Annotated in this window: 56 protein-coding genes, 1 tRNA gene, 1 pseudogene and 1 riboswitch (1 of these 59 only partly in view); of the genes and pseudogenes, 31 read left to right on the forward strand and 27 right to left on the reverse strand. The window is 69.7% G+C overall.

Going from position 1 to position 56181, the window contains the following annotated elements; genetic code table 11:
- Positions 1-445: 445 nt before the first annotated feature.
- On the forward strand, positions 446-1090 hold the full coding sequence (locus ACWGO0_RS07010) for an IclR family transcriptional regulator (protein WP_453529212.1): 645 nt from the start codon (positions 446-448) through the stop codon (positions 1088-1090).
- Positions 1091-1158: 68 nt separating this feature from the next.
- Positions 1159-1956: a S16 family serine protease gene (locus ACWGO0_RS07015; RefSeq protein WP_453529215.1), complete on the forward strand. Its 798-nt coding sequence runs from the start codon at positions 1159-1161 to the stop codon at positions 1954-1956.
- Here the strand turns inward: ACWGO0_RS07015 and ACWGO0_RS07020 are convergent.
- From ACWGO0_RS07020 to ACWGO0_RS07055, 8 genes and pseudogenes are all read right to left on the reverse strand, one after another.
- Positions 1886-3265, reverse strand: coding sequence for an MFS transporter (locus ACWGO0_RS07020; RefSeq protein ID WP_453529218.1), 1380 nt, complete (start codon positions 3263-3265; stop codon positions 1886-1888). The two genes, ACWGO0_RS07015 and ACWGO0_RS07020, sit on opposite strands and share 71 nt — an antisense overlap.
- Before the next feature lie 21 nt (positions 3266-3286).
- Positions 3287-3475: a hypothetical protein gene (locus tag ACWGO0_RS07025; protein ID WP_453529221.1), complete on the reverse strand. Its 189-nt coding sequence runs from the start codon at positions 3473-3475 to the stop codon at positions 3287-3289.
- Between the two features lie 13 nt (positions 3476-3488).
- Positions 3489-4103: a helix-turn-helix domain-containing protein gene (locus ACWGO0_RS07030; protein WP_453529223.1), complete on the reverse strand. Its 615-nt coding sequence runs from the start codon at positions 4101-4103 to the stop codon at positions 3489-3491.
- 115 nt (positions 4104-4218) lie between these two features.
- Positions 4219-5187 carry a glycine betaine ABC transporter substrate-binding protein gene (locus ACWGO0_RS07035; protein WP_453529226.1) on the reverse strand — a complete coding sequence of 323 codons (969 nt, stop codon included), beginning with the start codon at positions 5185-5187 and terminating at the stop codon, positions 4219-4221.
- The gene (locus ACWGO0_RS07040) at positions 5184-6050 is read right to left on the reverse strand and encodes an ABC transporter permease (protein ID WP_453529229.1); all 867 of its coding nucleotides are present in this window, start codon (positions 6048-6050) and stop codon (positions 5184-5186) included. Before ACWGO0_RS07040 ends, ACWGO0_RS07035 begins: the two co-directional genes overlap by 4 nt.
- Positions 6047-7308: pseudogene (locus tag ACWGO0_RS07045) on the reverse strand (betaine/proline/choline family ABC transporter ATP-binding protein). The gene ACWGO0_RS07040 and the pseudogene ACWGO0_RS07045 overlap by 4 nt, the downstream one beginning before the upstream one ends.
- Complete coding sequence (locus ACWGO0_RS07050; protein WP_453529232.1) at positions 7301-7948, reverse strand: ABC transporter permease; 648 nt, start codon at positions 7946-7948, stop codon at positions 7301-7303. The pseudogene ACWGO0_RS07045 and the gene ACWGO0_RS07050 overlap by 8 nt, the downstream one beginning before the upstream one ends.
- A gap of 15 nt (positions 7949-7963) precedes the next feature.
- Positions 7964-8437 (reverse strand): Lrp/AsnC family transcriptional regulator, encoded by a 474-nt coding sequence (locus ACWGO0_RS07055; protein ID WP_453529235.1) that lies wholly within the window; start codon positions 8435-8437, stop codon positions 7964-7966.
- Between the two features lie 146 nt (positions 8438-8583).
- On the opposite strand from ACWGO0_RS07055, the gene hppD reads away from it, so the two are divergent.
- From hppD to ACWGO0_RS07070, 3 genes are all read left to right on the forward strand, one after another.
- Complete coding sequence (hppD, locus tag ACWGO0_RS07060; RefSeq protein ID WP_453529238.1) at positions 8584-9729, forward strand: 4-hydroxyphenylpyruvate dioxygenase; 1146 nt, start codon at positions 8584-8586, stop codon at positions 9727-9729.
- A 269-nt stretch (positions 9730-9998) separates the two neighbouring features.
- Entirely contained in the window at positions 9999-11498 is a 1500-nt protein-coding gene (locus ACWGO0_RS07065) for an APC family permease (protein WP_453529241.1), read from the forward strand.
- Positions 11499-11547: 49 nt separating this feature from the next.
- Positions 11548-12486, forward strand: a complete 939-nt coding sequence (locus tag ACWGO0_RS07070) for a hypothetical protein (protein WP_453529244.1) — start codon at positions 11548-11550, stop codon at positions 12484-12486.
- Positions 12487-12492: 6 nt separating this feature from the next.
- Here ACWGO0_RS07070 and ACWGO0_RS07075 read toward each other — a convergent pair whose 3' ends face one another.
- Positions 12493-14175 carry a tetratricopeptide repeat protein gene (locus ACWGO0_RS07075; RefSeq protein WP_453529247.1) on the reverse strand — a complete coding sequence of 561 codons (1683 nt, stop codon included), beginning with the start codon at positions 14173-14175 and terminating at the stop codon, positions 12493-12495.
- A gap of 97 nt (positions 14176-14272) precedes the next feature.
- On the opposite strand from ACWGO0_RS07075, the gene ACWGO0_RS07080 reads away from it, so the two are divergent.
- Positions 14273-15640, forward strand: a complete 1368-nt coding sequence (locus ACWGO0_RS07080; protein WP_453529249.1) for an FAD-binding oxidoreductase — start codon at positions 14273-14275, stop codon at positions 15638-15640.
- Positions 15641-15663: 23 nt separating this feature from the next.
- Here ACWGO0_RS07080 and ACWGO0_RS07085 read toward each other — a convergent pair whose 3' ends face one another.
- Positions 15664-16146: an SsgA family sporulation/cell division regulator gene (locus ACWGO0_RS07085; RefSeq protein WP_453529252.1), complete on the reverse strand. Its 483-nt coding sequence runs from the start codon at positions 16144-16146 to the stop codon at positions 15664-15666.
- A gap of 224 nt (positions 16147-16370) precedes the next feature.
- Here ACWGO0_RS07085 and ACWGO0_RS07090 point away from each other — a divergent pair, with 224 nt between their 5' ends.
- Together ACWGO0_RS07090 and ACWGO0_RS07095 are read left to right on the forward strand one after the other, a co-directional pair.
- Positions 16371-18026: an RDD family protein gene (locus tag ACWGO0_RS07090; RefSeq protein WP_453529255.1), complete on the forward strand. Its 1656-nt coding sequence runs from the start codon at positions 16371-16373 to the stop codon at positions 18024-18026.
- A gap of 86 nt (positions 18027-18112) precedes the next feature.
- Entirely contained in the window at positions 18113-18778 is a 666-nt protein-coding gene (locus tag ACWGO0_RS07095) for an RDD family protein (protein ID WP_453529258.1), read from the forward strand.
- A 33-nt stretch (positions 18779-18811) separates the two neighbouring features.
- Here the strand turns inward: ACWGO0_RS07095 and ACWGO0_RS07100 are convergent, their stop codons facing one another.
- On the reverse strand, positions 18812-19114 hold the full coding sequence (locus ACWGO0_RS07100) for a hypothetical protein (RefSeq protein ID WP_453529261.1): 303 nt from the start codon (positions 19112-19114) through the stop codon (positions 18812-18814).
- A 370-nt stretch (positions 19115-19484) separates the two neighbouring features.
- On the opposite strand from ACWGO0_RS07100, the gene ACWGO0_RS07105 reads away from it, so the two are divergent.
- Together ACWGO0_RS07105 and ACWGO0_RS07110 are read left to right on the forward strand one after the other, a co-directional pair.
- A complete protein-coding gene (locus tag ACWGO0_RS07105) occupies positions 19485-21887 on the forward strand; it encodes an immune inhibitor A domain-containing protein (RefSeq protein WP_453529263.1) in 2403 nt (800 codons plus the stop codon).
- Between the two features lie 123 nt (positions 21888-22010).
- Positions 22011-22358, forward strand: coding sequence for a hypothetical protein (locus tag ACWGO0_RS07110; RefSeq protein WP_453529266.1), 348 nt, complete (start codon positions 22011-22013; stop codon positions 22356-22358).
- A gap of 15 nt (positions 22359-22373) precedes the next feature.
- On the opposite strand, the gene ACWGO0_RS07115 is transcribed toward ACWGO0_RS07110, so the two are convergent.
- On the reverse strand, positions 22374-22970 hold the full coding sequence (locus ACWGO0_RS07115; RefSeq protein WP_453529269.1) for an isochorismatase family protein: 597 nt from the start codon (positions 22968-22970) through the stop codon (positions 22374-22376).
- 123 nt (positions 22971-23093) lie between these two features.
- Positions 23094-24422 carry a nicotinate phosphoribosyltransferase gene (locus ACWGO0_RS07120; protein ID WP_453529272.1) on the reverse strand — a complete coding sequence of 443 codons (1329 nt, stop codon included), beginning with the start codon at positions 24420-24422 and terminating at the stop codon, positions 23094-23096.
- 89 nt (positions 24423-24511) lie between these two features.
- Here ACWGO0_RS07120 and clpS point away from each other — a divergent pair, with 89 nt between their 5' ends.
- From clpS to ACWGO0_RS07155, 7 genes are all read left to right on the forward strand, one after another.
- Positions 24512-24820, forward strand: coding sequence for an ATP-dependent Clp protease adapter ClpS (gene clpS / locus ACWGO0_RS07125; RefSeq protein WP_453529274.1), 309 nt, complete (start codon positions 24512-24514; stop codon positions 24818-24820).
- Between the two features lie 43 nt (positions 24821-24863).
- Entirely contained in the window at positions 24864-25448 is a 585-nt protein-coding gene (locus tag ACWGO0_RS07130) for a DUF2017 domain-containing protein (protein WP_453529277.1), read from the forward strand.
- Between the two features lie 305 nt (positions 25449-25753).
- On the forward strand, positions 25754-27184 hold the full coding sequence (locus ACWGO0_RS07135; protein ID WP_453529280.1) for an amino acid permease: 1431 nt from the start codon (positions 25754-25756) through the stop codon (positions 27182-27184).
- Between the two features lie 115 nt (positions 27185-27299).
- On the forward strand, positions 27300-27722 hold the full coding sequence (locus tag ACWGO0_RS07140; RefSeq protein ID WP_453529283.1) for a Mov34/MPN/PAD-1 family protein: 423 nt from the start codon (positions 27300-27302) through the stop codon (positions 27720-27722).
- Positions 27723-27824: 102 nt separating this feature from the next.
- Positions 27825-27953 carry a putative leader peptide gene (locus tag ACWGO0_RS07145; RefSeq protein WP_382735057.1) on the forward strand — a complete coding sequence of 43 codons (129 nt, stop codon included), beginning with the start codon at positions 27825-27827 and terminating at the stop codon, positions 27951-27953.
- Between the two features lie 97 nt (positions 27954-28050).
- Positions 28051-28329: a MoaD/ThiS family protein gene (locus ACWGO0_RS07150; RefSeq protein ID WP_453529287.1), complete on the forward strand. Its 279-nt coding sequence runs from the start codon at positions 28051-28053 to the stop codon at positions 28327-28329.
- Positions 28329-29279 (forward strand): PLP-dependent cysteine synthase family protein, encoded by a 951-nt coding sequence (locus tag ACWGO0_RS07155; RefSeq protein WP_453529290.1) that lies wholly within the window; start codon positions 28329-28331, stop codon positions 29277-29279. The genes ACWGO0_RS07150 and ACWGO0_RS07155 overlap by 1 nt, the downstream gene beginning before the upstream one ends.
- Before the next feature lie 66 nt (positions 29280-29345).
- On the opposite strand, the gene ACWGO0_RS07160 is transcribed toward ACWGO0_RS07155, so the two are convergent.
- On the reverse strand, positions 29346-29807 hold the full coding sequence (locus ACWGO0_RS07160; RefSeq protein WP_453529293.1) for a type II toxin-antitoxin system PemK/MazF family toxin: 462 nt from the start codon (positions 29805-29807) through the stop codon (positions 29346-29348).
- Positions 29808-29986: 179 nt separating this feature from the next.
- On the opposite strand from ACWGO0_RS07160, the gene ACWGO0_RS07165 reads away from it, so the two are divergent.
- A complete protein-coding gene (locus tag ACWGO0_RS07165) occupies positions 29987-30739 on the forward strand; it encodes an MBL fold metallo-hydrolase (protein WP_453529296.1) in 753 nt (250 codons plus the stop codon).
- Between the two features lie 76 nt (positions 30740-30815).
- Here ACWGO0_RS07165 and ACWGO0_RS07170 read toward each other — a convergent pair whose 3' ends face one another.
- Together ACWGO0_RS07170 and ACWGO0_RS07175 are read right to left on the reverse strand one after the other, a co-directional pair.
- Complete coding sequence (locus ACWGO0_RS07170; RefSeq protein WP_453529299.1) at positions 30816-32078, reverse strand: PTS transporter subunit EIIC; 1263 nt, start codon at positions 32076-32078, stop codon at positions 30816-30818.
- 258 nt (positions 32079-32336) lie between these two features.
- Complete coding sequence (locus tag ACWGO0_RS07175) at positions 32337-33647, reverse strand: PTS transporter subunit EIIC (RefSeq protein WP_453529302.1); 1311 nt, start codon at positions 33645-33647, stop codon at positions 32337-32339.
- 179 nt (positions 33648-33826) lie between these two features.
- On the opposite strand from ACWGO0_RS07175, the gene ACWGO0_RS07180 reads away from it, so the two are divergent.
- Entirely contained in the window at positions 33827-34102 is a 276-nt protein-coding gene (locus ACWGO0_RS07180; protein WP_453529305.1) for a glucose PTS transporter subunit EIIB, read from the forward strand.
- 102 nt (positions 34103-34204) lie between these two features.
- Here ACWGO0_RS07180 and ACWGO0_RS07185 read toward each other — a convergent pair whose 3' ends face one another.
- The gene (locus ACWGO0_RS07185; protein WP_453529308.1) at positions 34205-35908 is read right to left on the reverse strand and encodes a SpoIIE family protein phosphatase; all 1704 of its coding nucleotides are present in this window, start codon (positions 35906-35908) and stop codon (positions 34205-34207) included.
- A 128-nt stretch (positions 35909-36036) separates the two neighbouring features.
- On the opposite strand from ACWGO0_RS07185, the gene rph reads away from it, so the two are divergent.
- The 3 genes from rph (at position 36037) to rdgB (ending at position 37888) form a co-directional block, all read left to right on the forward strand.
- Positions 36037-36774 carry a ribonuclease PH gene (gene rph / locus ACWGO0_RS07190; protein ID WP_453529311.1) on the forward strand — a complete coding sequence of 246 codons (738 nt, stop codon included), beginning with the start codon at positions 36037-36039 and terminating at the stop codon, positions 36772-36774.
- A 102-nt stretch (positions 36775-36876) separates the two neighbouring features.
- The gene (locus tag ACWGO0_RS07195) at positions 36877-37275 is read left to right on the forward strand and encodes a hypothetical protein (protein WP_453529314.1); all 399 of its coding nucleotides are present in this window, start codon (positions 36877-36879) and stop codon (positions 37273-37275) included.
- 10 nt (positions 37276-37285) lie between these two features.
- On the forward strand, positions 37286-37888 hold the full coding sequence (rdgB, locus tag ACWGO0_RS07200) for an RdgB/HAM1 family non-canonical purine NTP pyrophosphatase (protein ID WP_453529317.1): 603 nt from the start codon (positions 37286-37288) through the stop codon (positions 37886-37888).
- Positions 37889-37947: 59 nt separating this feature from the next.
- Here rdgB and ACWGO0_RS07205 read toward each other — a convergent pair.
- From ACWGO0_RS07205 to bcp, 5 genes are all read right to left on the reverse strand, one after another.
- Positions 37948-38031, reverse strand: a tRNA-Leu gene (locus ACWGO0_RS07205).
- Positions 38032-38079: 48 nt separating this feature from the next.
- Positions 38080-38745 carry an HNH endonuclease signature motif containing protein gene (locus ACWGO0_RS07210; RefSeq protein ID WP_453529320.1) on the reverse strand — a complete coding sequence of 222 codons (666 nt, stop codon included), beginning with the start codon at positions 38743-38745 and terminating at the stop codon, positions 38080-38082.
- On the reverse strand, positions 38742-39401 hold the full coding sequence (locus ACWGO0_RS07215; protein WP_453529323.1) for an HNH endonuclease signature motif containing protein: 660 nt from the start codon (positions 39399-39401) through the stop codon (positions 38742-38744). The genes ACWGO0_RS07210 and ACWGO0_RS07215 overlap by 4 nt, the downstream gene beginning before the upstream one ends.
- A gap of 165 nt (positions 39402-39566) precedes the next feature.
- Positions 39567-41063 carry a glycine betaine/L-proline transporter ProP gene (proP, locus tag ACWGO0_RS07220; RefSeq protein ID WP_453529326.1) on the reverse strand — a complete coding sequence of 499 codons (1497 nt, stop codon included), beginning with the start codon at positions 41061-41063 and terminating at the stop codon, positions 39567-39569.
- Positions 41064-41199: 136 nt separating this feature from the next.
- On the reverse strand, positions 41200-41667 hold the full coding sequence (gene bcp, locus ACWGO0_RS07225) for a thioredoxin-dependent thiol peroxidase (RefSeq protein WP_453529329.1): 468 nt from the start codon (positions 41665-41667) through the stop codon (positions 41200-41202).
- Between the two features lie 128 nt (positions 41668-41795).
- Here bcp and ACWGO0_RS07230 point away from each other — a divergent pair, with 128 nt between their 5' ends.
- The 3 genes from ACWGO0_RS07230 (at position 41796) to ACWGO0_RS07240 (ending at position 42998) form a co-directional block, all read left to right on the forward strand.
- Positions 41796-42113, forward strand: a complete 318-nt coding sequence (locus tag ACWGO0_RS07230; protein WP_453529332.1) for a DUF3618 domain-containing protein — start codon at positions 41796-41798, stop codon at positions 42111-42113.
- A gap of 55 nt (positions 42114-42168) precedes the next feature.
- On the forward strand, positions 42169-42510 hold the full coding sequence (locus tag ACWGO0_RS07235; protein WP_185300584.1) for a GroES family chaperonin: 342 nt from the start codon (positions 42169-42171) through the stop codon (positions 42508-42510).
- 65 nt (positions 42511-42575) lie between these two features.
- A riboswitch (guanidine-III (ykkC-III) riboswitch) is annotated at positions 42576-42640 on the forward strand.
- A 37-nt stretch (positions 42641-42677) separates the two neighbouring features.
- Complete coding sequence (locus ACWGO0_RS07240; protein WP_453529335.1) at positions 42678-42998, forward strand: DMT family transporter; 321 nt, start codon at positions 42678-42680, stop codon at positions 42996-42998.
- Here the strand turns inward: ACWGO0_RS07240 and ACWGO0_RS07245 are convergent.
- Entirely contained in the window at positions 42992-45193 is a 2202-nt protein-coding gene (locus ACWGO0_RS07245) for a transglycosylase domain-containing protein (RefSeq protein WP_453529338.1), read from the reverse strand. The genes ACWGO0_RS07240 and ACWGO0_RS07245 overlap by 7 nt on opposite strands.
- Positions 45194-45374: 181 nt before the next feature.
- On the opposite strand from ACWGO0_RS07245, the gene ACWGO0_RS07250 reads away from it, so the two are divergent.
- The 4 genes from ACWGO0_RS07250 to ACWGO0_RS07265 are packed head-to-tail and all read left to right on the forward strand — an operon-like array spanning position 45375 to position 48743.
- Complete coding sequence (locus ACWGO0_RS07250) at positions 45375-46175, forward strand: ABC transporter permease (protein WP_453529341.1); 801 nt, start codon at positions 45375-45377, stop codon at positions 46173-46175.
- Positions 46168-47010, forward strand: coding sequence for an ABC transporter permease (locus ACWGO0_RS07255; RefSeq protein WP_453529344.1), 843 nt, complete (start codon positions 46168-46170; stop codon positions 47008-47010). The genes ACWGO0_RS07250 and ACWGO0_RS07255 overlap by 8 nt, the downstream gene beginning before the upstream one ends.
- A 27-nt stretch (positions 47011-47037) precedes the next feature.
- Entirely contained in the window at positions 47038-48054 is a 1017-nt protein-coding gene (locus tag ACWGO0_RS07260; RefSeq protein WP_453529347.1) for an ABC transporter ATP-binding protein, read from the forward strand.
- Positions 48055-48107: 53 nt separating this feature from the next.
- Complete coding sequence (locus tag ACWGO0_RS07265) at positions 48108-48743, forward strand: DUF1707 SHOCT-like domain-containing protein (RefSeq protein WP_453529685.1); 636 nt, start codon at positions 48108-48110, stop codon at positions 48741-48743.
- A 45-nt stretch (positions 48744-48788) separates the two neighbouring features.
- On the opposite strand, the gene ACWGO0_RS07270 is transcribed toward ACWGO0_RS07265, so the two are convergent.
- The gene (locus ACWGO0_RS07270; RefSeq protein WP_453529350.1) at positions 48789-50033 is read right to left on the reverse strand and encodes an SGNH/GDSL hydrolase family protein; all 1245 of its coding nucleotides are present in this window, start codon (positions 50031-50033) and stop codon (positions 48789-48791) included.
- Between the two features lie 142 nt (positions 50034-50175).
- Between ACWGO0_RS07270 and ACWGO0_RS07275 the strand changes: the two genes are divergently transcribed.
- Positions 50176-51606, forward strand: coding sequence for a DUF445 domain-containing protein (locus tag ACWGO0_RS07275; RefSeq protein WP_453529353.1), 1431 nt, complete (start codon positions 50176-50178; stop codon positions 51604-51606).
- Between the two features lie 65 nt (positions 51607-51671).
- Here ACWGO0_RS07275 and ACWGO0_RS07280 read toward each other — a convergent pair whose 3' ends face one another.
- On the reverse strand, positions 51672-51974 hold the full coding sequence (locus ACWGO0_RS07280; protein WP_453529356.1) for a hypothetical protein: 303 nt from the start codon (positions 51972-51974) through the stop codon (positions 51672-51674).
- 65 nt (positions 51975-52039) lie between these two features.
- On the opposite strand from ACWGO0_RS07280, the gene ACWGO0_RS07285 reads away from it, so the two are divergent.
- Entirely contained in the window at positions 52040-52564 is a 525-nt protein-coding gene (locus ACWGO0_RS07285) for a hypothetical protein (protein ID WP_453529359.1), read from the forward strand.
- Between the two features lie 15 nt (positions 52565-52579).
- Here ACWGO0_RS07285 and ACWGO0_RS07290 read toward each other — a convergent pair whose 3' ends face one another.
- Positions 52580-55474: an AAA family ATPase gene (locus ACWGO0_RS07290; RefSeq protein ID WP_453529362.1), complete on the reverse strand. Its 2895-nt coding sequence runs from the start codon at positions 55472-55474 to the stop codon at positions 52580-52582.
- Positions 55475-55655: 181 nt separating this feature from the next.
- Positions 55656-56181, reverse strand: the 3' end of a protein-coding gene (locus ACWGO0_RS07295) for a S8 family peptidase (protein WP_453529365.1). The gene runs 1274 nt beyond the window's last position; 526 of the gene's 1800 nt are visible here — the last part of the coding sequence; the start codon falls outside the window, past its right edge; it ends in the stop codon at positions 55656-55658.

Below are 56181 nucleotides of genomic sequence, written 5' to 3' on the forward strand. Positions count from 1 at the left end.
GGCGAGGAGCGCTGCTCCTCGCCCGGGCCGGCTGCTTTCCTGACTCTTTTCCGGTGCCTTCATGGAAAAGTTTTGGCCGATTGTTTACAGCCTGTTAACGCTGGTTCACATGTGGTGCACATGCCGTATACGGAGCGTCGCGGACGAGTCGCCCGACCAGGACGCGCGTAGATGTCCGGGTTCCGGACGGTGTCCCGCTGACCGGCGCTTATGCCCGGAGGCCGTTCGAGAGTTTCCGCAGACGCCCGGATTCTGGACGAGGTCTTCCGCTGAGCGGACTCGCTCGCTACTGTCCCGGCCATATGAACGCCCCGTGGCAGCGCCGCCGCGGAGCGCAGCCGGTGCCATGGCCAGCCGGCGGCCTCTCCGTGCGTCGCCGCTGGGACCGGTGCCGCGACTTCTGCGAGAGAGAGCCGCCGCCACTCACCAAGAGGGAGAGGGCGTCGTGACCGCGGAGACATCCCAGACGCTCGACCGAGGACTGCGCGTCCTCAAACTGCTCGCCGACACCGACCACGGCCTGACCGTCACCGAGTTGTCCAACAAACTCGGCGTCAATCGCACCGTGGTCTACCGTCTGCTCGCCACGCTCGAACAGCACGCCCTGGTACGCCGTGATCTGGGTGGCCGGGCCAGGGTGGGCCTGGGCGTGCTGCGCCTGGGCCGTCAGGTGCACCCCCTCGTCAGGGAGGCCGCGCTGCCCGCGCTGCGTTCGCTGGCCGAGGACATAGGCGCCACCGCCCACCTCACGCTGGTAGACGGCACCGACGCCCTCGCCGTCGCGGTGGTCGAACCGACCTGGACCGACTACCACGTGGCCTACCGCGCAGGTTTCCGGCACCCGCTGGACCGGGGCGCGGCGGGCCGGGCGATTCTCAGCGCCCGGCAGCAGACCGCACCGGACCACCCCGGCTACACCCTCACGCACGGCGAGCTCGAAGCCGGTGCGAGCGGGGCCGCGGCGCCGCTCGTCGGGGTCTCGGGGGTGGAGGGCAGCGTCGGTGTGGTGATGCTCGCGGACGCCGTACCGGAACGGGTGGGTCCGCGTGTGCTGGACGCCGCCCGGGAGGTGGCGGACGCGCTGCGGTGACGGGGCGCCGGGGTGTGGGGGCGGGTGCCTGTGGGGTCGCCCCCGCGAGGCGCGGATAGATTGTGCGGGTGCTCTCTCGCCTCTCCAGCCTTCCGCGCCCCCGCGCTCTCGCCCTCTGTGCGCTGCCCGTTCTCGCGGTATTCGGTACGGCGGCCTTCGCGCCCCTGCCGTTCACCCTGGCGCAGCCGGGGCTGACCGCGGACGTCCTCGGGGACGACCAGGGGAAACCGGTGATCACCATCAAGGGCACGCCCACCCGGCCCACCGAGGGTCAGCTCCGGATGACGACGATCGTCGCGACCGGGCCGACCGCCGAGGTCGGTATCGGTGACGTGATCGACAGCTGGTTCAGGACGGACCGGGCGGTCATGCCTCGGGACGCCGTGTACCCGACGGGCGGCTCCGAGAAGGAGATCGAGCAGCACAACCTCGAAGACATGAAGGAGTCGCAGAACGTCGCCGTCGACGCGGCCCTGAAGTACCTCGACAAGGCCCCCGGCTCCGTCGACGTCAGTCTGAACCTCGCCGATGTGGGCGGGCCGAGCGCCGGACTCTTCTTCTCGCTCGGCATCATCGACAAGCTGGACGGCGACGGCTCCGGCGGCGATCTCACCGGCGGCCGTAACGTCGCGGGAACCGGCACGATCAGCGCCGACGGCGAGGTCGGCGCCGTCGGCGGGGTGTCCCTGAAGACTCAGGCGGCCCGCCGTGACGGGTCGACGGTCTTCCTCGTACCGAAGGCCGAGTGCGGGGAGGCGGAGGCCGAGCTGCCGAAGGGCCTCCAGCTGATTCCGGTCACGACGCTGAGCGGTGCGGTGTCCGCTCTGCGGGCGCTGGAGCAGGGGGGCGAGGTCCCGGGCTGCTGACGCCCTTTCCGGCGGCGGGTCCCGGGCTGTCGGCACCCTTTCCGGCCGCGAGTTCCGGGCTGTCGGCACCCTTCCCGGCGGCGGGATCCGGTTCCTCCATCGTGCGCCAGGCGGGGAAGATCAGCGGGCTCAGCGTTGCCAGGAAGTAGACCCCGCCCATCGCGAGCAGCGCTCCCGTCGCCCCCATGCTCTCCACCAGCAGCCCGGCCGCCAGACCGCCCACCGGCATGGCGAGCTCGCAGCCCGCGGTGAGCGCCCCGGACACCCGGCTGCGCAGCTCCTCGGGGACGCGTTCGTACGTCATCGTGGTCAGGATCGGGTTCAGCATGCCGCCCGCGACTCCGCCCAGGGCCATCGTGACGGCCAGCGGCAGTGTCGTCCCGGTCAGCGCGGCGACCGCGAACCTGGGTGCGCCGCACAGGATCACGCACACCGTGAAGACCGTCCGCCGCGAGAAGCGGTGCCCCACGGCCCCGTACAGCAGTGCTCCCGTCAGTCCGCCCGCCCCGAACAGCGCGGTGAGCAGGCCGAGATCGGTGGCTCCGCCCAGCTCGCCCTCGGCGTGCACGGGCAGCAGGACGGCGTTCCAGCCCTGGTCGGTGCCGTTCATGAACATCACCATCACCACGACGGCGAGCAGCAGCCGGTTGCCCAGCAAGTAGGCGTAGCCCTCGCGGAGTTCGGAGCGGTACGCGCGCAGCGACACCGGAGCCGCGGCCTTGCGCGGCTCGGCCGCCCGGACCCCTCGTACGCCTGCCGCGACCAGTAGTGCGGACAGGCCGAACGTCGCCGCGTCCAGCAGGAGTACGGTCTCGGCGCCGACGAAGGAGATCAGCACACCGGCCAGCGCGGCCCCGACCATCCGCGCGCCGCGCGACACGGCGTCGAAGAGGCTGGCGGCGCGGGCCAGCGTGGTGCCGGCGTGCTCGGCGAGGTCGGGGACGAGGACGTAGCGTGCCGTGTTCCCTGGCGTGTGGGCCAGGCCGTTGAGCGCCATCAGCGCGCACAGCATCCAGAATTCGAGCGCCCCCGCGTAGTGGAGCAGCGGGATGGTGGCGATGGCCGTGCCGCAGACCGCGTCGGAGGCGACGGCGACCCTGCGGCGGCCGATCCGGTCGATGAGGGGGCCGCCGATGAGCGCGGCGACGACGATCGGCAGGGTCGCGCAGAAGGCGACGACGCCGGCCCGGCCCGCGCTGCCCGTGGTCTCCAGGACGAACCAGGGGACGCCGATGAGAGTGAGCGAAGTGCCTGCGGTGGATATGGAGTTGGCCGCGAGTACGGCGGCGAGTGGTGTGCGGTGTCCCATGGATTTCCCCCCGGTCGTGGATCAGGCCGTGCGAGGTGCGCGCACCGTCGCGCAGGCGGAGCGCTCCTGTGTGAGCCGCAGGCCGAACTCGATGAGGGCCCAGCCCAGTTGGGCCTTCATGTTCTTGCGTACGGGCCGGACCGCCGCCGCCTCGCGGTGCAGTTCGGCGGAGCGGAACGTGTGCAGCTGGAGGTGGATGTCGGGGTGCACGGCGGTGGTCCCTTCAGTCGGTCGAGCGCGGGAAGACGTGCAGGTGGGCGCGGACGACGGCCGAGCCTTCGGTGCCCTCCGGGACCCGGCCCCGGTAGCTGTTGACGAGGTCGTGGATCTTCTCGGACAGTTCCGTGGAGAGTTCGGGGGTCAGCCGCACCTTGAAGTCGCTGAGGTCCCAGCTGTGGAGCCACTCCTCGGGCCACTCGTGCATCGTGCCGAGCCAGGTGCTGACCTCCTGGGTGTGCCAGGTGGCGACCTCGTGCAGGACGACTCCCATGGCGCCGCGCACCTCGGGGTCCGGGTCGCGGAGGAAGTTGGCGCTGCGGTCGAACGCCGTGCCGACGTGCACGGCCTTCCACCACCGCTCGCGTCCCTTGCCGAGCTCCGGGGCGTCTGCCACGAAGCCGTACGTGGCCAGTTGGCGCAGGTGGTAGCTGGTGGCGCCGCTGGACTCGCCGAGCCGGTCCGCGAGACCGGACGCGGTGGCCGGACCGAACTCCCGCAGGGCGCTGAGCAGTCGCAGCCGCAGCGGGTGGGCCAGCCCCCGCAGGGTGCGGGCGTTCACGTGGTGGAGCTCGGGGGCGTCGGCCGCCCGGTCCTCGCGGCCGGCCTCGTTCTCTGTCATGCCGCGACTCTAGACTTGCAAAGACACCTTTGCAACAGATTCTTTGCAAGCACTTCTTTGGAACTTCCGGGCGCCCCACCTGCAAGCGCCCAAGCACCCCGCCCGCAGCCGGGCGTCACCCCTCCTTGATGAAGCCCTCCGCCACCAGCCAGTCCTTCGCCACCTCGTGCGGGTCCTCGCCGTCCACGTCCACCTTGGCGTTGAGGACCTGCGCCACCTCCGTGGTCAGCTTCCTGCTGACCGGGTCCAGCAGACCCGCGATCTCCGGGTACTTCTCGAAGGTCGCCGTGTGGATGACCGGCGCCGCGTTGTAGTTGGGGAAGAAGTGCTTGTCGTCCTCCAGCACGTCCAGGTCCATCGCCTTGATCCGCCCGTCCGTGGTGAACACCTCGCCCAGCAGGCAGGAGTCGGACTTGGAGACCTGCGTGTAGATGATCCCGGCGTCCATCTTCTGGATGTTCGCGGTGGGGACCGACATTCCGTACGCCTTCTCCATGCCCGGCAGACCGTCGTCGCGCGACGCGAACTCGTTCTCCACGCAGATCGTCACCGCGCCCGGGTCCTTCTTCGCCAGCTCGGCGACGTCCGAGAGCGTCCTCAGCTTGTACTTCGCGTTGTTCTTCTTGCTGATGGCCAGCGCGTAGGTGTTGTTGAGCGTGGACTGCGGCAGCCACGTCACCCCGTTGCCCCGGTCCTCGTCGCGGACCGCCTCCCACTGCTCCTGCGGGTCGACGATCGGCTTCGCATGGCCGAGGTACGTGATCCAGGCCGTACCCGTGTACTCGTACATCGCATCCGCGTCACCCTGGACGATCGCCTCGCGCGCACTGATCGAACCCGGCAGATTCGTCCGGTCCAGGACCTCCGCGCCCGCCGCCTTGAAGACCAGGCCGATCATCTGGCCCAGGATGATGTTCTCGCTGAAGTTCTTCGATGTGACCGTCAGGGAAGCGCCCTTGAGCGGCTCGCCCGCGCCGACCGAGCCCGGTTCCACCTCGTCCACCATCGGCGAACCGCTCTTCAGCCCGCACCCGGCGAGCAGTACGGACGCCACCACGATCCCCGCCAGAGAGGCCCTGGTCACGGTCCCTCCAGTCCACGCGGCGTCAGCGACAGCTCGACCAGCGAGGCCATCCAGTCCACCAGCAGCGCCAGCACCACCGTCAGGACGGAGCCCAGCACCAGGACCGGCATCCGCTGGGTCTGGATGCCCGAGGTGATCAGGTCGCCGAGACCGCCGCCGCCACCGAATGTGGCCAGCGTCGCCGTGCCCACATTGAGCACCAGGGCCGTCCGCACGCCCGCCAGGATCAGCGGTACGGCGAGCGGCAGCTCCACCTTGGCGAGTGTCCCCACCCCGGACATCCCGATGCCGCGCGAGGCCTCGACCAGCGTCGGATCGATCGACTTCAGCCCGGCCACCGTGTTGGAGAGCACCGGGAGCACCGCGTAGATCACCATGCCCATGATCGCCGTGGACGGGCCGATGCCCAGCCAGATCACCAGCAGGGCGAGCAGCCCGATCGCCGGGGTGGCCTGCCCGATGTTGGCGACGGCCGTGACGACCGGAGCGCCCTTGCTCAGACCCCGCCGGGTCAGTGCGATCCCGAGGGGGATCGCGATGATCAGCACCCAGAAGGTGGAGATGGCCGTCAGTCTGATGTGCTGCCAGACCCGCAGCCGCACATTGCCGTCGTCCAGCGAGTTCTTCGCGATCGAGTCGAGATGGACGTTGGTGATCCATACGAAGGTGATGGCCAGGACCACCGCGAGGGCGAGCGGCACCAGCACCAGCTTCCGCCAGGTGATCCGGCGCGGCGGACCGGCCGGCACCGCGACGGGATCCTCCTCCTCGTCACGGAAGGCGATTCCCTTGACATCGTGCTCGCCGGGCGGACGGGTGTCCGGCACCCCGCGCCCGGGCGGCACCTGATGGCTCGGAGTCATTCGGTGGTGCCACCACCCTCCAGCTCCTGTTCGGTCCGGTGGGCCCGCAGCTCCTCCAGATCGTGCTCGTGCTCCAGGGCCGTGAGCCGGTCGGCCTCCAGGAGCTCCTGCACGGAGTTCATGAGGGTCACCATGTCGACGACCCCGATGAACTCACCGCGCCGCCCCGTCACCGCCACCCGCCCGCCGCTGTCGATCAGCACCGCCTCCAGCGCGTCGTGCAGCGTGTGGCGTCCCGCGTCACCGTGTCGTGCACCAGCTGCCCGGCACGGGCCAGGGACCCGCGCGCCCGCATCAGATCGCCGCGCCGCAGCCACTTGTACGGGCGGTTCCTGCGGTCCAGCATCAGCAGCTCGTTGTACGGGCCGCTGCGCAGTTTGTTGAAGATCGACTGAAGCGGGTCGTCGACCGTCACCGTCGGGAAGTCCGCGATGCCCACATCCCGTACGCGAGTGAGGTTGAGCCGCTTCAGGGCGGCGCCCGCGCCCACGAACCCGGAGACGAAATCGTCCGTCGGATTGGTCAGAATCGCCTCGGGAGTGTCGAACTGGGCGATGTGCGAGCGCTCCCGCAGCACCGCGATCCGGTCGCCCAGCTTGATCGCCTCGTCGAAGTCGTGGGTGACGAAGACGATCGTCTTGTGGAGCTCGTGCTGGAGCCGGATCAGCTCGTCCTGGAGGTGGTCGCGGGTGATCGGGTCGACGGCGCCGAACGGCTCGTCCATCAGCAGCACCGGCGGATCGGCGGCCAGCGCCCGCGCCACCCCCACCCGCTGCTGCTGACCGCCCGACAGCTGGCGGGGATAGCGCCCGTGGAACTCCCTCGGGTCGAGACCGACCAGATCGAGCATCTCCTCGACCCGGTCCTTCACCCGCGACTTCGACCAGCCGACCATCTTCGGTACGAGCGCGATGTTCTCCGCGACCGTCATGTGCGGGAAGAGCCCGGACGACTGGATCGCGTATCCGACCTTGCGGCGGAGTTTCACCGGGTCGATGTCGGTGACGTCCTCGTCGTTGATCCTGATCCGCCCGGACGTCGGCTCGATCAGCCGGTTGATCATCTTCAGGGTGGTGGACTTCCCGCAGCCGGACGGCCCCACGAAGATGACCGTCTCACCGGCCTTGATGTCCATCGAGACGTTGTCCACCGCGGGGCTGGGACTGCCGGGATACGTCTTGGTCAGATTCTCCAGCCGGATGGTGGCGCCGGACGTCGCGTTGCTGCTCGGTTCTGCCTCGGTCGCGGTCTCAGACACGGATACCCCTAGGAATGGTCAGCCGCCCGAGCAGTACGTACGCGGCGTCGAAGAGCAGAGCGAGGATGACGATGCCGAGCGTGCCGGCCAACACCTGGTTGATCGCGTTGGCGCTGCCCAGGGAGGCGATCCCGCGGAAGATCTCGTTGCCCAGGCCGGGCCCGGAGGCGTACGCGGCGATGGCGGCGATCCCCATCAGCATCTGCGTGGAGACCCGGATCCCGGTCAGGATCGGCGGCCAGGCGAGGGGCAGTTCCACCTTGCACAGCCGGGCGAACCGCGACATCCCGATGCCCGTCGCGGCGTCGACGAGGGACGGGTCGACGCCGCGGAGCCCGACGATGGAGTTACGGACGATGGGCAGCAGCCCGTACAGCGTGAGCACGATGACGGTGGGCGGTACGCCGAGACCCACCAGCGGGATCAGCAGGCCGATCGCGGCGAGGGAGGGGATGGTGAGGATCGTCGCCGTGGAGGTGATGGCCAGGGACCCGCCCCAGCCGCTCCGGTAGCTGAGCACGCCGATCAGGATGCCCAGCACGGTGGCGATGACCATGCACTGGAAGACGGCGCTGACGTGCTGGAACGCGTCGGTGAGCAGTTGCTGGTGCCGATTTCCCAGGTACTCCCAGAAGCTCACACGTCACTCCCCGGTTCAGTCGGTGTCCTCCGCGGCCTGCTCGACCAGCGGGATGATGCGCAGCGGCACCGGGTTCTCCATGACGATCGCCGTGGAGGCCCGGACAATGCCATCAAATCCGACAACCCGGTCGATCACTCGCTGGAGATCGGCGTTCGAACGGGCGACCAGCCGGCACAGCATGTCGCCGTGCCCGGTCGTGGTGTGCAACTCCAGCACTTCGGGAACGCCGCCCAAATGGGCCCGGACGTCCGCCCCTTGGCCCTGCTTGATCTCCAGCGTGGCGAAGGCGGTGACGGGGTAGCCGAGCGCGGCCGGGTCGACATCGGGGCCGAAGCCCCGGATTACCCCGTTCGACTGAAGGCGGTCCAGCCGTGCCTGCACGGTCCCGCGCGCCACCCCGAGCCGTCGCGACGCTTCGAGCACTCCGATACGAGGCTCGCGGGCCAGCAGCACGATGAGCCGCCCGTCCAGTCGGTCGATCGTCACGGGTCCGCCTCCGGAGGTATCGAGTGTCGAGTATGTGATGGTCATCATGTACAGACAGCGGCTCGGATGGGCATACCCACTGCACAGATTGCTCACTCGGATCGCAAACTGTTGCGCACCTTGCGAAGCGGCGGGAACCTTTGGGTATGACTGAGACTCTGCACACCACCCCCGACACCGCCCGGCAGGCCGACCCCTTCCCGGTCAAGGGAATGGACGCGGTCGTCTTCGCCGTGGGCAACGCCAAGCAGGCCGCGCACTACTACTCGACCGCCTTCGGCATGAAGCTCGTCGCCTACTCCGGACCGGAGAACGGCAGCCGCGAGACCGCGAGTTACGTCCTGACCAACGGCGCCGCCCGCTTCGTCCTGACCTCGGTCATCAAGGCGTCCACCGACCACGGCCGCTTCCTGGCCGAGCACGTCGCCGAGCACGGCGACGGCGTCGTCGACCTGGCCATCGAGGTCCCGGACGCGCGCGCCGCGTACGCCTACGCCGTGGAGCACGGCGCCACCGGCCTCACCGAGCCGTACGAGGTCAAGGACGAGCACGGCACGGTCGTGCTGGCCGCCATCGCGACGTACGGCAAGACCCGCCACACCCTCGTCGAGCGCACCGGCTACGACGGCCCGTACCTGCCGGGCTTCGCCGCCACCGGCCCGATCGTCGAGCCGCCGGCCAAGCGCACCTTCCAGGCCATCGACCACTGCGTGGGCAACGTCGAGCTCGGCCGGATGAACGAGTGGGTGGCCTTCTACAACAAGGTCATGGGCTTCACCAACATGAAGGAGTTCGTGGGCGACGACATCGCCACCGAGTACTCCGCCCTGATGTCGAAGGTCGTCGCGGACGGCACGCTGAAGGTCAAGTTCCCGATCAACGAGCCCGCGATCGCGAAGAAGAAGTCGCAGATCGACGAGTACCTGGAGTTCTACGGCGGCGCGGGCGTCCAGCACATCGCGCTTGCCACCAACGACATCGTCGCGACGGTCCGCTCGATGCGCGCGGCGGGCGTCTCCTTCCTGGACACCCCCGACTCGTACTACGACACGCTCGGCGACTGGGCCGGCGAGACTCGCGTCCCGGTCGAGACCCTGCGCGAGCTGAAGATCCTGGTCGACCGCGACGAGGACGGTTACCTGCTCCAGATCTTCACCAAGCCGGTCCAGGACCGCCCGACGGTCTTCTTCGAGATGATCGAGCGCCACGGCTCGATGGGCTTCGGCAAGGGCAACTTCAAGGCCCTGTTCGAAGCGATCGAGCGCGAGCAGGAGAAGCGCGGCAACCTCTAGAACCACCACGGTCCCTGCGCCGCCTCCCCGGCCGGGACAGCTGAACGGGCCCCTTCGTGGGGCCCGTTCCGCGTTCCGGGGGCTGTTTCGATGGCCGGGGCCGAGAGGGGGGTGCGGCAACGAAATCCGCACACGGGGAAGAGTTCAGTAACGAGAAGCGCCTCGCGGATCGCATTTGTCAACAGAAAACGCACCCGAACCCATTGTGTTACCGGTCAGTCGCAGGGAGGATTCGGCTCTCCGTACATGGCAAGGGAAGGGCGCGATCCGTGAACGACAGGGCTGCCAGCGAGGGGAACGGCCTACAGGCCGGAGTCCTCGGCACGTTCGACTCGGTGGTCATGGCAATCGCGGGCTGCGGTCCCGCGTACACCGTCGTCGCGATGATCCCGGCGCTCATCGCCGCCGTCGGCTTCGCAGCCCCTGCGGTGCTGCTCTACTGCGCCATCCCCATGATCGGCATCGCCCTCGCCTTCCGGTACCTGGGACGGCTGGACATCAACTCGGGCGCCACGTACTCGTGGGTCGCGCGGTCGCTCCACCCCGCCCTCGGCTTTCTCAGCGGCTGGGCCGTGGTCGTCGCCACCACGGTGTTCCTGATCTCCTCCACCGAGCCCGCCGGCGCTGCGACACTGGCGCTGTTCGACAGCGAACTGGCCGACAACACGGCGCTGTCCACGGTGGTCGGCATGGGCTGGTTCCTCGTCATGGCAGCTGTCGTGGCGTACGGAACCAGGATCGGCACCCGGGCGCGGGCGGTGTTCGTCGCCGTCCAGATCCTCCTGCTGGCGGCCGTGGCGATCGCCGCACTGACGATGGGGAAACCGGCCGCCGACTTCTCCCTCTCCTGGTTCGGCTTCGGCAACTTCGACGCCACGCACACCTTCGCCGCCGGAGCACTCATCGCCGGAGCGAGCTTCTGGGGCTGGGACGTGACGTCCAACCTCAGCGAGGAGACGCGCGGCGGAGGCGGCGGGGCCGGACTGGGCGGACTCGTCGGACTGGTCACGACCTCGGTGGTCTTCCTCGTCGTCACGGTCGGCGCGAACGTCGCCCTCGGCCCCGGCGCGGTGGCCGACGAGGGAGGCGGCTTCCTGCTGGCCCTGGGAGACGCCGTCTGGCCTGGAGGATGGGGACGGATCCTGATCCTGGCCGTGCTGCTGTCCGCCGTCGCCACCCTGGAGACCACCCTCCTCCAGGCCACGCGAACCCTCTTCGCGATGGGCCGCGACCGGACCATGCCGTCCGCCCTCGGACGCATCCACACCACGCGCCGAACCCCGTGGGTCGCCACGCTGGTCGTGGGGGCGATCGTCCTGCTGGTCGCCGGTGTGAGCACGGCCATGGGCGACGCGGACGAACTGATGTCGGACGCCCTCGCGGGCATCGGCCTGCTGATCGCGTTCTACTACGCACTGGCCGGCATCTCGGTGGTGGTCGTCCACCGCAGGGTGGTGTTCCACTCGGTGGGCAATCTGCTCCTCATCGGTCTGTGGCCGCTCGGCGGAGCCGCGTTCATGATCTGGGTCTTCGCGGCGACCGTCCCCGAAATGGCGTTCGCGGAGCTGGCCATCGGTCTCGGCGCCCTGGCCCTCGGCCTGATCCCGCTCTTCACCGCGTGGTTCAACGGCAACCGCTCCTACTTCCGCCCCCGGCGACTGGATCCGCAGCTCGCCGACGTTCTCGGCACCGACGACGAGAACTTCGCCCCCGCGCCGGCCGCCGACACGGTGGGCGGGCGCAGGGACGGCGTACTCAGCGACTTCTGACGTACGCAGCCACCGATCCACCCGTACCCGACCTTGAGGGGACCCCGTCATGGCCGCCTGGCTGCGAAGAGGCAGGCCGGTGCCGGACTACGACCCGGCGTTCGGCGACCGCGAACTCAGCGACGGCTGCCAGGACATCCTGATGGGCCGCTGGGAGGGCCCCCGCGACCTGCTGGCGCACAGCGCCCACGACTGGGACCGGCGGGCCCACCGCATCAAACTGCTCGCCGACACGGCGGCCGCAAGCCGCACCGTCGACCTGTGGTCCGTCTACGAGCCCGCCAACCCGGACGCCGCCGTGCTGCGTGCCGAAACCGAGGTGATGCGGATGTTCGCAGCCGCCCGCAACGGCTCCGCCCCGGACCCGGCGGCGCTCGACCGGGCGGCAGGGCTCTGCTACCGGGCGGCCGAGCTCGCCCGGGCCGACCCGTACCCCTGGGTGTCCCTGATGTCCCTGGGGCGCCTCTACCCGGACGGCCACCGGCACATGAACCACTGGTGGAAGGAGATCCTGGACCGCGACCCCTGCCACCGCGAGGGCCACCACCAGGCGCTCCGCTACCTCTCCGCCCGCTGGCACGGCTCGCACGGCACGGCACTCAACTTCGCCTGGGACGCCACCATGCACGTACCCGACGGCTCCCCCCTCGCGATCCTCCCGCTGGTCGCGCGCGCCGAGCACTTCCGTCATCGCAAGGCGACCGAGGGCAGCAACGCCCTCTTCATGAACCGCCACTGGAACGAAGCGGGGGTCCGCAACGACCTGACGACGGCCCTGGACCGGTGGATCGCCCACCGCTCGCCCGCCGCCCAGGACGTCGCCGACCTCAACCACCTGGCACACGGCCTGGTGCACGCCGACATGTCCGACCGGGCCGGACAGATCTTCCAGCTGCTGGACAACCGGGCGACGACGACCCCGTGGTCGTTCACCGGCGACGCCGAAGCCGCGTACATCCACTGGCGGGACCGCACCACGACCGGCTGAGCACGGTCACTGCCCCGCCGACGGCCGGGCCGAGGGAGTGGGGGCGGGGGCCACCTTGGTGGCCGCGCCGGAGGGCTTCGGCGACGGTGCCGGGGATGCCTTTCGCGGGGGAGCCGGGGCCTCCTTCGTCGGTTCCGGTTCCGGTTCCGGCGACGGGGCCTGGGCCGGGGGCGCTGCCGGCTGCATGTCCTGGGGGCCGCCGTCCGCCGGGTCGCCCAGGGTGTTCAGGGCGTCCTCGGCCAGGGGGGCGGCCAGTGGGGAGAAGGCCGGGTTGGTGCGCAGGGCCTCCTCCAGGTGGCGGCGGGCCGTGCCGTACTGGGCGAGCTCCCGTTCGATCACGCCCAGGTGGTACGCGTACGAGGCGTTCCGTACGCCCGTCTCCATGGCCTTGCGGGCGTACTCCAGGGCCTGTGCCGAGTCGCCCGAGCGGTGCAGTGCCCAGCCCAGGGCGTCGGCCACCGCGGCGCTGCGGTGCCGGTGGGACCACTCGGTGCGCAGGAGCTCCACCGCCGCGGCCGGGTCGCCGTGGTCCGTCTCCAGGCGGGCCAGGACCAGGGTCTCGTTCACCCCGGCGGTCTTCGCCCGCGTCAGCATCGCGCGCAGTTCCGTGTACTGGGTGAGGGCGTCGCCGTCGAAGCCCAACGACTCGTACAGCTCGCCCAGTTCGAGTACGTACTCCGGGCGGGGGTGCTTCGCCACCGCCGTCTGGTAGTCGGACAGCGCCTCGTCCGTGCGGTCCAGGGCCACCAGTGCGCGGGCCCGGCCCGCACGCGAGGGGTGGTGGCCGCTGTCGGTGCGCAGGGCCGCGCCGTACTGGGCCACGGCCTCCTCGAGCTCACCGCGCTCCCAGGCCAGCTCGCCCAGCCGGTACAGGGCCTCCGCCTTCTCGGCCGGGGCCGTCGCCCGGTCCGCGGCCTCCTGGGCGGTGGCCAGCGCGTCCTCGCGCCAGCCCCTGTCGCGGTACATCCCGGCCGTCCTGACCAGGGCGGGCACACCCTTGCGGAGCTCGGCGAACTTCTCCGTCGCCGCGCCGGCCGCCTCGTAGTCGCCAAGCCCGTTGTACGCGTCGATCAGGACCGGGTACGTCCGCCACGTCTTCGGCTGCCGCTCCCGTACCGCCTCGCCCCACTTCCTCGCCGCGAGGTAGTCGTGCCGCGCGTTGGCGAGCGCCGCCATGCCCACCCACGCGTCCCCGTTCCCGCGCTCACCGGGCTGCGCGGCCAGCGAGCGCCGGAGCGCCTCTTCCGCACGGGTGTAGTACGCCGCGTCCGCAGAACGCAGCCCCCACTCCACGTACGCCGAACCGAGCACCGCCCACGACGGCGCGTCCTTCGGATGCTGAGCCACCCACTTCCGCCGGTCCGTGATCAGCGCCGTCAGGTCCGAGAGCGCGGCGGGGGAGCCCGCCGTCGTCGCCGCCCGCGCCCGCTCCACCGGACTGGGCACGCGGGGCCCGGCGTCCCTCCGGTTCTCCGGCACGGCCACCACCGCACCCGCCACCAGCACGGCAGCCGCCACCGCCCCGAAGGCGGCTCGGCGCAGGGTCGTACGCAGCGTGGGAGGCGGCAGCGGGGCGGCTGTCGCACCCTCCGGCGGGAGCGCGGTCGCCCCTGCCGGGGAGGCGGGGGAGGCATAGGTCTCGGGCGGCGGCTGACGGGATTCCGGATCCTGCTGCGGCATGACATCCATACCGATCACTCTGCGTCAGTACGAAGAGCACACCGCGCCTTGCGAACGCTGCCGCATACGGGTTCACACCATTGGCCCCGGGTGTCAGTCTTGGATCATGACGGATCTTCTCGAACAGCTGCGCGCGGGTCTGCCCGCCGAGGCACTGATCACCGACCCCGACGTCACCGCTTCGTACGCCCACGACATGGCGAGCTTCTGCGACGCGGGCACCCCTGCCGTCGTCGTGCTCCCGCGCACGGTCGAGCAGGTCCAGCACGTCATGCGTACGGCGACGGCGCTGCGCGTCCCGGTCGTCCCGCAGGGTGCGCGTACCGGCCTCTCCGGGGCGGCCAACGCCTCCGAGGGCTGCATCGTGCTGTCCCTGGTGAAGATGGACCGGATTCTGGAGATCAGCCCGGTCGACCGGATCGCCGTCGTCGAACCGGGCGTCATCAACGCCGTCCTGTCACGCGCCGTGAACGAGCACGGTCTGTACTATCCGCCGGACCCCTCCAGCTGGGAGACGTGCACCATCGGCGGGAACATCGGCACCGCGTCCGGCGGACTGTGCTGTGTGAAGTACGGCGTCACCGCCGAGTACGTGCTCGGCCTGGAGATCGTCCTCGCCGACGGACGCCTGCTCACCACCGGCCGCCGCACCGCCAAGGGCGTCGCCGGATACGACCTCACCCGTCTCTTCGTCGGCTCCGAGGGCAGCCTCGGGATCGTCGTCAAGGCCGTCCTCGCGCTGAAGCCGCAGCCGCCGCAGCAGCTCGTCCTGGCCGCGGAGTTCGCCTCCGCGGCAGCAGCCTGCGACGCCGTCTGCCGGATCATGGAGCGCGGCCACACCCCGTCACTCCTCGAACTGATGGACCGTACGACGGTCCACGCCGTGAACGCGCTGACCGGTATGGGCCTCCCCGAGACCACCGAGGCGCTGCTGCTCTGCGCCTTCGACACCCCCGACCCGGCAGCCGATCTGGCCGCAGTGGGGGAGCTGTGCACCGCCGCGGGAGCCACCGAAGTGGTCCCCGCCGATGACGCGGCCGAGTCGGAGATGCTCCTCCAGGCCCGCCGGATGTCGCTCACGGCCCTGGAGGCCATCACGTCCGCCACGATGATCGACGACGTCTGCGTACCGCGCTCGAAGCTCGGCGCGATGCTCGAAGGCACCGTCGCCATCGCCGAGAAGTTCGGTCTCACGATCGGTGTCTGCGCCCACGCCGGTGACGGCAACACCCACCCCGTCGTCTGCTTCGACCACACGGACGCCGACGAATCCCGCCGGGCCCGCGAGTCCTTCGACGAGATCATGGCCCTCGGCCTCGAACTGGGCGGCACCATCACCGGTGAGCACGGCGTCGGCGTACTGAAGAAGGAATGGCTCGCCCGCGAGCTGGGTGAGGTCGGCATCGAGATGCAGCGCGGCATCAAGGCCGCGTTCGACCCGCTGGGACTCCTCAACCCGGGCAAGCTCTTCTGACCCCGGCACCCGTCCCCGTACCGTCACGCCTCGCCGTCCTGGGTCGGGGACTCGTCCGAGGGCCACGGGTCGCTCAGCCACAGGTCGTCCGCCGGCAGCGGGGCGAGCAGCTCGGCGAGCGCCTCGTCGAGACCGAGCCGCTCGGTCTCGGTCCCGGGCGGCACCACCCGCAGCGTCCGCTCCACCCAGGCGGCCACGGCCGCGGACGGCACCTCCAGCAGGGCGTTGCCGTCGGGCGAGGTCAGGGCGACACAGATGACGCTGCGTTCGTCGATCTTCGTCGGCCAGATCCGTACGTCCCCGTGCCCGCACGGCCGGAACACGCCCTCCACCAGGAGCTCCCGCGCGAACGTCCAGTGCACGGGCGCCTCGGAGCCGATGTGGAACGTGATGTGCACGGCGTACGGGTCCGCTGTGCGGTAGCTCAGCCGGGCGGGGACGGGGATGGAGCGCTCGGGGGACAGGACAAGCTTCAGTTCCAGCTCGCGTTCCACGACGTTCAGCATGAGAGTGCACGACCTTCCGGTGCTCGGAGGCCGGTCCCACGACCGGCCCGCACAAGGAGAGACCGCCCTCCCTGCCACCTATTACGCGACTTCTCAAAAAAACTTCAGAAGTCCCCGGAAGAAGGTCCAAACGACGGGACCGGCCCGGGGGCATGCGGCCGTCTGATAGATGTGGACCCTTGTACGGACGGTCTGAGACCTCGAAGAGATACGGGACCACGGTGATGAGCGCGCCAACCCCGGCACCCGGTGACGACAGCCCCCGCGAGGGGTACTACCCCGATCCGTCCATTCCCGGGTACGTCCGGTACTGGAACGGCGCCTCGTGGGTTCCCGGTACGAGTCGGCCGGCGCCGCAGCAGGGCGAGACGGTTCCGGCACCGCCCCCCGCCGAAGCGGCTGCCGCACCGGCCCAGCGGGCGGCCTCGGTGGAGGAGACCGGACCGGTCTTCTTCGACGAGGTCGACGACGTGGACGAGGTCCACGGCACCGACGGGGAAGCGGCCTCCGGAGGCCGTTCAGGACCCGCACCCGCCTGGCAGGCCGACACCTCACGCCAGACCGGCTTCGGCGGCGACCGCGACCGGCGTGTGTCGTGGGGCGGCCAGGCGCCGCAGGACGCCCAGGGCGTCCAGGACGCGCGCACCCCCGCCGACCGCACGCCCGCCCCTCGTGCGCCTGCCGACCGGACCCCGGCCGACCGAGCCCCCGCCGACCCGCGCCGGCCCGCGGCGCAGGACCCGACCGGCGGTGCGCTGCCCGGTATGCGGGACGGCGGCGCACCTGTCCCCGACGGCACCATGGCCATCCGGTCCGACCGGCCCGCCGCGGACGCGGGGCGTCCGCCGGCCGACGGGACGGTCACGATCCGCGCCACGGGCAGCAGGGGCGGCGGCGCCGGTAAGAACCGGCCCCGCGACACCGGACCCGCGCCCGCCGACGGCACGATGACGATCCGTGCGGTGGGCCCCGGCGCCACCCCGCAGGCCGCGGCACCAGCACAGGCACAGGCGCCCGCGTCCCCGCCCGCGCAGCGCCAGGGACCGCAGGCCGCGGGGCAGCAGACCCCGCAGACCCCGCAAGCCCCCCAGGCCCGCAGCCAGGCCCCTGCACCGGCCCCCGCACCGGCGCCCACCCCCGTACCCCCGGCGCTCCACACGCCCCTCACCCCCGGCCCCGGCGGTGGCTCGGCCTCCTGGGCCCAGCAGGTCCACCAGCTCGCCCAGCCCGAGCAGACCGCCCGCCCACCGCAGCAACTCCAGCCCCAGCAGCCTCATGGACATCAGGGGCAGCAGGGGCAGCAGGGAGTGGCGCAGGGCGCCGGGCCCGACCAGCCCGTCGTGCCCTGGAAGCCGCCCGTCGACGACCACTTCCAGCAGCTCGCCCGCGCCCAGACGTCGGCCAGGCCCGCCGGTCTCGGCAAGCGGCTCGCAGCCCGGCTCCTCGACACGGTCGTGCTCGGCGCCGTCGTCGGCGCGGTCGGATTCCCGCTGGTCACCCAGGCCATGGACCACATCGACGAGAAGATCGAAGCGGCCAAGCAGTCCGGCGAGACGGTCACCGTCTGGCTGGTGGACTCCACGACGGCCGGGCTGTTCGGGGCGGTCCTCGGCGCCTTCCTCGTCCTCGGCTTCCTCCTGGAGGCCCTGCCCACCGCCAAGTGGGGGCGCACGCTCGGCAAGAAGCTCTGCGGCCTCCAGGTGCGCGACATCGAGTCCCACGGTCCGCCCACCGTGGGGGCCGCGCTGCGCCGTTGGCTCGTCTACGGCATCCTCGGCATTCTCGTCGTCGGAGTGCTCAACGTGCTCTGGTGTCTGATCGACCGTCCGTGGCGCCAGTGCTGGCACGACAAGGCGGCCCGCACCTTCGTCTCCGGCTGACGGCCATCCGCCCCGGAAACCCCGCCCCTTCCCCCGAACGCACCTGAGCCGTTGCGGGCGGGGGTGGGCCGGGGTGCACTGCCCCCATGAGTAACGACCAGCCGACGCCCGGCCAGCCGCCCGAGGACGACGATCCGTTCCTCAAGAAGCCGCAGGAGCCGACGCCGCCGTCCGGGGGTTCTCCGTACGGCAGCGAGCCGCCCCCGCCGCCTCCGCCGCCGTACGATCCAGGTCAGTACGGCGGTCAGTACGGCGGGGTCGACCCGCTGGCGGGTATGCCGCCGCTCGCCGAACCGGGCAAGCGGATTCTGGCGCGGCTGATCGACTTCCTCATCATCTCGATCCCGCTGTATCTGATCTCGCTGCCCTTCGGGGGCGCGGTCGACGTCACGAACGACAACGGTGACGAGGACTTCTCCTCGGCCATCAGTAACTCGTACACCGGGAACCAGCTGCTCTGGTCACTGATCGGCCTCGTGGCCTATGTCGCGTACGACACCTATCTGACCAAGAAGGACGGCCGGACGATCGGGAAGCGGCTGCTGAAGCTGCGCGTCGCGATGCTCAACGACGGCCGGGTGCCGGACACCAGCTCCGCGCTGATGCGCGCGGTGGTGCTGTGGCTTCCGGCGCTGCTGTGCTGCCCGTGCCTGTGGTGGCTGATCAATATCGTGCTGATGTTCACGGACAAGCCCTACCGGCAGGGGCTCCAGGACAAGGCGGCCAAGACGGTGGTGGTTTCCGTCCCGTAGCGCGTCCCGTAGTGCGGGCCGCAGTACGAGGGGTCAGCGACGCAACGAGTGCTCCTCGACGCGTTCGGCCGAGCGTGCCGCGGGAACCTTCGCGGCGATCTCGTCGAGCGGCTGGCGGGTACGGACGGCGGCCGGCGCGGTCGCCGTCCTCGACGTCCTCGTGAGCTTCGGCAGGGGTACGGTCAGGGCCACCAGCAGACCGAGCGCGAGCGCCGCGGTGCCGATGACCGCCACGCCGACGACGGATTCCGCACGGGAGAGCAGCAGCATGGCGAGGGTCGAGAAGACGACGGTGACCGAACCGTAGGAGAGCTGTGCGGCAGTCGGATGCGCCATGGCTATATCCGTCCTCGGGACGTCGGTTGGGGCAGTCTCTCAACACGGTCGCACTGTCAAGCGACTCTATGACGGTGGATGCCCGGGCGGAACGGGTGGTAAGCGTGACCTAACCCACGGTGCTGATGCATGGGGGGCGCACTGGGTCACGATCTCCCTCAACATGCCGATCCGACGCGCCCGTTGCCGTTTCATGAACGTCCGGATACCGGAAAGAGGCTCCTGCATAGTGCACTTGGTGTGTCCAAGTCAAGGTCTGTCTTTTCTTCCGTAACTCCGATCGAATGTGGTCACTTGTGACGCGTTTACGCGCGCGGCCCTTCAGAAACCCCCTGGCCGCGGACGCGGGCGCTGGGGAGGACTGCATCAAGTGACCACTAAGAGACGTGCGCTCCGCGCCACCGCGGTTGCCGTGGCCTTGGCCGCGAGCGCCGCGACGGCTTCGGCTTTCGCCACCGCGCAGGCAGACGACCAGACGTCGGGCCAGGGTGCCTCCATCGTCGACCGCCGTGACCCGGCGGCACCGGCGAAGGGACAGGACCACGACCTGGAGGGACCCTTCAGCAAGCAGCAGGACGCAGAGCGTCAGGCCGCCCTGGAGCAGGTCATCTCCGGCGACAAGAAGGTCGCGAACCGTAACGGTTCCAAGGTCGTCAAGCTCGACGACAAGAAGTACGTCGAGCTCGGCCGCGAGAAGACCGACAAGATCTTCACCATCCTGGTGGAGTTCGGCGACCAGGTCGACGACACCACCATGTTCGACCCGGACGGCGACGGCCCCAAGCCGCCCGTCAAGAAGTACGGCGGCACGGCCGGACCGGCGCACAACCAGATAGCCGAGCCCGACCCGGCGAAGGACAACAGCACCGCCTGGAAGGCCGACTACAACCAGGCGCACTTCCAGGAGCTGTACTTCGGCGAGGGCAAGGGCGTCGACTCGCTCAAGACCTACTACGAGAAGACCTCCTCCGGCCGTTACTCGGTCGACGGCGCGGTCTCGGACTGGGTCAAGGTCCCGTACAACGAGGCCCGTTACGGTTCCAACTACTGCGGCAACAGCAACTGTGCCAACGTGTGGGACACGGTCCGCGACGGCGTCAACGCCTGGGTCGCCGACCAGAAGGCCAAGGGCCGCACGCTCGAGCAGATCAAGACGGACCTGGCGCAGTACGACCAGTGGGACCGTTACGACTTCGACGCGGACGGCAACTTCAACGAGTCCGACGGCTACATCGACCACTTCCAGCTGGTCCACGCCGGCGAGGACGAGTCGGCGGGCGGCGGCGCGCAGGGCACCGACGCGCTGTGGGCGCACCGCTGGTACGCGTACGGCACCAACGCCGGTGCGACCGGCCCGGCCAACAACAAGGCCGGTGGCGCGCAGATCGGTGACACGGGCATCTGGGTCGGTGACTACACCGCGCAGCCCGAGAACGGCGGCCTGGGCGTCTTCGCCCACGAGTACGCCCACGACCTCGGTCTCCCGGACCTGTACGACACCTCCGGCGGCGGCGAGAACTCGGTCGGCTTCTGGTCCCTGATGTCGGCGGGCTCCTGGCTCGGCACCGGCACCGGCGAGATCGGCAACCTGCCGGGCGACATGACCGCCTGGGACAAGCTCCAGCTGGGCTGGCTCGACTACGCCACCGCCAAGGCGGGTACGAGCTCGCTGCACAAGCTGGGCGTGGCCGAGTACAACACCAAGGACAAGCAGGCGCTCGTCGTCGAGCTCCCGAAGAAGGCCGTCACCACCTCTGTCACGAAGCCCGCCGAGGGCTCGAAGCAGTGGTGGAGCGACATGGGCGACGACCTGTCGAACACCCTGACCCGCTCGGTCGACCTGACCGGCAAGTCCGCCGCGTCGCTGGACCTTTCGGGCTGGTACGACATCGAGGCCGACTACGACTACCTCTACACCGAGGTGTCCGAGAACGGCGGCGCCAACTGGACCGCCCTCGACGGTACGGCGGACGGCAAGGCGATCCCGCGCGACGCCAGCGACAAGCCGGCGCTCACCGACGTCTCGGGCGCGTACAAGAAGCTCTCGTACTCCCTGAACGCCTACGCGGGCAAGAAGATCGACCTCCGCTTCCGCTACCAGACGGACGGCGGCGCGGGCGGCAAGGGCTTCACGGCCGACGCCATCACGGTGACCGCCGACGGTGCCGCGCTCTTCTCGGACAACGCCGAGGGCGACGACAACGGCTGGACCGCCAAGGGCTTCTCGCGGATCGGTGAGTCGTTCTCCAACGAGTACCCGCAGTTCTACATCGCGGAGAACCGTCAGTACGTCTCGTACGACAAGACCCTCAAGGTCGGCCCGTACAACTTCGGTTTCTCGTCGACCCGTCCCGACTGGGTCGAGCACTACCCGTACCAGAACGGTCTGATGGTGTGGCTCTGGGACGGTTCCCAGAAGGACAACAACACCTCCCAGCACCACGGCCAGGGTCTGATCCTCCCGGTCGACTCGCACGCCAAGCCGATGAAGTGGGCGGACGGCACGCTCCTGCGTAACAAGATCCAGCCGTTCGACGCTCCGTTCAGCTGGCGCCAGACCGACGGTTTCACGCTGCACAAGGCCGACGTGCCGCTGCGGATCAAGCCGTCGCGCGGTGTCCCGGTCTTCGACGACCGCAAGGGCACCTACTGGTACGCGGAGAACCCGACCGGAAGCGTCAAGGTCACTGACACCAACACCCGGATCTCGATCGTCAGCGAGCCGCTCAGCGGCTCGACGATGACCGTTCTGGTTGGTCCGTCGACCAAGTAGTCAGCATCACCGCAGGTCAAACCATGATCGGCCGTCGCCCTCTAGCGGGCGGCGGCCGATCGTGTTTAGGTGCCTCTTGTTCGGATCCTTATTGACATGACGTCTCACGGGGGAGCGCGGAAGATGGCAGGCGGAGGTTTCTGCAGGTTGCCCAACGGCACGGTGGTGGTGGCACTCACCCTCACCCATACGGCCGAGGGAGCGGACCCGGCGGCTCCGGTACGGGTCCTGGTGCACGCGGCCAACCGGGCACGCGCCCTGACCCGTCTGCGCAACCTGGGCCTGCGTGCCGTCTACCTCCGCGGCAACGCCCAGCCGCCCACTCCGGACGAGATCACGGCCGTGCTGCACCACCCCGACGGCCTGCTGTGGCGGGCCTGCCCGCAGACCGGCCAGGAGCTCTGGCACCCGATCCGGGCCCTGCTGAGACCGGCCGGCGGCTACGCGGGCCCGGTCCGCCCGGCCGCCTGAGCGGGCCGCGCAGGACTAGCCGGCGGGCGCGACCACCGGCTTCCCCGTGAGCTCCACGCCCGCGGTACGGAGCTCCGTCAGCGCCCGCTCGGTGGTCGCCTCGGCGACCCCGGCCGTCAGATCCAGCAGTACGTGCGTGGTGAAGCCCTCGCGGGCCGAGTCGAGCGCCGTCGCCCGGACGCAGTGGTCGGTGGCGATACCGACCACGTCGACCTCGGTCACGGAGCGGTCCCGCAGCCACTGGGCGAGGCCGACCCCGTTCTCGTCGACCCCTTCGAAGCCGCTGTACGCCGCGGCGTACGCACCCTTGTCGAAGACGGTGTCGATGGCGCCGGAGGCGACCGCGGGGGCGAAATTGGGGTGGAAGCCCACCCCCTCCGTACCGGCGACGCAGTGCGCGGGCCAGGAGTGCTCGAAGTCGGGCCGGTCCGAGAAGTGGTCGCCCGGGTCGACATGGTGGTCGCGGGTGGCCACCACATGGCGGTATCCGGCCTGGGCCTCACCGATCAGGTCGGTGATGGCGGCGGCGACGTCGGCGCCTCCCGCCACCGCGAGGCTGCCGCCTTCACAGAAGTCGTTCTGAACGTCCACGACGATCAACGCGCGGTGCATGGCGGGTGTCCTTCGATGGGGGAGTGGTGCGGCGGTCGGGCCGGGTGGGGATGCCACCGAGCCTAGAGACTCCGGCCCGACAATCAAGCCCGTCCGGGGAAGGGCCCCCGACGGGCTTGCTCGTCACATGTATTCGGTGGGAATCACCGGCTCGCCGCGCGACAGCTGGCTCGCCGACATCGGCAGGCCCTCGCGGGCGGCGATGTGCCGCTGCCGGGCCGCCTCCAGCGGCTCGCGCGCGATGACCTCGCCCTCCCGTACGAGCTCCACCAGCAGCTGCCGGCCGGCCAGCTCCGCCGGGACCGGGCCGGTGCCGATCACCTCGGCCTCGGCCACCCCGTGCTCGTCCAGCCGGCGCGCGGCCCACTTGCGCCCGCCGACCGAGGACTTGCCGCCCATCGACTTCTTGGCGACCGAACGCAGCGGCTCCGCGGGATCGGCGGAACCGGCGCGGGCGACCAGCTTGTAGACCATCGAGCAGGTGGGGTGCCCGCTGCCGGTGACCAGCTGTGTGCCCACGCCGTAGGCGTCGACCGGCGCCGCGGCGAGGGAGGCGATGGCGTACTCGTCCAGGTCCGAGGTCACCACGATCTTCGTCTCTGTGGCGCCCAGCTCGTCCAGCTGCTGCCGCACCCGGTGCGCGACCAGCAGCAGGTCGCCCGAGTCGATCCGTACGGCCCCGAGCTCCGTACCGGCGATCTCCACCGCCGTACGGACCGCCTCGGTCACGTCGTAGGTGTCGACGAGCAGGGTCGTGCTCCGGCCGAGGGAGTCGACCTGCGCCTGGAACGCGTCGCGCTCGGTGTCGTGGAGCAGGATGAAGGCGTGCGCGCTCGTCCCGACGGTCGGGATGCCGTACCGGAAACCCGCGGCCAGGTCCGAAGTGGTGTCGAAGCCGCCGACGTACGCGGCGCGGGCCGAGGCCACCGCGGACAGCTCGTGCGTGCGACGGGCACCCATCTCGATCAGCCCGCGGCCACCGGCCGCCGCCGACATCCGGGAGGCCGCGGCGGCGATCGCCGAGTCGTGGTTGAGGATGGAGAGGATCACCGTCTCCAGCAGTACGCACTCGGCGAAGGAGCCCTCGACCCGCAGGATCGGCGAGCCCGGGAAGTACACCTCGCCCTCCGGGTAGCCCCAGATGTCGCCGCTGAACCGGTAGTCGGCCAGCCATTCGAGTGTCGGGGCGTCGACGATGCTCCGGTCGCGGAGGAAGGTCAGCATCTCGTCGTCGAAGTGGAAGTTCTCCACCGCGTCGAGCACCCGACCGGTGCCTCCGACCACTCCGTAGCGCCGCCCCTCGGGCAGCCGCCGGGTGAATGCCTCGAACACCGAGTGCCGGTCCGCGGTACCGGCCTTCAGTGCGGCCTGCACCATCGTGAGCTCGTACTGGTCGGTGAAGAGTGCGGTCGACGGCACACCGACCCGTCGCCCAAGGTCCGCTGAGTTCATGACACGGATGCTACCCCCTATTTCGTCAAAGTGACGAGATGTAGGGTCCGTTTGTGCGATGAGCCCTCCCGGGTGGCAGCATGGGGTAGGTGAGCGTCGCTACCCCTGTAGAGATCGAACGTCCCGAATCGGCCGAGGAGACCTCCGTCGTCCCCGAGCCCGACGTCCCCTGGGTGACGCTGGTGCACAACGACCCGGTCAACCTCATGAGCTACGTGACCTATGTCTTCCAGGCCTACTTCGGCTACTCCAAGGACAAGGCGCACAAGCTGATGCTGGACGTCCACCAGAAGGGCCGCGCCGTCGTCTCCAGCGGAAGCCGCGAGGAGATGGAGCGCGATGTCCAGGCCATGCACGGTTACGGTCTCTGGGCGACGCTGACCCAGGACCGCAACTAGGCGCACCGCTGCCCCTTCTTTCCGCCCCACCATCGGAGAATCCATGGCCGGCCATTTCGAGGCCACCCCCGGCGGCGGCGCGGCCGTCGCGCTCGACGAGGTCGAGATCGCGATCCTGCGCTCCCTCGCCGTCCAGCTCCTGGAGCTGGTCGGTCCCGGCGACGAGCCCGCCGAGGGCGAGGACCCGCTCGCCGCGCTTTTCGCGGAGGGCCCCAGCGAACCGCCGTCCGACCCCGCCCTGGCCCGGCTCTTCCCCGAGGCGTACGGGGACGAGGACAAGGAGCTGCGCGAGGCGTCCGCCGAATTCCGCCGCTTCACCGAGAACGACCTGCGCAGCCGTAAGCGCGAGAACGCCCTCGCCGTCGTACGGACCCTGGACTCGCTCTCGCCCGTCGGGGACGGCGGCGCCGTGCTCACTCTCACCGCCGAGGAGTGCCACAACTGGCTGGGCTCCCTCAACGACCTGCGGCTCACCATCGGCACCCGCCTCGAGGTCTCCGACGAGGACGGCGCCGAGGAGGGCTCGCTCTACCGCCTTCCCGACAGCGACCCGCGCAAGCCCATGGTGATGGCCTACCTCTGGCTGGGCGCACTCCAGGAAACGCTAGTCGAGACGCTGATGCCGTAGCCACGCAGCAGGTGTTCGCTCAACGGACGCTCAAATCCGAATAACGATCGCGTCACCTGAATGGCCTTTTTTGCTGCCCCTGGAAACGCTTGTCCGCTTTTTCCTGTGGCGTGCGCCACACAATGACTCCTGGCCCGACCCGGCCCGCGTGATAAATCTTCACGACCGCCCGGGGACGCCACCCCTGTTCCCGGGGGCGCTACAGACCGGCCGAACGCCGGAGCACTCCATCCATATCCGGGGGGATCAGGACCTGATCCGCAGCCTGCGAGGGCGCGGATCGGCGTGGAGAAAGGCGCACCACCATGACATCGGCGAAGGTCGACAAGGGGCACGCGGGCCACGAGGCCGCGAATGCCGAAACAGCGGGCGAGGGTTACCAGCGTGCACTGGGAGCCCGCCAGATCCAGATGATCGCCATCGGCGGAGCCATCGGCACCGGGCTCTTCCTGGGCGCGGGCAAGGCCATCGACCGGGCGGGACCCAGTCTCATCCTGGCCTACGCCATCGCGGGCCTGGTGATCTTCTTCATCATGCGGTCCCTGGGTGAACTCCTCATGTACCGCCCGGTGTCGGGCTCCTTCTCCGAATACGCGCGCGAATTCATCGGCCCGTTCTTCGGATTCGTGACCGGCTGGACGTACTGGCTGTTCTGGGTCGTCACCGGAATCACCGAGGTCACGGCCGCCGCCACCTATATGACGTACTGGTGGGACATTCCCCAGTGGCTGTCGGCGCTCGTGTTCACGGTCATTCTGTACGGCGCCAACCTGATCTCGGTGAAGCTCTTCGGTGAGCTCGAATTCTGGTTCTCGATGGTCAAGGTCACCGCGATCATCGGCATGATCCTGATCTGCGCCGGCGTCCTCACGATCGGCTTCTCCGACGCCGGGGACACCGCCACCGTCGCCAATCTCTGGAACGACGGCGGATTCTTCCCCGAGGGCATCGGCGGCACGCTGATGACCCTCCAGATCGTGATGTTCGCCTTCCTCGCCGTCGAGCTCGTCGGTGTCACCGCGGGCGAGTCCAAGGACCCGAAGACCGTCCTGCCCAAGGCCATCAACACCGTGCCGTGGCGCATCGCCGTCTTCTACGTCGGCGCGCTGATCATGATTCTCTCCGTGGTGCCGTGGAGCACCTTCAAGCCGGGCGTCTCGCCGTTCGTCGCGGCCTTCGAGGAGATGGGCCTCGGCGTCGGCGCCGCGATCGTGAACTTCGTGGTCCTCACCGCGGCGCTCTCGTCCTGCAACTCCGGCATGTACTCCACCGGTCGCATGCTCCGTGACCTGGCGCTCAACGGGCAGGGCCCGAAGGCGTTCACGAAGCTGACGACGAACGGCCTGCCGCTGGTCGGCACCACGTTCTCTGCCGCGCTGATGCTCGTCGGCGTCTGGATCAACTACCAGTGGCCGGGCGAGGCCTTCAACTACGTCGTCTCCTTCGCGACCATCTCCGGCATGTGGGCCTGGGTCATGATCCTGATCTGCCAGCTCCGCTACCGCGCCAAGGCCGACCGCGGCGAACTCCCGCAGTCCACGTTCAAGGCGCCCGGCGCCCCCTTCACCAGCTGGTTCGCGCTCGGCTTCATCGGCCTGGTCATCGTCATGATGGGCGTCGACAAGGACGCCCGGGTCGCGCTGTACGGCGCCCCGATCTGGGGCCTGATCCTCGGTGTCTCCTACCTGATGCTCAAGGCCCGCAACCCCGAGAACACCGCCTTCGTCAAGCGCTGACCCCGCCCCGGAGGCCTTCCCGGACGACCGGCCGCCCCAACGGCCCCGTCCACCATGCGGACCCGCCCGTACCACTCCCCGGTACAGGCGGGTCCGCCTGCTTATCCTGAACGCCATGCTGACCATTACCCAGGCGTTGTACGACCAGATCGTGGCGCACTCCCGCGCGGACCACCCCGACGAGGCGTGCGGCGTGGTCGCGGGCCCGGCCGGAACGGACCGCCCCGAACGCTTCATCCCCATGCTCAACGCCGCCCGCTCGCCCACGTTCTACGAGTTCGACTCCGCGGACCTGCTGAAGCTCTACCGCGAGATGGACGACCGCGACGAAGAGCCCGTGATCGTCTACCACTCGCACACGGCGACCGAGGCCTACCCCTCGCGCACCGACATCACGTACGCCAACGAGCCCGGCGCCCACTACGTCCTCGTCTCCACCGCGGACACCGACGAGGCGGGCCCCTTCCAGTTCCGCTCGTACCGCATCGTGGAGGGCGAGATCACGGAGGAGGACGTCAAGGTCGTCGAGGCGTACTGATCACACGGTTCACAGCGCGCGCTGTCCACCAGGTGAACGCTCACCATCCACCATCCGAGATCACACTCGGGTTTCCGGGGCGGGAATCGATACGATGACCGCATGGTTCTCCATGACGTGAGCGACAAGACGCCGGGCATGCTGCTCGTCGCGCGGCTGCACGTCGACCTGTGCAGGCTGTCCAGCGCGATCTGTCCCGGCTGCAGCCTGCCCGCGAGCCGCACGGTCTGAGCCGCGGGTCCGAGCGCCACCCACACGCCCCACCCCCGCGCGGGGGCAGAAACGCGCGCCCCACGCCACCTCTCCGCTTCCGACAGGAGCCCACGCCATGGCCATCGAGGTCCGCATCCCGACCATCCTCCGCACCTACACCGACGGCGCCAAGGCGGTCGAGGGCAGCGGGGCGACCGTCGCCGACCTGTTCGCCGACCTGGAGAGCCGCCACACCGGCATCCGCGAGCGCATCGTCGACGGTGGCGAACTCCGCCGCTTCGTGAATGTGTACCTGAACGACGAAGACGTCCGCTTCCTCGACGGCATCGACACGAAGCTGAGCGACGGCGACAACATCACCATCCTCCCGGCCGTCGCCGGCGGCATGCGCTGATGCGGTACGACTCCCCGCTGGAGGCCGTGGGCAACACGCCCCTGGTCCGCCTTCCCCGGCTGTCCCCGTCCGACGACGTACGCATCTGGGCCAAGCTGGAGGACCGCAACCCCACCGGCTCGATCAAGGACCGCCCCGCGCTCCACATGGTCGAACAGGCGGAGAAGGACGGCCGCCTGACCCCGGGCTGCACGATCCTCGAACCCACCAGCGGCAACACCGGCATCTCGCTCGCCATGGCGGCCAAGCTCAAGGGCTACCGCATCGTCTGCGTCATGCCGGAGAACACCTCCCAGGAGCGCCGCGACCTCCTCACCATGTGGGGCGCGGAGATCATCCCGTCACCGGCGGCGGGCGGCTCCAACACGGCCGTCCGCGTCGCGAAGGAACTGTCGGCCGAGCACCCCGACTGGGTGATGCTGTACCAGTACGGCAACCCGGACAACGCGGGCGCCCACTACGCGACGACGGGCCCGGAGATCCTCGCGGACCTCCCGTCCGTCACCCACTTCGTGGCGGGCCTGGGCACGACGGGCACGCTCATGGGCGTGGGCCGCTACCTGCGCGAACACGTCGAGGGCATCAAGATCGTCGCAGCCGAGCCGCGCTACGACGACCTGGTCTACGGCCTGCGCAACCTCGACGAGGGCTTCGTCCCCGAGCTGTACGACGCCTCGGTCCTCACCACCCGCTTCTCGGTCGGCTCGGCCGACGCGGTCACCCGTACCCGCGAACTCCTCCAGCAGGAGGGCATCTTCGCGGGCGTCTCCACGGGCGCGGCCCTGCACGCCGCGATCGGCGTCGGCAACAAGGCCGTGAAGGCCGGCGAGAGCGCCGACATCGTCTTCGTCGTCGCGGACGGCGGCTGGAAGTACCTGTCGACGGGCGTCTACACGGCCCCGACGACGGAGGCCGCCATCGAAACCCTCCAGGGCCAGCTCTGGGCGTAGCCCGCACCTGACCCACACGCCGGCCGGGCTGAAACCAGCCCGGCCGGCGTTTTCCACGTCATCTGCTCACCGCGACCGGCGGACCCGTGCCCACACCCCCGGGTCCACCTCGCCCACCTTCCGCCGGAACCCCCGCACCGCCACATCCCGCGTCTCGTCCGGCTCCAGATAGCTCGGCCGCCCCTGCGCGTCGCCCACCGTCCCCGGCGGCAGCGCGATCACCCCGGGCCGCTCCGCATGGTGCTTGCTGGTGATCTTGGCGACGACGGCCGTGCCACGCCGTACCGACAGCACGAGACACGGCCGGTCCTTCGACCCGGGCCCGTCCTCGTACGGCACCTCCGCCCACCAGATCTCGCCCGGCCTCGGCCGCTGCCCGGCCCCGCGCCTGGGCCCCGTGGGCCTGCCCGGCGGACGGGTACGCCCACCCGGACGGCCCCTGCCGCCGCGCCTGCGGCCGTCGACCGCCGTCACGACGAGCGCGAGCAGTACGACCGCGCCGAGCGCCACCCACCAGGACGTGTTCATACGGACGACCGTACCGGCGCCTTCCATCGAACCGGTGACAGAGCAGGTGAGTTCCCCCACAACGGCAGGCCGTGGAGGAGCGACCACGTGTTTCGCGCCTTACGCTCGACGAACCGTTCAACGCACCGCATGAACCGCACGAACCCTCCCCGTTCCCACGTCTCGGAGGTTCACGCTCCATGAAGCTCACCGTCGTCGGCTGCTCCGGCTCGTTCCCGTCACCGGGTTCGGCTTGCTCGAGCTACCTCGTAGAGGCCGACGGCTTCCGGCTGCTCCTCGACATGGGCAACGGCGCCCTCGGCGAGCTGCAGCGCCACGTCGGTCTCTACGACCTCGACGCGATCTTCCTCAGCCACCTCCACGCCGATCACTGCATCGACATGTGCGCGTACTTCGTCGTCCGCTACTACCGGCACGACGGCGGACGCCCCGCCTCCATCCCGGTGTACGGCCCCGACGGCACCGAGCAGCGGCTGACCACGGCTCACGGCGACACCCCGTCGGACCGGGCGATGGGGGAGGTCTTCGACTTCCACACGCTCAAGTCGGGATCGTTCGAGATCGGCCCCTTCTCGGTGCGTACGGAACAGCTCTGCCACCCCGTGGAAACGTTCGGCATCCGCATCGAGCACGGTGGCCGGACGCTCACGTACTCCGGGGACACCGGCCCCTGCGAGGCCCTGGACGAGCTCGCCGACGGCACGGATCTGTTCCTCTGCGAGGCGTCGTTCGTCGACGGCAAGGAAGACATCCCGGACCTTCACCTCAACGGCCGCGAGGCCGGCGAGCACGCGGCGCGCGCCGGAGCCGGCCGTCTGCTCCTCACCCACATCCCGCCGTGGACGGACGCGGCCCGCAATGTGGCCGATGCCCGCGGAGCCTACGACGGCCCGGTCGAGCTGGCCGCGCCCGGCGCGGTGTACGAGGTCTGACCCGGTCGCGGTACGCACGAGGCCCCCACCTTCCGCCGGGAAGGTGGGGGCCTCGTCGCATCGGTCCTGACCGGGCTTATGCCTTGGTCAGGTCCTCGACCTCTTCCTCGGGCTCGCGGCCCGGGGTGGTCAGGTTGAACTTGGTGATGGCGAAGCGGAAGACCACGTAGTAGATCGCCGCGAAGACCAGACCGATCGGGATGATCATCCAGGGCTTGGTTGCCAGGTTCCAGTTCAGGAAGTAGTCGATCGCACCGGCGGAGAAGCTGAAGCCGTGGTGGACACCCAGACCCCAGGTGACGGCCATCGAGACGGCGGTCAGCACGGCGTGGATCACGTAGAGCAGCGGCGCGATGAACATGAACGCGAACTCGATCGGCTCGGTGATACCCGTGACGAACGAGGTGAGTGCGAGGGACATCATCATGCCGCCGACGGCCTTGCGGCGCTCGGGGCGTGCGCAGTGCGTGATCGCCAGGGCGGCGGCCGGCAGGGCGAACATCATGATCGGGAAGAAGCCGGACATGAACTGACCGGCGGTGGGGTCGTTGTGGAAGAAGCGCGGCAGGTCACCGTGCCACACGGCACCTGCGGAGTCCTTGAAGGAACCGATCTCCTGCCAGGCCACCGTGTTGACGAACTGGTGCATGCCGACCGGCAGCAGGGCGCGGTTGACGACACCGAAGATGCCGGCGCCGACGGCGCCCAGACCGGTCATCCACTCACCGAAGTTGGTGATGAGGTCACCGATCGGCTCCCAGGCCAGGCCGAAGAGCACACCCATGATCGTGCCCACGAAGGCCATGATGATCGGGACCAGGCGGCGGCCGTTGAAGAAGCCGAGCCAGTCCACCAGGCGCTTGCGGTGGTAGCGCTGCCATATGACGGCGGCCAGGAGGCCCATGATGATGCCGCCGAAGACCTTGGGGTCGTTGTACGTCGCCGCGACGTCGACACCCTTGTTGGCCGTCGTGTTGATGACGGCGTCGGAGGTCGGGAACGCGGTCAGCACGTTCTTGTAGACCAGGAAGCCGACCAGGGCGGCAAGCGCGGTGGAGCCGTCTGCCTTCTTGGCGAAGCCGATCGCGATACCGACGCAGAACAGCAGCGGCAGGTTGGCGAAGACCGCGTCACCGGCGGTCGCGAAGACCGTGGCGACCTTGCCCCAGCCGAGGCCCTCGGCCCCGAACACATCGGGCTGACCGAGGCGGAGCAGAATTCCTGCGGCGGGCAGCACGGCGATCGGCAGCTGGAGGCTGCGTCCCACCTTCTGAAGGCCCTGGAACACGCCGGAGCCCCGCTTCTTCGCGGGGGCCACCGGAGCGGTGTCCGTACTCATCAACTTCCTCCATAGGCAAGGCGCCGCCAGGGACAGGTTTCTTGGGGCGACGACTCAAGGAACGCGGCGGGTCAGTGCCGCGTGGTCTGGACCACTCAGTGGTGTAGACCAGTTTTAGCACGGTGAAGGTTAGATAAGGAACCTGCAAATTCCCCCTAATTCGCAGTAGTGCATCCGGCACCCTCGGTGACATGCCGAAGGCCCCCGGACCATGGGGTCCGGGGGCCTGTGGGGGCCGGGTGCGAAACCCGGCGTGGCCTACTTCGTGAGATTCTTCTCGATCTCCTCCTCGACCTCGTCGGGCTCGCGCCCAGGCGTCTGGAGGTCGAACTTGGTGATTGCGAACCGGAAGATCACGTAGTACACGACGGCGAAGGCCAGGCCGATCGGAATGATCAGCCATGGCTTGGTCGCCAGGCTCCAGTTGATGACGTAGTCGATCAGGCCCGCCGAGAAGCTGAAGCCGTCCTTCACGCCGAGCCCCCACGTCACCGCCATCGAGACACCGGTGAGGACCGCGTGGATCACGTACAGCAGGGGCGCGACGAAGAGGAACGAGTACTCGATCGGTTCGGTGATGCCGGTCACGAACGACGTCAGGCCGACCGAGACCATCATGCCGCCGACCGCCTTGCGCCGGTGCGGCTTCGCGCAGTGGTAGATCGCCAGCGCCGCGGCCGGGAGCGCGAACATCATGATTGGGAAGAAGCCCGTCGTGAACTGGCCGGCCGTCGGGTCGCCCGCCAGGAACCGGTTGATGTCACCGTGCACGACCGTGCCGTCCGGCTTGGTGAAGTCGCCGAACTGGAACCAGACGAACGTGTTGAGGAACTGGTGGAGGCCGAACACCAGCAGCGCACGGTTGGCGATACCGAAGATGCCGGAACCCAGCCAGTCCAGGTCCACCAGCCACTCGGAGAAGTCGACCAGGCCGTCACCGATCGGCTGCCATACCCAGGCACACAGGGAGGCAAAGGCCAGGCCGACGAACGCCATGATGATCGGGACGAGGCGGCGGCCGTTGAAGAAGCCCAGCCAGTCGACCAGCTTGACCCGGTGGTAGCGCTGCCAGAACCAGGCCGACATCAGACCCATCACGATGCCGCCGAATACACCGGGGTTCTGATAGGCGGCGGCCGTCACCGTGGCGTCCTCGGCGATACAGGCGCCGGCCCACGTGCCCAGCCCGCTGAACTCCCCGCCGCCCTCGCAGTCGACCGGGAACGCGTGCAGCACCGCGTAGTAGACGAGGAAGCCGGCCACGGCCGCGAGCGCCGTCGAACCGTCCGACTTCTTCGCCATGCCGATGGCGACACCGACGCAGAACAGCAGGGGCAGACCCAGTCCGGAGTCGAGCAGCGCGCCACCCGCGGCCGCGAAGACCTTGGCCACATTCGTCCAGCCCAGCCCGTCGTCGCCGAAGACGTCCGGCTGGCCGAGCCGGTTGAGGATGCCCGCGGCGGGAAGGACGGCGATCGGGAGCTGGAGGCTGCGGCCCATCTTCTGCAGCCCTTGGAAGAGACCGTTCCACCACTTCCGCGTGGGCACTGCTGCGCTGCTCGAGCTCATCGGCATCCTCCCGGAACACGCCTGGTTTGGCGGTTGTTGCAAACTGGTGTAGACCAGTCGCGGTACGGTGCGGAGCCCGCTCGGAAGACAGGGCGCCGGTGATCGTCATCATTCGTGATCAGCCGGATACGCGCCTGCGAAGTTGGGCCAACCGTGCGTTACCGTGACGAAACGGACCCATGGTGGGCCGCTCACAGCACGCAAAGACCAGGGAGAAGGACATGGCCAGCAAGGCTGAGAAGATCGTCGCCGGGCTCGGCGGTATCGAGAACATCGACGAGATCGAAGGCTGCATCACCCGCCTCCGTACCGAGGTCCACGACCCCAGCAAGGTCGACGAAGCCGCGCTCAAGGCCGCCGGAGCCCACGGCGTCGTCAAGATGGGCACCGCGATCCAGGTCGTCATCGGCACCGACGCGGACCCCATCGCCGCGGACATCGAAGACATGATGTGAACCGCTGACACCGGCTCACCCAACCGGCCGCCGCCCCCGCACACGCAGGAAGCGGCGGCCGGCCCTGATCCCGAAACCCCTCCGCGCCCCCCTGACGCCCCCTCAGCGCACCCGCACCGCCAGAATCGCCACGTCGTCCGTGTTCTCACCCTCGTCCAGGCACTCCTCCACCAAGTGCCCGCACAGACCGCCCACCTCCGACGGCGCCGACAACGCCGCCGTACGCAGCCGCTCAAGACCCACGCCCAACTCCTCACCGCGCCGCTCCACCAGACCATCGGTGTAGAGCACCAGCAGCGCACCCGGCTCCAGCTCGACACCGTCCGGCTCCGCGTCCCACTCCTCCACGACGCCCAGCGGAACCCCCTGACCCTCACGCAGGAACCGCGCCCCCGAACCGTCCAGGAGCAACGGCGGACAGTGCCCCGCCGACGCCACCACCGCCGAACGCCGCACCGGATCCACCGTCATGTACAACACCGTGGCCAGCTCCGTCAGCGCCATGTCCTGGCTCAACGCGTTCAGATTCGTCAGCACCGCCACCGGATCCTCCCCGGCCAGCAACGCATAACTGCGCAGCGCCGTCCGCAACTGCCCCATCGCGGTGGCCGCCCGCAGCCCCTTGCCCATCACATCGCCCAGCGCCAGCGCCGCCCTGCCGCCCGGCAACGCCATCACGTCGTACCAGTCACCCCCGGCCTGCATCCCCCGCGCCCCCGGCAGACTGCACGCCGCGACCTCCAGACCCGCGATCTCCGGCAACTCCTGCACCATCATCGACTCCTGGAGCGTCCCCGCGATCCGGCGCTCACGCTCGTACAACAGATTGTTCTCGACCATCTGCCCGGCGAACCGGCAGTACGTCCCCGCCAGTTGCCGCTGCCGCGCCGTCGGACGCCCCGGCCTGCGCCACGCCCACGCCAGCACACCGAGCCGGCGCCCCGACGCCGTACTCAGCGCCAGCGCGTACACACTCCGGAACCCGGCCGCACGCCCCAGCTCACGCAGCGCCACCGAACACGAAGGATCCGTCTGCACGTCCTCGACGATCAGCGTGCCGCCCGCCTCCGCCGCGTCGTCCACCACGAAATGCGCGGGACCCAGCGCCATCGCCGCCGCGTGGACCTCCTCCGCCTCCGGCGGAACCTCGTACAGCGCACGCGTCTCCATCGAGGACTCCTCCTCGTCGCGCAGCCGCGCCACCCCCATGTCCGCCTGCAGCAGCCGCGCACCCTCCACCAGTACCTGATTCAGCGTGCCGTCCACACTGTCGTGATCCGTGAGCCGCTCGGTGAGGCTGTGCACCCACGTGATGTCGTCCAGCTGCTCCGCCAGCCTGCGGTTCACCTCGTCCAGCTCACCGGCCGACCGGCGCTGCTGCGAGACGTCGTGGACATACGCCACCGCCAGCGGCAACTCGCTCTTCCTGCAGTCGAGCGGGGTCGCGCTGATGTCCAGCCACAGCACGGGACCGCCCTCGGGGCGGTACTGCACCTCCGCCCTGGCCGCGCGACGGAGCCTCAGTGCGATGCCGAGGGGAGAATCGGGGAACGCCAGCGGCTCACCGTTCCGGTCGAAGAACGACGTGCTGGCCGCCACCAGGGCGCCCGGCTCCATGGGCACCTTCGTGCCGAACAGGTCCGCGAGGCGGTCATTGGCGTAGAGCGCCGTCGCCTCCGCCTCCGTGGACGCGATCAGGATGCCGTGCGGCGCACCCTCCAGGACCTGGACGGACGGTACGTGCGCCGCGGTGGGCGGGCACGGCGGTTCATCCGGCCGGATTGTCTGCTTCACGAGGGTCGGCATCAAAATCTTCCTGTGAGTAGGCTCCTTTGCAATAAAATCGTAATCTAAATCCTAATTGTCCAGTAAATGTCAGAGGTCCTGGAGGAGGGGGCCAAAGGTCCCCTCGTACGACCACTAGGCTTCGCCTCATGTCTCGCATCGACGGCCGCACCCCCGAACAGCTCCGCCCCGTCACCATCGAACGCGGATGGAGCAAGCACGCCGAAGGATCCGTACTCGTCTCCTTCGGCGACACCAAAGTCTTCTGCACCGCCTCCGTCACCGAAGGCGTCCCGCGCTGGCGCAAAGGCAGCGGCGAAGGCTGGGTCACCGCCGAGTACTCGATGCTGCCCCGCTCGACCAACACCCGCGGCGACCGCGAATCCGTACGCGGCAAGATCGGCGGCCGTACGCACGAGATCAGCCGGCTCATCGGCCGCTCACTGCGCGCCGTCATCGACTACAAGGCACTCGGCGAGAACACCATCGTCCTGGACTGTGACGTCCTCCAGGCCGACGGAGGCACCCGCACCGCCGCCATCACCGGCGCGTACGTCGCCCTCGCCGACGCCATCACCTGGGCCCAGACCAAGAAGATCGTCAAGGCCGGCCGCAAGCCGCTGACCGGCACGGTCTCCGCCATCAGCGTCGGCATCGTCGACGGCATCCCCCTCCTCGACCTCTGTTACGAGGAGGACGTCCGCGCCGAGACCGACATGAACGTCGTCTGCACCGGCGACGGCCGCTTCGTCGAGGTCCAGGGCACCGCCGAGGCGGAGCCCTTCGACCGCAAGGAGCTCAACGCGCTCCTCGACCTTGCCACCGCGGGCTGCGACAGCCTCACCGCACTCCAGCTCGAAGCGCTCGCCCGCACCCTCGGCGAGTAAAGAAGCAACCAAAAACGCACGACACAGCGTCGTTACGAGTACGGGCGCACGGGTCGAACCGTGCGCCCGTCCACGTACAACCCCCCGGGGAGGGACCGCACCATGGCCAAGCGCCACCACCACCGTCACCACCGCATAGCACTCGCCGTCACGGCCACTCTGCTGACCCTCACCACGGCCGTGGGCTGCAGCGCCCTCGACAAGGCCATGGACTGCGTCCAGACCGCCGACGCCATCGCCACCAGCGTCAGCAAGCTCCAGCAGGCCGTCTCCACCGCGTCCGAGGACCCGACGAAGGCGTCCGAAGCCCTGGACGAGATCGACAAGGAGCTGAAGAGCCTCGGCGACAAGACCGACAACGCCGACCTCAGCAAGGCCGTCGACGACCTCCAGGCCGGCGTGACCAATGTCCGCGGCTCGATCGAGAAGGGCGACGCCACCCCGGACATCACCCCGGTCACGGACGCCGCCACCGAGATCGGCAAGGTCTGCACCCCGTAATAATCGAGGCATGACCCGCCTCATCCTCGCCACCCGCAACGCCGGGAAGATCACCGAGCTCCACGCGATCCTCGCCGACGCAGGTCTCACCCATGACCTCGTCGGCGCGGACGCGTACCCCGACATCCCCGACGTCAAGGAAACCGGCGTCACCTTCGCGGAGAACGCCCTCCTCAAGGCCCACGCCCTCGCCCGGGCCACCGGCCACCCGGCCATCGCCGACGACTCCGGCCTCTGCGTCGACGTACTCGGCGGCGCCCCCGGCATCTTCTCCGCCCGCTGGTCGGGCACCCACGGCAACGACCAGGCCAACCTGGACCTGCTCCTGGCCCAGCTCGCCGACATCGACGACACCCACCGCACGGCCCACTTCGCCTGCGCGGCAGCCCTGGCCCTCCCCGACGGCACGGAACGCGTGGTCGAGGGCCGCCTCCTGGGCACCCTGCGCCACACCCCGTCCGGCACGAACGGCTTCGGCTACGACCCGATCCTCCAGCCGGAGGGCGAGACGCGGACGGCCGCGGAGCTCTCGCCGGCGGAGAAGAACGCGATCAGCCACCGGGGGAAGGCGTTCCGGGCGTTGGTGCCCGTGGTGCGGGAGCTGGTGGGCTGACGCCTGAGCGTGCCGAAGGCCCGGTCGCAGCGTGCGAACCGGGCCTTCGATCCAGGGTGTGCGGCCGATGGGACTCGAACCCACATGGGATTTCTCCCACGACATCCTAAGTGTCGCGCTTATACCAATTCAGCAACGGCCGCCAGCCGTCTGCCATCGTAGCGTTCCAGCGACTTTGGTGGGCGCGTGGTTCATCGGGGGCTGCGACGCCGACCCCCTCGACACCAGGTACTCGTGACCGCGTGGCAATTGGGGCAGAGCAGCCGCAGGTTCTCCCGTCGGTTGTCATGCCAGTCGCCGTTGATGTGGTCGACCTCCAGAGTTATGGGCTTGTCCAGCCAAAGGGCGCCGGTTCCGCACTCGGCGCACTCTTCCGGGACTCCGATCTCCCGCAGAGCGCGGCGGAGCAGCACGGTCTTCGTACGGCGCTCGCCTCCGAGCTTGACCAGGATCTGGTCAGCAGTCTTGAGCGGTGTGGGTCCAATCTGCCCTCGCTGATGCCCTTGGCCCAGGAAGTGCGCTGTGGTGAGGCCGTCCTCGGCGATCCACGTGCGCAGATGGCTTCGTTGGCTCGTGGTGTCTGGTCGTCCCAGACGCCTGAGCGCGCCCGCGATAGAGACGGAAGCGGAGACGGCTTCGCTGAGCTCCGCAGCGCAGGGGCGGGGCCCGCTTCTGCTGTAGGCGCGGCGGCGGAGGTGGGAGACATCAATCCCGAAGTGTTCGAAGCGCGTGAGCAGATACCTGCGGAGGCGGCCATAGGGGGAGGTGCCCAGGAAGGCGATGACTTCCTCCATGGTGGTGCACGTCTTGGCTGCCTCGGTCAGTCGCTCCCGTGTGTATTTCTCACTGGAGCTCACCGCGTCTCACTCAAGCCTGACCTGGCACGCCCCTTGCCGCGACCGCGATAAGTGTCGGTCGTCGAGTGGCAGTTGGGGCAGAGGAACCGCAGGTTCTCGATGCGGTTGTTGCGCCAGTCCCCGTCGATGTGATCGACCTCAAGTGGGAGCGGGTGCCCTTGCCATGTCGCATCGATCCCGCAGACGGCGCAGAGCTCAGCCATCCCCTCTGCGAACAGCGCCCGCTTCAAGCGGTCGCTCGGCATCCGCCGGGCCTGGCCGGGGGCCTGTTCGACGAGAAGGCCCGAGGGAGACTGTCGACGGCTCTCGCCCGCCCGTGACGGCGACCTGAAGTGCGAGATGTCGATGCCGTACGCCTTGATGCGGCGGCTGATGTGCGTGTGCTGCCCGCCGACGACCTCGACTCCGAGGTGCCGCAAGACCCCGCACATGCTCGTCGAGGCAACCACGGCGGACTCCAGTACCTCCCGCGTCCAGCGCACCCCCTCCCGCTGGAAGTGGGACGTGTCCACGCCCAGCTTCCTCATCCGGTCTTGGATGTACCGCCGCGATCCGCTCTTCGGGTCGGCTCCAAGCCGCTTCAGAGCCTCCGACAGCGTCCGCGACGAGCCCGCGGCCTCGGTCAGACGCTCTCGCGTGTACGGACTTTCCGGCATCCGGTCCCCCTCCCGTGTCCGGCCGCGCGTTCGCGGCCTCGCACGGACTAACGACCCGTTAATCGGAGCGTCACGTCCGATATCCGACAAGATGCGGAACGGCCCGCCCCGCTTCGGTGACAACTGCCGATGCGGGGCGGGCCATTGCCCTGACGGGAGATCGGGTCAGAACTTCGGGTCCGGGGTCTGGGCGTGGCAGAGTTCTGCCGCTTCCTCGTCCGTTTCCACCGACGGTGGGGAGCCGGCCAGGGGCTGTTGGGCCGTTTCCTTCATGCAGGCCACTGCGATCACGCCCACCAGCGCCGCCGCCATGGCGTAGTACGCCGGCATCAGGTTCGAGCCGCTCCAGCTGATCAGGGCCGTGATCACCAGCGGGGTCGTGCCGCCGAATATCGACGCGGAGATGTTGTAGCCGACCGACAGGGAGCCGTAGCGGACGTTGGTCGGGAACAGGGCCGGGAGTGCTGCCGACATCGTGCCGAGCAGGCAGACCAGGGAGAGGCCGAGCATCAGCATGCCGGCGGTGATCGCGGGGATGCTGCCCTGGCGGATCAGGAGGAAGGCCGGCAGGGAGAGGAACAGGAAGCCGAGCATCCCCGTCATCAGCAGCGGCTTGCGGCCGAAGCGGTCGGAGAGCTTGCCGAACCGGCTGATGATCAGCATCAGGAAGAGCATCACGGCGAGCAGGATGAGCAGGCCGTGGGTCTCGCTGTAGCCGAGTTCGTCGGACAGGTACGTCGGCATGTACGACAGCAGCATGTAATCGGTGATGTTGTACGCGCCGACCAGGCAGATGCAGAGGATCAGCGTCGCCCAGTGCTGCCGGAAGATCTTGGCGAGGTCGCCCTTGGCCGTCGTCTCGACCCCGTCCGCCGCCTCCATGGCGTGGGCGGTGCCGCCCTCCAGCTTCTGGAACGCGGGGGTCTCGTCGAGGCGAAGTCGCAGGTAGAGGCCGACGAGGCCGAGCGGGCCCGCGACGAGGAAGGGGATGCGCCAGCCCCAGGACTCCATCTGGGCGGTGTCGAGGAGGGCGTAGAGCGCGGTGACGAGGCCGGCCGCGCCGACGTAGCCGGCGAGGGTGCCGAATTCGAGGAAGCTGCCGAAGAAGCCGCGGCGCTTGTCGGGGGCGTACTCCGCGATGAACGTGGACGCGCCGCCGTACTCACCGCCGGTCGAGAAGCCCTGGAGCATCCGGAAGAGGATCAGCAGGGCGGGGGCCCAGAGGCCGATCGTGCCGTGGGAGGGGATGAGACCGATGGCGAACGTGCCGACCGCCATCAGGATCATCGTCAGCGCGAGGACCTTCTTCCGGCCGATCTTGTCGCCCATCGGTCCGAAGAACATTCCTCCGAGCGGCCGTACGAGGAAGGCCACGGCGAAGGTCGCGAAGGAGGAGAGGAGCTGGGTGGTCTCGTTCCCGGACGGGAAGAAGACGTGCCCGATGGTGACGGCGAGGTAGGAGTAGATACCGAAGTCGAACCACTCCATGGCGTTCCCGAGCGACGCCGCTTTCACCGCCCGCTTCACTGCCTTGTCGTCGGTGACAGTGATGTCGGTCCGGCGGAGCTTGGGGTTCTGGCGCGCCCGGATGGCGCGGAAGAGGGTGGGGTGGCGCTTGACCGCTTCGGGGTCGGCCCCCTGGTGGGGGTCGGAGGCCGCCATGGCCGGTTCCTTTCCTCGGAGAATGTTCCAGGAAAGGCTTCTGTTCGGTCATGGCGGCTGCAAACCGACTCACCGGCCGATTGCGATGTGGGTCACAGGGCTCGTGGGATGCCGGCGTGGTCGGATGCCGGGCTTGTCAGATGCCGAGGTCCTTGATGATCTTGGCTACGTGGCCGGTGGCCTTCACGTTGTAGAAGGCGTGCTCGACCTTGCCCTCCTCGTCGACCACGATCGTCGACCGGATGACGCCCGTCACCACTTTGCCGTAGAGCTTCTTCTCGCCGAAGGCGCCGTACGCCTCCAGGGTCTCCTTGGACGGGTCGCCGACCAGGGTGACCTTGAGGTTCTCCTTCTCGCGGAACTTGGCGAGCTTCTCCGGCTTGTCGGGGGAGACGCCGATGACGTCGTATCCGGCCGTGGCCAGGACGTCCAGGTTGTCGGTGAAGTCGCACGCCTGCTTGGTGCAGCCGGGTGTGAGGGCGGCCGGGTAGAAGTAGACGATGACCTTGCGGCCCTTGTGGTCCGCGAGCGAGATGTCGTTGCCGTCCGCGTCGGGAAGGGTGAAGGCGGGGGCGGTCTCGCCGGGCTGGAGTCGCTCGCTCATGGTTCTCCTCAAGTGGCACATCAGGTGTTTGGGACCGAGCGTAATAGGGGTGCCGCCGGGTGTCCGGGCGGTCGAGCTGACAGACTGTCGATGAAGGTTTACCGGACGACGACCACGGAGGCGGCGCAGTGTCGGATGCCAGGACCCCTGCGCAGATCGAGGCGGACATCATCACCAGGCGCGAGCAGCTCGCCGTGGTGCTCGATGAGATCGGGGTGCGTGTGCACCCGAAGACGATGATCGGTGACGCGAAGGCCAAGGTGGCCGGGACGGTGGACCGGACGGCCGGGCGTGCGTTCGTCGCGGTGAACCGTTCGGTGTCGGACGTGAAGGCCCAGTTCGTTTCGAAGGATGGCGCGCCGCGTCTGGAGCGGGTGATTCCGGCCGTGGTGCTGGTGGTCGGTGTGGTGGGTCTGCTCGCGGTGTCGTCGCGTCGCAGGAAGTGACGGGGCCGACCCCCGGGGGCGTGCGGCGCGGGTCCGAGCAGGTAGGTTTCGGCTCGTGAGCGACAACACCCACGACGACAAGCTGCCCATCCGCATGCTGCACGACCGCGTGCTGGTCCGGTCCGATTCGCCCGAGGGCGAGCGGCGCTCGGGCGGTGGGATTCTGATTCCGGCGACGGCTGCGGTCGGCAGGCGGCTGGCGTGGGCCGCGGTGGTGGCGGTCGGCCAGAACGTGCGGACGGTGGAGCCGGGGGACCGGGTGCTGTACGACCCGGAGGACCGTGCCGAGGTGGAGGTGCGGGGCGTGGCGTACGTACTGATGCGGGAGCGGGATCTGCATGCGGTGGCCGCGGACCGGTTCGAGGGTTCGGTGGATTCGACCGGGCTGTATCTGTAGTCCGCGTGCAGCCCGTGGTGGCTGGTATTGAGCCTGGTGACTGGGGTCACCGGGCTCTTTGTCATTTTTTGCTACGGTAGGGGGACCCCGACGAGACGCGCCGTACCGGGCCTTGCAAAGACGACGCACCGTGTTGTCCGCGTGTTCTCTCGTCGGAAGGTGCCGTCATGGCCTGGGTTCTGCTGCTTGTCGCCGGTCTGCTGGAAGTGGGCTGGTCGATCGGGATGAAGTACACCGAGGGGTTCACCCGGCTGTGGCCGAGCGTGTTCACCGGCCTCGGGATCGTCGCGAGCATGGTGTTGCTGTCCCATGCGGCGAAGACGCTGCCGATCGGTACGGCGTACGGCGTGTGGGTCGGTATCGGTGCGGCGGGTGCGGCGGTGCTCGGCATGGTGGTGCTGGGTGAGCCTGCCACCGCGGCCCGTATTTTCTTCGTGTGTCTGCTGCTGGTGGCCGTGGTGGGTCTGAAGGCGACCTCGGGTCACTGATTCTGCGGGTCACTGATCTGCGGGCGTGCGCCGCGTGCGCCTTCGAAGAAGCCTCCGGTGTCTTCGGTCTCGCCCTCCTCGGTCTCCTCGGACTCCTCGCTCTCCTCGGGTTGGGGTTCTTCCTCGGGCTCGTCGGTGCCGTCCGGGAGTTCGAGGTCGAATTCCCGGGGCTCGGCGGTGCCGAGGGCGGCGGCTGTGTAGTCGGCCCAGATGGCGGCGGGCGGGCCGCCGCCGTTCATGCGGGGCAGGCCGAGGGCCCCGTACAGCGGTGTCTGCGCACCGGTGGCGGGGTCCTGGCCCATGACGGCGACGACGGTCGCGAGGTCGGGCGTGTAGCCGGCGAACCAGGCGGCCTTGTCCTCCTCGGCGGTGCCTGTCTTGCCCGCGGCGGGGCGGTTCGCGGCCTGGGCGGCGGTTCCGGTGCCTTCCTCGACGACGGTCCGGAGCATCCAGGTCGTGGCGTCGGCGGCCGTGCGGCTGACGGCCTGCTCGGTGTCCCTGACCGGGAGCGTGATGTTCTCGCCGTCCTTGGTGACCTTGTCGACGAGGGTGTACGTGCCGTGCCTGCCGTGGTTGGCGAGGGTGGCGTACGCCTCGGCCATGTCGAGGACGCTGGCGGTCGCGGGGCCGAGCGCGATGGACGGCGATGCGGTGAGGTCGGGGGTGTTCTCGGGGATGCCGAGGGCGATGGCGGTGTCCTTGACGTTCCCCGGCCCGACGTCCTGCGCCATCTGGGCGTACACGGCGTTGACGGATCTGTCGGTGGCGGTACGGACGGTGACGGGGCCGTAGTCGACGTCGTCCTCGTTGGCGGGGCCGTATCCGGTGGGTCCTTGGGGGCCTTCGACCATGCGTTCGTTGCTGCCGTCGTAGATGGTGCCGGGGGTGATCGTGCGGCCGTCCTGGGTGGTGGATTCGTTGGCGACGGCGGAGGTGAAGACGAAGGGCTTGAAGGTGGAGCCGACCTGGTAGTCGCGGCGGGTCGCGTTGTTGACGTACTGCTTGGTGTAGTCGATGCCGCCGTACATGGCGACGACCTCGCCGGTGCCCGGGTCGATGGAGACGCCGCCGACGCGGACGTTGCGGTCGACCTTCCGGCCGGCGCTGGTCTTGGACAGGACGTTGTCCTGGACTGCCTCGACGAAGGCGTCCTGCTTCGTCTTCTCCAGTGTGGTGGTGATGCGGTAGCCACCGGCGGCGAGGGTTTTCTCGTCGATGATCCTGTTGCTGGTGAGGTAGTCCTCGGCGGCCTGGACGAGATAGCCGCGCTGTCCGGAGAGGCCGGTGGCCGGCTTGGCCTCGCCGGGGACGGGGAACCGCGTGGTGGCGCGCTCGCCGGCGGTGAGCCAGTGCTCCTTGACCATGCCGTCCAGTACGTAGTTCCAGCGGGCGAGGGCGTCGGCCTTGTTCTCGGGGTGGGCGATGACGTCGTACGCGCTGGGGGCGTTCAGGAGGGAGGCGAGGTACGCGCCTTCGGCGGTGGTGAGCTCCTCGACGTCCTTGCCGTAGTACGCCTGCGACGCGGCCTGGATGCCGTAGGCGTTGCGGCCGAAGTAGCTGGTGTTGAGGTAGCCCTCGAAGATCTGGTCCTTGCTCTCCTCGCGGTTGAGTTTGACCGCGATGAAGAACTCCTTGGCCTTGCGGACGACGGTCCGTTCCTGGCCGAGGTAGTAGTTCTTGACGTACTGCTGGGTGATGGTCGAGCCGCCCTGCTTGCCCTTGCCGGTGAGGGTGTTCCAGGCGGCGCGGATCATGGCCTTGATGTCGACGGCGCGGTCGGAGTAGAAGTCGCGGTCCTCGGCGGCGAGTACGGCGTGCTGGACGGTGAGGGGGACCCGGTCGAGGCGGACGTTCTCCCGGTTGACCTCGCCGTCGCGGGCGATGACCGTGCCGTCCTTGTAGAGGTAGGTGTTGGACTGCGCGATGGCGCTGGCGTTGGCGGGCGGGATGTCGACGAGCTGGTATCCGGCGATGAAGCCGCCGACGAGGAGCAGTGCGATGCCGAGGACCATGCGCCAGGTGGGGAAGGCGCGGCGCCAACCGGTGCGCTTGGGGCGCTTCTTGCGCCCCTTCCGTGTCTCCGCCGTCTCTGCTGCCGTCCCTGCCTTCTCCGCCGTTTCCGTCGCGCTCGGTGAGCCGGTGGGCAGGGGCCGGCCGTCGGGGTCGCGCGGGGCCCAGTTCTGCTCGTCGATCATGTCGGTGGGAACTCCTCGGCCGCGGTCGGACATCCAGCCGTCCCATAGTGCACTTTTTGCTCACATATCCTAGGGATTCTCCTTGCGTGACCGGTCGCGGCGGTGATAACCGGCTGCGGTGCCTGTCCGGCGTGGACTAGGGTCGTGCGCTTTGGTGCCGGTCAAGGGGGGAGGGGCCCAGGTGCGTCTGTACGCAGTAGTGGCGGCCGGTGGATTCCGGCGCCACGCCACCTACCGGATCGCGACGGCGGCGGGCGTCTTCACCAACACCGTCTTCGGTTTCATCATGGCGTACACCTACATCGCACTCTGGGACGAGCGTCCACAGCTCGGCGGCTACGACATGTCCCAGGCGCTGACGTACGTATGGCTCGGCCAGGCGCTGCTGATGACCTGCGCCATGATGGGCGGCGGCTTCGAGGACGAGCTGATGGAGCGCATCCGTACCGGGGACATCGCGGTCGATCTGTACCGGCCCGCCGACCTCCAGCTGTGGTGGCTTGCGGGTGATCTGGGCCGGGCGGCTTTCCACCTGATGGGGCGTGGGATCGTGCCGATGGCGCTGGGCGCCCTGGCCTTCGATCTGGCGCTGCCGGACTCGTTCTGGATCTGGCCGGCCTTCCTGGTCTCCGTACTGCTCGGTGTCGTGGTGAGTTTCGCGGTGCGCTATCTGGTGGCGCTGTCGGCGTTCTGGCTGATGGACGGGGCGGGCGCGGCGCAGATCGCCTGGCTGGCGGGGATGTTCTTCTCCGGGATGCTGCTGCCGCTGAATCTGTTCCCCGGGGTGCTGGGGGAGGTGGCGCGGATGCTGCCGTGGTCCTCGCTGTTGCAGGTCCCGGCCGATGTCTTCCTCGGCAAGCGCACGGGCTGGGGGCTGGTGGAGGCGTACGCCTTCCAGGCCGGCTGGGCGGCCGCGCTGCTGACGGCGGGGCGGCTGTTGCAGGTGCTGGCGACCAGGAGGGTGGTGATTCAGGGTGGCTGAGCGAGGTATCGCGTTCGAGGACCGTTCGAGGGTGGTCGAGGGGGTACGGGCCTACGGCCTGATCGTCGCGATGTGGCTGCGCTCCACGATGGCGTACCGCGCGTCGTTCGCGATGACGGCGCTGGGGAACTTCGTGGTGACGGCCTTCGACTTCGTCACGATCCTGCTGATGTTCTCGCACGTGGACGCCCTGGGCGGCTACACCCTGCCGGAGATCGCCCTGCTGTACGGGATGTCGGCGACCGCGTTCGGGCTGGCCGATCTGCTGCTGGGGTCGATGGACCGGCTGGGGCGGCGGGTCCGCGACGGCACGCTGGACACCCTGCTGGTACGGCCCGTCCCGGTCCTCGCACAGGTCGCCGCCGACCGTTTCGCACTGCGCCGGCTGGGCCGGATCACGCAGGGGCTGCTGGTGCTCGGGTACGCGCTGGTGTCGCTGGACATCGCCTGGACACCGCTGAAGCTGCTGCTGCTTCCGCTGGCGGTGCTGAGCGGGGCGGCGATCTTCGGGGCGGTGTTCGTGGCAGGGGCGGCGTTCCAGGTCGTCGCGCAGGACGCCTCCGAGGTGCAGAACGCGTTCACGTACGGGGGGACGACGCTGCTCCAGTACCCGCCGACGGTCTTTGCGAAGGATCTGGTGCGCGGGGTGACGTTCGTGGTGCCGCTGGCCTTCGTGAGCTGGCTGCCCGCGCTGTACGTGCTGGACCGGGCGTACCCGTTGGAGCTGCCGGAGTGGGCGGCGTTCCTGCCGCCGGTGGTGGCGGGAGCCTGCTGGGTACTGGCGGGACTGGCCTGGCGGACGGGCCTGCGCGCGTACCGGAGCACGGGTAGCTGAATCCAAGGAGTAGGGGAGAGCCAGGCCATGGACGCGGACTTCATTGAGCTCGACGGCGTCGAGAAGGTCTTCGACGTACGCCGCAGAACCGGCTTCATGCGCCGGGAGCGCCACGAGGTGCGCGCGGTCGACGGCATCAGCTTCCGTGTGCCGCGCGGTGAGATGGTCGGCTACATCGGCCCGAACGGCGCGGGCAAGTCGACCACGATCAAAATGCTCACCGGGATTCTCACCCCGAGCGGCGGCCGGCTGCGGGTGGCGGGCATCGACCCCTCCCGGGAGCGTACGAGGCTGGCGCACCGGATCGGTGTGGTCTTCGGCCAGCGCACGACGCTCTGGTGGGACCTGCCGCTGCGGGACTCGTACCGCCTGATGCACCGTATGTACCGCATCCCCGACAGCCGCTTCCGCGAGAACCTCGACCGGTGCGTCGAACTCCTCGACCTGGGTGAGCTGTTGGACGTACCCGTACGGCAGCTGTCGCTCGGGCAGCGGATGCGCGGCGATATCGCGGCGGCGCTGCTGCACGATCCGGAGGTGCTCTATCTGGACGAGCCGACGATCGGGCTCGATGTGGTGTCCAAGGCGAAGGTCCGGCAGTTCCTGCGGGATCTGAACGCCGAACGGGGTACGACGGTCCTGCTCACCACCCACGATCTGACCGATATCGAGCAGCTCTGCAAGCGGGTGATGGTGATCGACCACGGGCGGCTGATGTATGACGGGGCGCTCGCCGGACTGCACGAGGTGGGGGAGAGCGAACGCACGCTGGTGGTCGATCTGGAGCGTGAACTCCCGCCGATCGAGCTGAAGTCGGAGCCTTCGGTACGGGTGGTGAAGGTGGCGGGACCCCGGCAGTGGCTGGCGTTCCCCGCGTCGGCGTCCGCGGCTCCGCTGGTGGCTCGGATCGCCGCCGACTATCCGATGGTGGACCTCTCGGTGCGCGAGCCGGACATCGAGGCCGTCATCGCGAGGATGTACGAGACGGGCTCGGCTCCGGGTGTGCGGAGTGCGGACACGGGGCGCGGGACTGTGGGTCGATGACGTGAGCGGGTGCGTTCAATAAGGTGCCCGGTATGACAAGTGAACTTCCGGAGATGCGTGCCTCCGATGCCGAGCGTGACCGGGTCGCCGAGAGACTGCGCGAGGCGGTGGCCGAGGGGCGGCTGGAGATGGACGAGTTCGAGCAGCGGCTCGACGCCGTCTACAAGGCCCGTACGCATGGGGAGTTGGCACCGCTCGTCCGGGACATTCCGGCGCCGGGATCGACCGTGGAACCCGCGGGGGCCGCGTCCCCCGCTGCCACCGGGCAGGGCCGCAACTGGGCGGCGCGCATCGGGGGGCCCGCCACGTCGAAGGGGACCTTCGCGTTCTGGGGCGGGTTCAACCGTAACGGCCGTTGGACCGTGGGCCGTCTGTTCACCGCGTTCGCGATGTGGGGCGGCGGCCACATCGATCTGCGCCAGGCGCATTTCGCGGAGCGTGACGTCGTCATCCGCTGCTTCACGATCATGGGCGGAATCCAGGTCACCGTCGAGCCCGATGTGAACCTGGAGGTCAGGGGCATCGGCATCATGGGCGGGTTCGGCGAGCACTCCCCGAACAGCGAGGACGCCGAGCCGGTGCCGGAGGCCCCGCGCGTGCAGATCGTCGGGTTCGCGCTGATGGGCGGGGTCGACGTCCAGCGCAAGTGGACCAAGGCCCGGCGCCGGAAGCTGACCGAAGGCGAGTGACCCACCACCCCGCCCAGTGGTCCGGGCGGGGTCACGGGCAGTCCGTCAGAGCTCGTCGGACTTCGGGGTTCCCATCAGCTTTCCGAGATCGATCAGGCCGGCCAGCGCGTGGTAGCCGTTGTCGTTGAGGTGGAGCCTGTCCCCGGAGTCGTACGCGGCCGAGAGCCGGTTCGTCGCGTACGGGTCGCGCACCGCCCGGTCGAAGTCCACGTACTCGTCGAAGACGCCGCCCGCGCGGATCTGCTCGTTGACCGCCAGCCGCACCGCGTTCCGCTCGGGCGTCCATGTCGCGAAGCCCTCGAACGGGGTCAGGGTGGCTCCGACGACCCGCAGGCCCCGGGCGTGCGCCTGGGCGGTCAGGGCGCGGAAGCCGTCGAGGATGCGCTGCGGGTCCGGCTCCTGGGGGGCCTGCTGCACGTCGTTGATGCCGAGCGCGATGATCACGGTCTTCGCTCCGGCGACCGACAGCACGTCGCGTTCGAAGCGGCTCGTGCCGCTCGGCCCGCCCAGCGGGGTCGGACCGTCGGTCAGGAGCCGGTTCCCCGCTATGCCCTGGTTGACGATGCCGTACCGGCCGCGCAGCCGGTCGGAGAGCAGGTCGGGCCAGCGGTTGTTCGCGTCGGTCGTGGAGCCGCTGCCCGCGGCGAGTGAGTCACCGATCACCACGATCGAGCCGGGCGTCGTCTTGTTGCGGACGTCCACGGCCGTCAGATAGCGCCAGTTGGTGGTCCGCCAGGTGCCGCGTGCGTCGGCCAGATAGGACGTCTGGTGGGTGTTCGGGTGGTACGTGACGGGCCCGGAGGCGCGCGGGGTGCGGAAGGCGACGATCAGGTCGGCGTCGGCGGCCACGGGCACGACGACCTGGTCGCTGACCACCTGCTTGCCCGCAGGGACGGTGACGGTGGGCGCGCCACGGAACGTCACCGGCCGCGTGTTCACGGTCACTTGGTCGACGACGAGGGGGCCCGTACCGAAGAGGTTGGACAGGGTGATGCGTGCCGCGTCGCCACCGACACTCGTGTGCACGATGTTGCGGACGGTGCGTCCCGGGAGTCCGTGCGCGGTGTTCGGCTCGGCGCTGACGGCTGCCGCGGTCCACGTCGCCACCCAGGTACCGGCGGAGTTGGCCGGCGCCGCGGGGGTACGGGCAGCCGCGTGCGGTTCCGGCTCGGGACGGGGCCCCGGCCGTGAGCCGGCCAGCAGCGTCGTACCGAAAGCGATGGCGGCGGCGAGTGCGGCTGTGCCCGCCACAAGGGCGATGAGCAGGGCATAGCTTTGGCGCCTCGGCATGTGCGGTGATTCTCCTTGTGAAGATCGAACTGGTCCCATGATGCGACAGGCCGTCGGGAACTCGACATGCGGCCCGGGAGTAGGTGGGGTAAGGACAATGCGTACGGCACGGGGGCGACTCGTACGCGGACGGGTGGAACGCATGGAACGGACCGAATCCGGAGCGCATGACGCCGGGCAGGACATGGAGCAGGGAGCGGGGCAGGTGGCCGAGGCCGGGAAGCAGCCGGGGCAGGTGGAGGCCGGTTCCGCAGCGGGACCCGGGGCCGGACCGGGTCCGGGCGCCGGGCGACGGTCCACGCCGCTCGCCGTGTTCGCGTACACGGCGGCGGACGAGGAGAAGCGCCGCGGCGTGCGCCGCATGAAGACCACCGCCACGGGTCTGCTCCTGCTCGTCGCGCTCGTATATGTCCTGGCCACCTGGGCGAAGAGCGCAGGCGTGGGTGGCTGGCCGGGCTACGTCGCGGCGGCTGCCGAAGCGGGGATGGTGGGCGCGATGGCGGACTGGTTCGCCGTCACGGCGCTCTTCCGGCGCCCGCTCGGCCTGCCCATCCCCCACACCGCCATCATTCCCACGAAGAAGGATCAGCTTGGGGCATCACTTGGTTCCTTCGTGGGCGAGAACTTTCTCTCCGGAGACGTCGTTCGTGACCGAATTCACGCTCTCGGGGTCGGTGCGAGGCTCGGTGCGTGGCTCGCGGAGCCGGATCACGCCGACCGTGTGACCGCCGAACTGGCCACAGCGCTGCGCGGCGCGTTGACGGTGCTGCGGGACTCCGACGTCCAGGCGGTCGTCGGTGAGGCGATCACGCGGCGGGCCAACGCGGCGGAGGTCGGTCCGGGCCTCGGCAAGATGCTGGAGAAGATCGTCTCCGACGGCGGTCACCGCAAGGTCGTCGACCTGATCTGCGTACGCGCCCACGACTGGCTGGTCCTGCACGGCGACTCGGTGATGGACGCGGTGCAGGGCGGGGCGCCGGGCTGGACACCGAGGTTCGTGGACAAGCGGGTGGGGGAGCGGGTCTACAAGGAGCTGCTGCGTTTCATCACGGAGATGCGGGACATGCCCGCTCATCCCGCGCGTGGCTCGATCGACACGTTCCTGACGGACTTCGCCGCCGACCTCCAGACGGACTCGGACACCCGGGCGCGGGTGGAGCGGCTGAAGTCGGAGATCCTGGGGCGCGGCGAGGTCCAGGACGTCATCGCCTCGGCCTGGTCGTCCGTACGCACGATGATCATCGCGGCTGCGGAGGACGAGCAGAGCGAGCTGAGGCTGCGGGCGAGGGCCTCGCTGATGTCGCTGGGCGCCCGGCTCGCGACGGACAGCCGGCTCCAGGCCAAGCTGGAGGGCTGGCTGGAGGACGCGGCGGTGTACGTGGTCACGACGTACCGCGCGGAGATCACGTCGCTGATCAGCGACACGGTCGCGGGCTGGGACGCGGATCAGACGTCGAAGAAGATCGAGGCGAACATCGGCCGGGACCTTCAGTTCATCCGGATCAACGGCACGGTGGTGGGCGCGCTGGTGGGCCTGGTGATCTACTCGGTGTCGCGGGCGGTGGGGGCCTGAGACTCAAGCCTTCACGGCCTGAACTCAAGCCTTCACGGCGCACGTCTCGTCCTCACGGCGCACGTTCAGGCCGCGCGGCGGGTGACCAGCCAGGACGCGGCTGCGACCCCGCCCGCCACCGCGAAGACGGCCGGCCACGCGCCGACCTTCTTGGCGAGCGGGTGCGATCCCGCGAACGCGGCGACGTACGCGACGGTCAGTCCCGCGGCGGCGCGCGGTCCGGCCTGCCGGTTCCACTCGTACGCGGCGAGTGACCCGGCGGCGGCCAGTGCCACCCCGCCCAGTGGCCGCTTCTTGGTCCACCGGGCGACCCCGTAACCGCCGACGAGGCCGCTCGCCGCCACCGCCGCTGCCGGAACCTTTGCCATAGCGGCCACCTTCGCTCTCATGCGTACATGTGTATGGTCTGATCCAATCGTACGAGGGGGGTCTCATGCGTATCCGAACGGGCTGCCGTGCTGCCGCAATGAGCGGGGTCATCGGGGTTGTCGCGGCGTTCCTGGTGTCCTGCACCAGCGTCTCCTCCGGCGGGGGGCCGGGCGACGGCATACCCGAGATCGCGGCGTCCGAGGCGGCCGTGACCAAGGAGCCCACGCCCGCTGCGGAGCCCGACGGCGCCGCCCAGGAACCCATGGCCTCGCCCGGCCCCGCAGCGGTACGCGACGCGTTCGCCGGGGTCCAGGCGACGCTGAACGAAACCTGCACCCCGGGCGCGGGGGACTGCGCCTACTTCCTGGGCCGGGTCAACACCGAACTCCAGGAACTCGACGAAGCCATGAGGGCGGACGCGAAGGGGCCCGGCCACTTCAAGGAGCCGCTGGCCTGGACGGGCACGCTGTGGAAGACCCTGGACGGGGACACCTCCACGGAGAACCTGGAGACGCACCGTAACGAACTGCTGGACACCCGCGACCGCATCAATACCTGGATGCAGGGGCACCCGGACGACTACCGCTAGCGCGACGCCCCGGGGTCAGCCCGCCGCCGGGTATTCCGCGGCGGCCGCTGCCGGCCGGTGGCCCGGCCAGGCGTTCAGGGCGGTCGCCAGCTGGGCGCGCGAACGGACGTCCAGTTTCTGGTAGATGCGGGTGAGGCGGGCTTCGACCGTCTTCACGCTCAGGTACAGCTTCGCCGCCGCCTCCTGGTTGCTGGCCCCCTGGCCGACCAGCTGTGCGAGGCGCAGTTCCGCGTCCGTGAGGGAGGACAGGGTGTCGCCGCGGGCCGGGGACGGTTCGGCCGTACGGGACGGGGTCTCCGTCGTGAGGGTCAGCCACGGGGCCGCCCCCGCCCGCTCGAAGTCGGCGGCCGCGGCCTGCAGCGCGCTCTGGGCGGCCGACCGCCTGCGGCGGCGGCGCTCCACGCGGGCGAGCGCGATGAGCGCCCGGCCGCGCTCCAGCGGCAGCCCCGCCGCGGCGAACCGCTCGGCGGTCCGGGACAGCAGGCACACCGCCTCGTCCGGCTTCCCGCTCGCCGCCAGGTACAGCCCGTACGCCCGGTCGCAGCTGAGCAGCACCGTCGTGAGGCCGAGGCGTTCCGCGACCGGACGCACATCGGCGAGCAGGGCCGCGGCCTCCTCCGTGGCGTCGTTCGCCAGCAGCGCCTCGGCCAGCTCCTCGTGCCAGCGCAGCATGGAGGGGTCGACGGTCGACTGGGCGCGTTCATCGGCCTGTACCCGGCGCAGGGTCTCCAGGGCGGTCGCCACATCCCCGTTGATCAACTGGACCCGGCCGAGCGCGTACAGGCTCCGGGGGAGGAAGACGCGGTCGCCCTCCTCCCCGGACGCCTGGACACTGCGCCGGGCGTAGCTCGCGGCGCGCTCGAAACTGCCGCCCGCGGTCTCCGCGAGGGCCAGCGCGTACCAGGCGGGCCCGGGCGAGAGGCCGGCTTCCAGGGTCAGGGCGAGAGACCGTCCGGCGTGTGCGAGCGCCGCCGCGCACTGCCCCCGCCGGGCCTCGATCTCCGCGAGCGTGCGGAACAGCTCGATGGCGTCCTCCACCGGGCCGCGGCGCTCGACCAGGGGGATGAGGGCATGGGCTTGATCGCGGGCGGCGGTGAGCCGGTCGTCGAACAGTGCGTGGCGGATCGTCAGTATCTGTGCGGCGTTACGGATGCCGAGCGGGCGCTCGAACAGCTCCAGGGCCCGGGCCTCGGCGAGCACCCGCTCCGCGTCCGGCGAGCCGAGGACGCGTTCCATGCGCGCCTGTACGGTCAGGGCCCTGGCCGCCGTCTTCCCGTCACTCACGGAGGCGGCGAGCGCGGCGGACTCGACAGCGACGGCCCGGGAGCGCCGCGGGTCGCCGTCGGCCAGGACGTACTTCACCGCGAGACGGAGCAGGACGGCTGCTCGCAGCGCCGTGTTGCCTTCGGAGTCCTCCATGGCGTGGACATAGAGCTCGTCGAGGTTGCTCAGTCCCTGACCTGCGGTGTCCAGCACCGCGAGCCTTACGCGGACCCGGTCGGCCGGTGTGGCGTCGCGGGCCAGGAGATCGGTGGCCGCGCGCATGGCCAGGTCGGCGCGGGCCGCACGGGCGGCTTCCTGGGCGGCGTCGACGAGCCGGGCGATCCGCGCCGGACCGTGCTGGACGGGCGTGGACTCGGCCGCGAGCAGGGCAAGTTCGGCGGCGAGGGCGCTGTTCCCGCGGAGCCGGGCGGTGTCGGCCGCCGCCGCGACCTCCGCGGCCAGCTCCTCGTCGGGAGTGTCGGAGGCCAGTGCCCGGTGCCGTACCGCCTCCACGGGGTCGTCCACGACCCGCGCGAGCGCCGCGTGACCTGCGCTGCGCTCGGTCCAGCAGGCGTCGTGCACGAGCGTCGACGGCAGCAGACCGGCTGTGAAGCCGACCGTCCCGTCCTCCTTGAGGGAGATCAGATTCGCCCGCTCGGCGGCGGCGAGGTCGGCCTCGGCGGTGGGGCGGCCCGCGCGGCGTATCAGCGTGGCCGTCGGGCGCAGCGCCAGCGCGGCAAGCAGGAGCGTGGAGCGAACGGCGGGCGAGGCGACACCGAGCAGCTGCCGCGCGATCTCGCGGGCCTGCCCGGACAGCGACAGCGCCTCGGCGTGGTGCACCGGAGTCCGTGCGTCGGCGAGGGACCGGCCGACGGCGAGCGCGAGACGCGGATTGCCGCCGCTGGCCTTGTGGATGCGACCGGCCATCCGGGACGGCAGCCGGTGGTGGATGAGGAGTTCGGCGATCTCGTCGGCGTGCAGCGGCGGTACGAACAGGACGTCGGCCTCGGACGGCGCCCACAGGGGTTCCGGGCCGGCCGCGTCCTGCTGTCGCGCACCGGTCTGCGGCGTACCGGAGTCGGGGCTGTACGCCGTCGGTGTCTCGACGGCGATCACCCGCAGCGCGGCCGGGGCCAGATGGAGCGCGAAACGCAGGAGGTCGGCACTGGCGGCGTCGATGCGCTGGACACCGTCGACGACCAGCAGGGCGGGGCCGCGCGCGACGAGGGTCCGCAGGATCTGGGCGAGGGCGAGCCGTAGGGCGATGGGGTCCCAGCCGCCGTCCGGGATGGGCGCCTCGCGGCACAGCATGGCGACGGCGGTCCGCTGCGGTCCTGGCAGCCCTTCGAGCATGCCTGCCGCGCCGTGTGTTTCGGCTTCGGGCCAGGACACGCACGCGGATATGGAGGCGACGAGGGCGGCGGCAGCCGCACCCGGTATGCCGCGGTCGGCGGGGAGCGTGGGGAGCCACAGCACGGTCTCGCCGCGGGACTCGGTGCGCGCGGCGGTGGCCAGGGCGAGCTCCGTCTTGCCGACCCCGGCGGGGCCGGTGAGCAGGGCGCGCCCGCGGGTGTGCAGGACCCGTTCGAGCCGCGCGAGGAGCTCCGCGCGCCCGACCGGCGCAGGGCGGTACGTCGCCGACGTCACGTACCCACCACCACCTTCCGGCGTGCGCGAGCCCGCTGCCCGTGCGAGAGCAGAGAATACGAAGTCGGCCACTGCCGTCCAGGCCCGGTGTCGGCATACGGACCGACCGGCAGCGGGGCGCGCCCGCGGAAATTCCCGCGAACACGCCCCTGACCTGCGATGATGCACCTCAATGGGCGTCTCAGAAGGTGAGACTCCAGGTGTCGATGTAGCCGGTGTCACCCGATGCCACGTCGCGGACCTGGAGCTTCCAGGTGCCGTTGGCGACCTCGCTGGACGCGTCGACCGTGTACGTCGCGATGACGTTGTCGGCACTGTCCGAGGACGACGAGGTCTTCAGGTTGCGTACCGTGCCGTCCGGCGCGATCAGGTCGACGACCAGGTCGCCGCGCCAGGTGTGCTTGATGTCCACGTCGACCTTGAGGGCGGCGGGGGCGTTGCCCGTGCGGCCGGTGACCGGGATCGACGAGGTGACGGTCGAGTTGTCCGTGATCGTCACGTTCGCCGCGTTGCTGAACGTCGTACCGACGGGGGTGGTGCCGGTGACGGCGTTCACGGTCTTGGTCGCATCGGCGATGCCGGCGCCGCAGCCGCCGGTGCAGGTGCCGGGGAGCGGCCTGGCGTTGCCCTTGATCGCGGACTCGATCTCGGCCGGGGTCAGGGTGCTCTTGGCCGACTTGAGCAGTGCGGCGAGGCCCGCGATGTGC

Source organism: Streptomyces sp. NPDC055749, assembly GCF_053617235.1.

Coding starts and splice junctions, on each gene's coding strand:
- ACWGO0_RS07020 (WP_453529218.1), bottom strand. CDS start 3,265: ATGGGACACCGCACACCACTCGCCGCCGTACTCGCGGCCAACTCCATA.
- ACWGO0_RS07030 (WP_453529223.1), bottom strand. CDS start 4,103: ATGACAGAGAACGAGGCCGGCCGCGAGGACCGGGCGGCCGACGCCCCC.
- ACWGO0_RS07040 (WP_453529229.1), bottom strand. CDS start 6,050: ATGACTCCGAGCCATCAGGTGCCGCCCGGGCGCGGGGTGCCGGACACC.
- hppD (WP_453529238.1), top strand. CDS start 8,584: ATGACTGAGACTCTGCACACCACCCCCGACACCGCCCGGCAGGCCGAC.
- ACWGO0_RS07070 (WP_453529244.1), top strand. CDS start 11,548: ATGGCCGCCTGGCTGCGAAGAGGCAGGCCGGTGCCGGACTACGACCCG.
- ACWGO0_RS07075 (WP_453529247.1), bottom strand. CDS start 14,175: ATGGATGTCATGCCGCAGCAGGATCCGGAATCCCGTCAGCCGCCGCCC.
- ACWGO0_RS07080 (WP_453529249.1), top strand. CDS start 14,273: ATGACGGATCTTCTCGAACAGCTGCGCGCGGGTCTGCCCGCCGAGGCA.
- ACWGO0_RS07085 (WP_453529252.1), bottom strand. CDS start 16,146: ATGCTGAACGTCGTGGAACGCGAGCTGGAACTGAAGCTTGTCCTGTCC.
- ACWGO0_RS07090 (WP_453529255.1), top strand. CDS start 16,371: ATGAGCGCGCCAACCCCGGCACCCGGTGACGACAGCCCCCGCGAGGGG.
- ACWGO0_RS07095 (WP_453529258.1), top strand. CDS start 18,113: ATGAGTAACGACCAGCCGACGCCCGGCCAGCCGCCCGAGGACGACGAT.
- ACWGO0_RS07100 (WP_453529261.1), bottom strand. CDS start 19,114: ATGGCGCATCCGACTGCCGCACAGCTCTCCTACGGTTCGGTCACCGTC.
- ACWGO0_RS07110 (WP_453529266.1), top strand. CDS start 22,011: ATGGCAGGCGGAGGTTTCTGCAGGTTGCCCAACGGCACGGTGGTGGTG.
- ACWGO0_RS07115 (WP_453529269.1), bottom strand. CDS start 22,970: ATGCACCGCGCGTTGATCGTCGTGGACGTTCAGAACGACTTCTGTGAA.
- ACWGO0_RS07120 (WP_453529272.1), bottom strand. CDS start 24,422: ATGAACTCAGCGGACCTTGGGCGACGGGTCGGTGTGCCGTCGACCGCA.
- ACWGO0_RS07130 (WP_453529277.1), top strand. CDS start 24,864: ATGGCCGGCCATTTCGAGGCCACCCCCGGCGGCGGCGCGGCCGTCGCG.
- ACWGO0_RS07135 (WP_453529280.1), top strand. CDS start 25,754: ATGACATCGGCGAAGGTCGACAAGGGGCACGCGGGCCACGAGGCCGCG.
- ACWGO0_RS07140 (WP_453529283.1), top strand. CDS start 27,300: ATGCTGACCATTACCCAGGCGTTGTACGACCAGATCGTGGCGCACTCC.
- ACWGO0_RS07145 (WP_382735057.1), top strand. CDS start 27,825: ATGGTTCTCCATGACGTGAGCGACAAGACGCCGGGCATGCTGCTCGTC.
- ACWGO0_RS07150 (WP_453529287.1), top strand. CDS start 28,051: ATGGCCATCGAGGTCCGCATCCCGACCATCCTCCGCACCTACACCGAC.
- ACWGO0_RS07155 (WP_453529290.1), top strand. CDS start 28,329: ATGCGGTACGACTCCCCGCTGGAGGCCGTGGGCAACACGCCCCTGGTC.
- ACWGO0_RS07160 (WP_453529293.1), bottom strand. CDS start 29,807: ATGAACACGTCCTGGTGGGTGGCGCTCGGCGCGGTCGTACTGCTCGCG.
- ACWGO0_RS07165 (WP_453529296.1), top strand. CDS start 29,987: ATGAAGCTCACCGTCGTCGGCTGCTCCGGCTCGTTCCCGTCACCGGGT.
- ACWGO0_RS07170 (WP_453529299.1), bottom strand. CDS start 32,078: ATGAGTACGGACACCGCTCCGGTGGCCCCCGCGAAGAAGCGGGGCTCC.
- ACWGO0_RS07175 (WP_453529302.1), bottom strand. CDS start 33,647: ATGAGCTCGAGCAGCGCAGCAGTGCCCACGCGGAAGTGGTGGAACGGT.
- ACWGO0_RS07180 (WP_453529305.1), top strand. CDS start 33,827: ATGGTGGGCCGCTCACAGCACGCAAAGACCAGGGAGAAGGACATGGCC.
- ACWGO0_RS07185 (WP_453529308.1), bottom strand. CDS start 35,908: ATGCCGACCCTCGTGAAGCAGACAATCCGGCCGGATGAACCGCCGTGC.
- rph (WP_453529311.1), top strand. CDS start 36,037: ATGTCTCGCATCGACGGCCGCACCCCCGAACAGCTCCGCCCCGTCACC.
- ACWGO0_RS07195 (WP_453529314.1), top strand. CDS start 36,877: ATGGCCAAGCGCCACCACCACCGTCACCACCGCATAGCACTCGCCGTC.
- rdgB (WP_453529317.1), top strand. CDS start 37,286: ATGACCCGCCTCATCCTCGCCACCCGCAACGCCGGGAAGATCACCGAG.
- ACWGO0_RS07215 (WP_453529323.1), bottom strand. CDS start 39,401: ATGCCGGAAAGTCCGTACACGCGAGAGCGTCTGACCGAGGCCGCGGGC.
- proP (WP_453529326.1), bottom strand. CDS start 41,063: ATGGCGGCCTCCGACCCCCACCAGGGGGCCGACCCCGAAGCGGTCAAG.
- bcp (WP_453529329.1), bottom strand. CDS start 41,667: ATGAGCGAGCGACTCCAGCCCGGCGAGACCGCCCCCGCCTTCACCCTT.
- ACWGO0_RS07240 (WP_453529335.1), top strand. CDS start 42,678: ATGGCCTGGGTTCTGCTGCTTGTCGCCGGTCTGCTGGAAGTGGGCTGG.
- ACWGO0_RS07245 (WP_453529338.1), bottom strand. CDS start 45,193: ATGATCGACGAGCAGAACTGGGCCCCGCGCGACCCCGACGGCCGGCCC.
- ACWGO0_RS07260 (WP_453529347.1), top strand. CDS start 47,038: ATGGACGCGGACTTCATTGAGCTCGACGGCGTCGAGAAGGTCTTCGAC.
- ACWGO0_RS07265 (WP_453529685.1), top strand. CDS start 48,108: ATGCGTGCCTCCGATGCCGAGCGTGACCGGGTCGCCGAGAGACTGCGC.
- ACWGO0_RS07270 (WP_453529350.1), bottom strand. CDS start 50,033: ATGCCGAGGCGCCAAAGCTATGCCCTGCTCATCGCCCTTGTGGCGGGC.
- ACWGO0_RS07275 (WP_453529353.1), top strand. CDS start 50,176: ATGGAACGGACCGAATCCGGAGCGCATGACGCCGGGCAGGACATGGAG.
- ACWGO0_RS07280 (WP_453529356.1), bottom strand. CDS start 51,974: ATGGCAAAGGTTCCGGCAGCGGCGGTGGCGGCGAGCGGCCTCGTCGGC.
- ACWGO0_RS07285 (WP_453529359.1), top strand. CDS start 52,040: ATGCGTATCCGAACGGGCTGCCGTGCTGCCGCAATGAGCGGGGTCATC.